The 49,727-nt window shown below is 49.8% G+C and carries 42 protein-coding genes and 2 tRNA genes; 20 read left to right on the forward strand and 24 right to left on the reverse strand.

Features of this window, described 5'->3' with window-relative positions:
• Window positions 1–231: 231 nt before the first annotated feature.
• Window positions 232–319: transfer RNA gene (locus LVQ76_RS20985), tRNA-Ser, on the forward strand.
• 27 nt (window positions 320–346) lie between these two features.
• A complete protein-coding gene (locus LVQ76_RS20990) occupies window positions 347–628 on the forward strand; it encodes a transporter substrate-binding domain-containing protein (RefSeq protein WP_233338086.1) in 282 nt (93 codons plus the stop codon).
• Window positions 629–742: 114 nt separating this feature from the next.
• On the opposite strand, the gene LVQ76_RS20995 is transcribed toward LVQ76_RS20990, so the two are convergent.
• The 11 genes from LVQ76_RS20995 to LVQ76_RS21045 all read right to left on the reverse strand — a co-directional run bounded on the left by LVQ76_RS20995 (window position 743) and on the right by LVQ76_RS21045 (window position 13,566).
• A complete protein-coding gene (locus LVQ76_RS20995; RefSeq protein WP_232922398.1) occupies window positions 743–1,972 on the reverse strand; it encodes an HD-GYP domain-containing protein in 1,230 nt (409 codons plus the stop codon).
• A 371-nt stretch (window positions 1,973–2,343) separates the two neighbouring features.
• Window positions 2,344–3,414: an ABC transporter ATP-binding protein gene (locus LVQ76_RS21000; RefSeq protein ID WP_232922399.1), complete on the reverse strand. Its 1,071-nt coding sequence runs from the start codon at window positions 3,412–3,414 to the stop codon at window positions 2,344–2,346.
• Complete coding sequence (locus tag LVQ76_RS21005) at window positions 3,407–5,176, reverse strand: ABC transporter permease (protein ID WP_232922400.1); 1,770 nt, start codon at window positions 5,174–5,176, stop codon at window positions 3,407–3,409. Before LVQ76_RS21005 ends, LVQ76_RS21000 begins: the two co-directional genes overlap by 8 nt.
• 151 nt (window positions 5,177–5,327) lie before the next feature.
• Window positions 5,328–6,416, reverse strand: coding sequence for an ABC transporter substrate-binding protein (locus LVQ76_RS21010; RefSeq protein WP_232866580.1), 1,089 nt, complete (start codon window positions 6,414–6,416; stop codon window positions 5,328–5,330).
• Window positions 6,417–6,648: 232 nt separating this feature from the next.
• Complete coding sequence (locus LVQ76_RS21015; RefSeq protein WP_232922401.1) at window positions 6,649–7,344, reverse strand: response regulator; 696 nt, start codon at window positions 7,342–7,344, stop codon at window positions 6,649–6,651.
• A 13-nt stretch (window positions 7,345–7,357) separates the two neighbouring features.
• Entirely contained in the window at window positions 7,358–8,989 is a 1,632-nt protein-coding gene (locus tag LVQ76_RS21020; RefSeq protein ID WP_232922402.1) for an ATP-binding protein, read from the reverse strand.
• A 259-nt stretch (window positions 8,990–9,248) separates the two neighbouring features.
• Window positions 9,249–10,199, reverse strand: a complete 951-nt coding sequence (locus LVQ76_RS21025) for a hypothetical protein (RefSeq protein ID WP_232922403.1) — start codon at window positions 10,197–10,199, stop codon at window positions 9,249–9,251.
• 90 nt (window positions 10,200–10,289) lie between these two features.
• The gene (locus tag LVQ76_RS21030) at window positions 10,290–11,474 is read right to left on the reverse strand and encodes an OmpP1/FadL family transporter (protein WP_232922404.1); all 1,185 of its coding nucleotides are present in this window, start codon (window positions 11,472–11,474) and stop codon (window positions 10,290–10,292) included.
• 366 nt (window positions 11,475–11,840) lie between these two features.
• The gene (locus tag LVQ76_RS21035; protein WP_232922405.1) at window positions 11,841–11,984 is read right to left on the reverse strand and encodes a hypothetical protein; all 144 of its coding nucleotides are present in this window, start codon (window positions 11,982–11,984) and stop codon (window positions 11,841–11,843) included.
• Between the two features lie 127 nt (window positions 11,985–12,111).
• The gene (locus LVQ76_RS21040; protein ID WP_232922406.1) at window positions 12,112–12,906 is read right to left on the reverse strand and encodes an SDR family NAD(P)-dependent oxidoreductase; all 795 of its coding nucleotides are present in this window, start codon (window positions 12,904–12,906) and stop codon (window positions 12,112–12,114) included.
• A 210-nt stretch (window positions 12,907–13,116) separates the two neighbouring features.
• A complete protein-coding gene (locus LVQ76_RS21045; RefSeq protein WP_232866563.1) occupies window positions 13,117–13,566 on the reverse strand; it encodes a winged helix-turn-helix transcriptional regulator in 450 nt (149 codons plus the stop codon).
• Window positions 13,567–13,737: 171 nt separating this feature from the next.
• On the opposite strand from LVQ76_RS21045, the gene agp reads away from it, so the two are divergent.
• On the forward strand, window positions 13,738–14,979 hold the full coding sequence (gene agp, locus LVQ76_RS21050) for a bifunctional glucose-1-phosphatase/inositol phosphatase (protein ID WP_232922407.1): 1,242 nt from the start codon (window positions 13,738–13,740) through the stop codon (window positions 14,977–14,979).
• A gap of 46 nt (window positions 14,980–15,025) precedes the next feature.
• Here agp and LVQ76_RS21055 read toward each other — a convergent pair whose 3' ends face one another.
• Window positions 15,026–15,253: a YccJ family protein gene (locus LVQ76_RS21055; RefSeq protein WP_064517714.1), complete on the reverse strand. Its 228-nt coding sequence runs from the start codon at window positions 15,251–15,253 to the stop codon at window positions 15,026–15,028.
• An 18-nt stretch (window positions 15,254–15,271) separates the two neighbouring features.
• Window positions 15,272–15,868, reverse strand: coding sequence for an NAD(P)H:quinone oxidoreductase (wrbA, locus tag LVQ76_RS21060; protein ID WP_232922408.1), 597 nt, complete (start codon window positions 15,866–15,868; stop codon window positions 15,272–15,274).
• A gap of 371 nt (window positions 15,869–16,239) precedes the next feature.
• Here wrbA and LVQ76_RS21065 point away from each other — a divergent pair, with 371 nt between their 5' ends.
• Window positions 16,240–16,416 (forward strand): con-10 family general stress protein, encoded by a 177-nt coding sequence (locus LVQ76_RS21065; protein WP_034456279.1) that lies wholly within the window; start codon window positions 16,240–16,242, stop codon window positions 16,414–16,416.
• A gap of 122 nt (window positions 16,417–16,538) precedes the next feature.
• Complete coding sequence (locus LVQ76_RS21070) at window positions 16,539–17,447, forward strand: DMT family transporter (protein ID WP_232922409.1); 909 nt, start codon at window positions 16,539–16,541, stop codon at window positions 17,445–17,447.
• Window positions 17,448–17,504: 57 nt separating this feature from the next.
• On the opposite strand, the gene rutG is transcribed toward LVQ76_RS21070, so the two are convergent.
• The 7 genes from rutG to rutA are packed head-to-tail and all read right to left on the reverse strand — an operon-like array spanning window position 17,505 to window position 22,928.
• Complete coding sequence (rutG, locus tag LVQ76_RS21075) at window positions 17,505–18,821, reverse strand: pyrimidine utilization transport protein G (protein WP_232866554.1); 1,317 nt, start codon at window positions 18,819–18,821, stop codon at window positions 17,505–17,507.
• 27 nt (window positions 18,822–18,848) lie between these two features.
• Window positions 18,849–19,337 (reverse strand): NADH-dependent FMN reductase RutF, encoded by a 489-nt coding sequence (gene rutF / locus LVQ76_RS21080; protein ID WP_232866552.1) that lies wholly within the window; start codon window positions 19,335–19,337, stop codon window positions 18,849–18,851.
• A 10-nt stretch (window positions 19,338–19,347) separates the two neighbouring features.
• Window positions 19,348–19,938: a malonic semialdehyde reductase gene (locus LVQ76_RS21085; RefSeq protein ID WP_232922410.1), complete on the reverse strand. Its 591-nt coding sequence runs from the start codon at window positions 19,936–19,938 to the stop codon at window positions 19,348–19,350.
• Window positions 19,935–20,735 carry a pyrimidine utilization protein D gene (rutD, locus tag LVQ76_RS21090; protein ID WP_255681898.1) on the reverse strand — a complete coding sequence of 267 codons (801 nt, stop codon included), beginning with the start codon at window positions 20,733–20,735 and terminating at the stop codon, window positions 19,935–19,937. The genes LVQ76_RS21085 and rutD overlap by 4 nt, the downstream gene beginning before the upstream one ends.
• Before the next feature lie 3 nt (window positions 20,736–20,738).
• Window positions 20,739–21,125 (reverse strand): pyrimidine utilization protein C, encoded by a 387-nt coding sequence (rutC, locus tag LVQ76_RS21095; RefSeq protein ID WP_151992658.1) that lies wholly within the window; start codon window positions 21,123–21,125, stop codon window positions 20,739–20,741.
• Window positions 21,126–21,138: 13 nt separating this feature from the next.
• On the reverse strand, window positions 21,139–21,837 hold the full coding sequence (gene rutB / locus LVQ76_RS21100; protein WP_232922411.1) for a pyrimidine utilization protein B: 699 nt from the start codon (window positions 21,835–21,837) through the stop codon (window positions 21,139–21,141).
• Complete coding sequence (gene rutA / locus LVQ76_RS21105) at window positions 21,837–22,928, reverse strand: pyrimidine utilization protein A (RefSeq protein ID WP_232922422.1); 1,092 nt, start codon at window positions 22,926–22,928, stop codon at window positions 21,837–21,839. The genes rutB and rutA overlap by 1 nt, the downstream gene beginning before the upstream one ends.
• Before the next feature lie 375 nt (window positions 22,929–23,303).
• On the opposite strand from rutA, the gene rutR reads away from it, so the two are divergent.
• Window positions 23,304–23,948, forward strand: coding sequence for an HTH-type transcriptional regulator RutR (gene rutR, locus LVQ76_RS21110; RefSeq protein ID WP_232866539.1), 645 nt, complete (start codon window positions 23,304–23,306; stop codon window positions 23,946–23,948).
• Here the strand turns inward: rutR and LVQ76_RS21115 are convergent.
• Entirely contained in the window at window positions 23,945–24,343 is a 399-nt protein-coding gene (locus LVQ76_RS21115) for a lysozyme inhibitor LprI family protein (RefSeq protein WP_232922412.1), read from the reverse strand. The two genes, rutR and LVQ76_RS21115, sit on opposite strands and share 4 nt — an antisense overlap.
• A gap of 56 nt (window positions 24,344–24,399) precedes the next feature.
• Window positions 24,400–28,359: a trifunctional transcriptional regulator/proline dehydrogenase/L-glutamate gamma-semialdehyde dehydrogenase gene (gene putA, locus LVQ76_RS21120; RefSeq protein ID WP_232922413.1), complete on the reverse strand. Its 3,960-nt coding sequence runs from the start codon at window positions 28,357–28,359 to the stop codon at window positions 24,400–24,402.
• A gap of 478 nt (window positions 28,360–28,837) precedes the next feature.
• On the opposite strand from putA, the gene putP reads away from it, so the two are divergent.
• The 11 genes from putP to chbG all read left to right on the forward strand — a co-directional run bounded on the left by putP (window position 28,838) and on the right by chbG (window position 40,727).
• Window positions 28,838–30,346, forward strand: a complete 1,509-nt coding sequence (putP, locus tag LVQ76_RS21125; protein ID WP_232922414.1) for a sodium/proline symporter PutP — start codon at window positions 28,838–28,840, stop codon at window positions 30,344–30,346.
• 165 nt (window positions 30,347–30,511) lie between these two features.
• The gene (gene efeU / locus LVQ76_RS21130) at window positions 30,512–31,345 is read left to right on the forward strand and encodes an iron uptake transporter permease EfeU (RefSeq protein WP_232866528.1); all 834 of its coding nucleotides are present in this window, start codon (window positions 30,512–30,514) and stop codon (window positions 31,343–31,345) included.
• A 32-nt stretch (window positions 31,346–31,377) separates the two neighbouring features.
• Window positions 31,378–32,502 (forward strand): iron uptake system protein EfeO, encoded by a 1,125-nt coding sequence (gene efeO, locus LVQ76_RS21135; protein ID WP_232922415.1) that lies wholly within the window; start codon window positions 31,378–31,380, stop codon window positions 32,500–32,502.
• A 5-nt stretch (window positions 32,503–32,507) separates the two neighbouring features.
• Entirely contained in the window at window positions 32,508–33,791 is a 1,284-nt protein-coding gene (gene efeB, locus LVQ76_RS21140) for an iron uptake transporter deferrochelatase/peroxidase subunit (protein ID WP_232922416.1), read from the forward strand.
• Window positions 33,792–34,384: 593 nt separating this feature from the next.
• Window positions 34,385–35,173: a phosphate starvation-inducible protein PhoH gene (gene phoH / locus LVQ76_RS21145; RefSeq protein ID WP_208326128.1), complete on the forward strand. Its 789-nt coding sequence runs from the start codon at window positions 34,385–34,387 to the stop codon at window positions 35,171–35,173.
• 262 nt (window positions 35,174–35,435) lie between these two features.
• The gene (locus tag LVQ76_RS21150; RefSeq protein ID WP_064517748.1) at window positions 35,436–35,756 is read left to right on the forward strand and encodes a PTS sugar transporter subunit IIB; all 321 of its coding nucleotides are present in this window, start codon (window positions 35,436–35,438) and stop codon (window positions 35,754–35,756) included.
• 86 nt (window positions 35,757–35,842) lie between these two features.
• A complete protein-coding gene (chbC, locus tag LVQ76_RS21155; protein WP_232866520.1) occupies window positions 35,843–37,201 on the forward strand; it encodes a PTS N,N'-diacetylchitobiose transporter subunit IIC in 1,359 nt (452 codons plus the stop codon).
• A 57-nt stretch (window positions 37,202–37,258) separates the two neighbouring features.
• Complete coding sequence (gene chbA, locus LVQ76_RS21160; RefSeq protein ID WP_232866517.1) at window positions 37,259–37,606, forward strand: PTS N,N'-diacetylchitobiose transporter subunit IIA; 348 nt, start codon at window positions 37,259–37,261, stop codon at window positions 37,604–37,606.
• A gap of 12 nt (window positions 37,607–37,618) precedes the next feature.
• Window positions 37,619–38,455: a transcriptional regulator ChbR gene (gene chbR, locus LVQ76_RS21165; protein ID WP_051880561.1), complete on the forward strand. Its 837-nt coding sequence runs from the start codon at window positions 37,619–37,621 to the stop codon at window positions 38,453–38,455.
• Between the two features lie 121 nt (window positions 38,456–38,576).
• A complete protein-coding gene (locus tag LVQ76_RS21170; RefSeq protein ID WP_154149441.1) occupies window positions 38,577–39,920 on the forward strand; it encodes a 6-phospho-beta-glucosidase in 1,344 nt (447 codons plus the stop codon).
• A gap of 45 nt (window positions 39,921–39,965) precedes the next feature.
• On the forward strand, window positions 39,966–40,727 hold the full coding sequence (chbG, locus tag LVQ76_RS21175; protein ID WP_232922417.1) for a chitin disaccharide deacetylase: 762 nt from the start codon (window positions 39,966–39,968) through the stop codon (window positions 40,725–40,727).
• A gap of 37 nt (window positions 40,728–40,764) precedes the next feature.
• On the opposite strand, the gene LVQ76_RS21180 is transcribed toward chbG, so the two are convergent.
• A complete protein-coding gene (locus LVQ76_RS21180) occupies window positions 40,765–41,382 on the reverse strand; it encodes a TetR family transcriptional regulator (RefSeq protein WP_232866511.1) in 618 nt (205 codons plus the stop codon).
• Window positions 41,383–41,632: 250 nt separating this feature from the next.
• Here LVQ76_RS21180 and LVQ76_RS21185 point away from each other — a divergent pair, with 250 nt between their 5' ends.
• The 3 genes from LVQ76_RS21185 to LVQ76_RS21195 all read left to right on the forward strand — a co-directional run bounded on the left by LVQ76_RS21185 (window position 41,633) and on the right by LVQ76_RS21195 (window position 49,099).
• Entirely contained in the window at window positions 41,633–44,743 is a 3,111-nt protein-coding gene (locus LVQ76_RS21185; protein ID WP_232922418.1) for an efflux RND transporter permease subunit, read from the forward strand.
• Window positions 44,744–44,823: 80 nt separating this feature from the next.
• Complete coding sequence (locus LVQ76_RS21190) at window positions 44,824–45,978, forward strand: efflux RND transporter periplasmic adaptor subunit (protein ID WP_232922419.1); 1,155 nt, start codon at window positions 44,824–44,826, stop codon at window positions 45,976–45,978.
• Window positions 45,979–45,988: 10 nt separating this feature from the next.
• Window positions 45,989–49,099 (forward strand): efflux RND transporter permease subunit, encoded by a 3,111-nt coding sequence (locus LVQ76_RS21195; RefSeq protein ID WP_232922420.1) that lies wholly within the window; start codon window positions 45,989–45,991, stop codon window positions 49,097–49,099.
• A 171-nt stretch (window positions 49,100–49,270) separates the two neighbouring features.
• On the opposite strand, the gene LVQ76_RS21200 is transcribed toward LVQ76_RS21195, so the two are convergent.
• Window positions 49,271–49,358: transfer RNA gene (locus LVQ76_RS21200), tRNA-Ser, on the reverse strand.
• Window positions 49,359–49,727: the final 369 nt, after the last annotated feature.

The following is a 49,727-nucleotide window of genomic DNA, read 5'->3' on the forward strand; positions in this document are numbered from 1 at the left end:
GCCGAGTGGTTGAAGGCACCGGTCTTGAAAACCGGCGATCCGAAAGGGTTCTAGAGTTCGAATCTCTACGCTTCCACCAACATTTTAGCCCCAGCTTAGAAATAAGCTGGGGCTTTTTCGTTTCTGTTTGTTGGTGTTTCAAACAAATAAACCAGATTTGATGATTTTTCAGGCGAACGAACAAAATCACTCTTTACATGCAGTTTGGGTATGTTTATAGTTCGCCTCGTTGGAAGCGTGGCCGAGTGGTTGAAGGCACCGGTCTTGAAAACCGGCGATCCGAAAGGGTTCTAGAGTTCGAATCTCTACGCTTCCACCAACATTTTAGCCCCAGCTTAGAAATAAGCTGGGGCTTTTTCGTTTCTGTCGTTTATCACTCCAGGCTTACGCCGTTGCAACTTCAGCGACACTCGTTAATCAGATAAAAAAACAGAATCCAAAACTGAATTTTGAACCAAAGATGACGCTGACCGTTTTTGATTTGGCGATTGGGCTGCAAAAAAACCAGCCTGAGTTAAAAGAAAAACTTAATGAGTGGATTGAAACCAATATTAAAAATGGAAAGTTAAATGCTATATACGAAAAGTATCACGGTGAACCAATCCCGCAGGAAATATTGAATCGATAAGATATATATGCAAATTAGAGTTAAGCTGTAATTGCAGAAGTAATATTACTTGCGCCCATGTTTAAGCTGACTGGATATATCTGGCAGTTAACAGTATGGGCGCTATATACTCTATCAATACAATTGTGCCAAATCCATATTATCAGTAAGAGTCATCACCTCTTGTCGGTGTTCCAGCAAAATATTAACCAGTTCGCTATCAAGCGAGTTATTTTCGGCTTCCTGATGAAGGATTTCGCTCACTCTATTCGCAGGCATTGCATTGCGATAAGGGCGGTTTTCAGTCAGTGCCACAAACACATCGGCAACCGAAATTATCCGACACTCTTGCCCAATCTCATCACCAGCCAGACTAAATGGATAACCATAACCATTCGGTTTCTCATGATGAAGTGCTGCCCAGCGCGCGATATCTTTGATAGCGTCGATGGATGAAAGCAGCTCAAAGGTATGATAACTATGACTTTTTAGTATCGCGATATCTGCATCATCAAGTTTGCCTTCTTTGTGCAATAAACTCATCGGTATGGCCAGCTTCCCGATATCATGCAGATAGCCTGCCAATTCAATTTTCTTACACTCAACTTCAGAATAGTGGCATTTCTCAGCAAGAAATCTGGCAACAATTCCAACATGTAATGAGTGGCGGCAAGTGAAGTTACAGTGCATATCAATAATGGTATTAAGTAGTAGCCCAAAATCCATTAACTCATCGAGGCTGATTGTTTTATCAGCTATGGGTGAGTACATTCTCAAGAGATGTAATGGCAATGGTCTGGTTAGTCCCAGCCAAAAATAAGTTTTATTTGCCAGGCGAAGAAACGCTTCTAACACGAGTGGATGAAAACGTGTTTCTACTTCATCTTTTATCAATTCAACGCAGCGTTCAGCTGGCGACTCATGCCCACTATTTCTTAATTTAAGATATTGAATATCGATGCGGTCAGCCAGGTAGATGATATGGCTGGCGAACGGAATACGCTCATCATCCTGGTATTCACCCTGCCCATAACCCCATTTCCTATGATGATGGAGGATGATTGATGCTTTATCCGCCAATAACGGCACCATCTTAAAAATGGAAGCACCATAGGTTGCATGTGCGTGACTATAAGGTTCTTGATCGTCGATGGCGATTAAATAATCTTTTTTTACCAGACCACCAATATCATGCAGCAATGCAGAAATAAAAACATCTTCGCGGTATTTAGGCACTAGCTTGAGCTCAGCCGCCAACTCATTCGCGATGAACGCCGTCCGTTTATGATGACCATTCAATTCAGGCGCACTGGTTTCAATCGCTAATGCAATAGTTGATAAAACCTGAAAGAGATTTATTTCCACATTTATTCCTGTCGCACACAAAAAGAAATACTTATCGATTTATAAAATAAACATCCCTGCCATTAACGATGTTTTATTTTATATAGACAAGTTTCATTAAGTAATGATGTGTTTATCTAAAGCATTTTATTGTTAATTGTCTTCACATTTTTTTGACAAAATATTTGGTATTGGTCATGAAAAATATAAATTAGTCGCGGCTTTAGATTGTTGCGTGGTGATTTAAACCAATAACGAAATGAAAAGCAATGCGTAAGTTGCTGATGATATATAAGCGTGAGGGGTAATTTTGATACGTTAGTGATTTGCAAAATTTATTCATATAGAACTAATTAGTGCAGGGAGCAGCGAATCACTGCTCCCTGCAAGCATCAGGATTTAGGGAAAATCCAGACATGTTCCTCAGGTAATGCCAGATGGCAATGCTGGGGATCGCGAAGGCTGGTGCCATAGGCGCGAATGACAAAATCATCGCCCGAAGTACGGAACAAATATTCCCAGCGATCGCCAAGATACATGCTGGTCAGCAACGGGAGTTCAAGTTGGTTTTCGCCTGGGCCGTCAACCAGCATTACGCGTTCCACGCGGATAACAGCCGTCGCTTCCTGACCACTTTGCACACCTTCCCCAGCTTGTCCCCACAACGTCCAGCCTTTGCCTTCGATATGCGCTTTTCCGTCACGCACCTCGGTGACTTTGCCGTGCAGACGGTTGTTACTACCCATAAATTCTGCGGTAAAGAGGGTCTTTGGTGATCCGTACATTTCCTGTGGAGTGCCTTGCTGTTCGATTTTGCCGTTATTGAGCAACAAAATTCGGTCAGATATCGCCATCGCCTCATTCTGATCGTGCGTGACCATTAGGGCTGACAATCCCAGTTTGATAATCAACTCGCGCAGGAATACACGGGCTTCTTCACGCAATTTGGCATCAAGGTTTGATAGTGGCTCATCAAGCAGAATCACCGGCGGGTTGTAAACCAGCGCTCGGCCAATCGCTACGCGCTGTTGCTGACCACCAGAGAGTTGATGTGGATGGCGTTTACCCAGATGCCCAAGGCCAAGTTGGTTCAGTACGTCTTGTACGCGCTGAGTGATTTCAGCGGCAGCGACTTTGCGCAGCTTCAGCGGGTAGGCCACGTTTTCGAATACGGTTTTGTGTGGCCACAGTGCGTAAGACTGGAATACCAGCCCAAGGTTGCGCTCTTCGGCAGGGATCTCGCTACGCGGTGTGCCGTCGTAAACTTTGTTTTTCCCGATGGTAATCGTGCCCTGGGTGGGTTTTTCCAGCCCGGCGACGGCGCGTAATAATGTGGTTTTGCCGCTGCCTGATGGCCCGAGCAAAGAGACGACTTCGCCACGTTTCAGATTCATGGAAACACCCTTTAATACCGGGTTGTCACCGTAGGTTAAGTGCAGGTTCTCGACCGTTAATTCAATCATGCAGTTTGACTCCAAAACGAAGGGCAATCCCCAGACCTACCACCACCAGCAGGATGTTAATAAACGAGAGAGCGGCAACAATATCAATGGCTCCGGCGGCCCACAGGGAAACCAGCATTGAGCCGATAGTTTCTGTACCTGGTGCAAGTAGGTACACGCCGGTTGAATATTCGCGCTCAAAAATCAGGAACATCAGCAACCATGATCCAATCAGGCCGTAGCGCGATAACGGAATAGTGACGTGGCGAGTGATTTGCCCGCGAGTCGCACCGGTGCTGCGCGCAGCTTCTTCCAGTTCTGGCCCGACTTGCAGCAACGTTGAGGAAATCAGCCGCAGACCGTACGCCATCCATACGACGGTATAAGCCAGCCAGACGCTGAAAATGGTACTGCGCAACGAACGCAGCCATACCACCAGGTTATCGCGCAACCACTGCGACCACGGCATTCCGGAAAGCCAGCCGGATTTGAGTGCATTATCGAGCCACATCGGCAGGAACAGGAAAACCCACAGGAATGCCAGACCCGCCAGTAGCCCTGGAACCGCGCGTGGCACCAGCACGCTGTAGTCGAGGAAACGCGTGATGTTGTCTGGTTTGCGGTGCATAGCGATGCCGATAAACAGATAACAGGCAACAGCCAGTGCGCCACCAATAACACCAATCGCCATCGAGTTAACAATGGCGCGCAGCAGGTTCGGCTGCTCCCAGATAGTGCGGAAAGTTTGAAGCGACAGTTCATCCCAGATGGATACGCCTACGCCCCAGTTAGAAATAAACGCGCGCAACATCACGCCAATTAGCGGAACACCGATAGTCACTGTTAGCCAGAATGCCACTACCGCACCGGCTACCCAGCGCCATTTACCCAGCGGTAATGCGCGTGCCTGTGATGCTTTGCCTTTCACCGTTACAAAGCGGTTGGCGGTACGCATCAGGCGACGTTGCAACATCACCAGCGGAATGGTGATACAAATCAGCACCACGGCAACCGCGGCCATCAGATGATAGGAAGGTGTACCGAGTTTATTGGTCAACTGATACAGATAAGTGGCCAACACCATGTTGCCTTCCGGATCGCCCAGCACCAGCATCAGGCCGAACACTTCCAGCCCAAGGAAGAACAGCAACACGGTGGCGTACAGAATAGAAGGGCGCACCATCGGCAGGCTGACGGCGGTCATTACCTGTAACGGCGAGGCTCCGGCTATACGAGCAGCTTCTTCGACATCAGACCCCACGCTGCGCAGTGCTGAGGATATATAGAGATATGCGTGCGGAACATGCGTTAGCCCGGCGATTACCACAATGCTCGACATGTCGTAGATATTCCACGGCACGAAACCAAGAATGGATTGGGCCCACAGCGAGAAGAAACCTACCGGCCCGGCGGCGACCACATAGCCAAACCCCAGAACCATCGGCGAAACAAAAATTGGCACCAGGATCAGCGGTTCAATCAAACGTCTGCCTGGCAAATCGGTGCGCACCATCAGGAATGCCAGAATTCCACCCAGTGGGATGGCAATAACCACAAGGCCGATAGCCAGAATAAATCCGCTTTTCAATGCCCTGTAGAAATCAGGATCGGTAAAGATGAAGCCAAAAGATTCAAGGCTCCACTCTTTTGAGGGCGAAAAGAACGGTGCAGAGAGGAAACTTTGTATCACGATGAACGACAGCGGTATGTAGATAACCAGCGCTGTTATTAACACCACAATGCTGCGTGGCAGGCTCTGCCACTTTCTTAGCAATGCACTCATACGACTTCCTTTTTCAACGACTGATTTACCCAAGTCATTCGCGCTACAGGCATGCGGCAATCAAGCAAATCCCGATGAGCTTACTCGAGTAAGTGTTTCGGGTGAGCGAGTGTAGCCAACGCACCTGTAGCGTGAATGACGTAGGGGAAATTTATTTAGCCGCGGCAGCACGCCACTGTTTGATGTAATCCAGACGTTTTTTCTGTTGCAGATATTCCAGCAGTGTTTCATCCACAGGGATTGGCTTGAGTGCATTGCCTAACATTTTCGTCATGCCGTCGATATCATTTTTGCCTTCGATATCGTTGCGGATGGATGGGATGTCGGCCTGATTGGCCAGGATGCTTTGCCCTTTTTCAGACAGCACGTAGTCCAACCACAGTTTCGCAGCATTGCTGTTTTGCGCTTGCTGACTGATAAACGACACGCGCGACAGCACCAGGGTGTAATCCTTCGGATAGGAAATCCCCAGAGACGGATCGGTTTTGGCGCGAGCTTCAGCGTAGGAACCCAGAATGTTAAAGCCGATCAGGTTTTCACCTGATGAGACCCTCTCCATCATGGTGCCGGTGGACGACTGCACAGACAGGCCGCCTTTAGCGATATCAGCCAGAGTTTTGAAGTAATTCGGGTCAGCTCTGAAATCCTGTACAGACAGCATGAAGCCCAGGCCGGATTTCTCAATGTCGTAAGTGGTAACTTTTTTGCTGAATTTATCAGGCTGGCTGGCGATAAGTTTTGCCAGCGCGGTATGGGAATCTGGCACTTCATTCGCCGGAATCAAACGTTTGTTATAGATAAACACTACCGGCTCATAAGTTGTGCCGTAGGCTTTGTCTTTCCACACAGCCCATTTTGGCAACTGACCCTGCTCAGGGGATTTATATTCCTGGGCATAGTCGACAGCCAGTTTCAGCGCGGTGTCCATTGAGGAGCTCCAGACCACATCGCCGCTGGTGCCACCCGCCGCTTGTTCGCTGATATAACGGTTATACAGTTCGGTACTGTTCATATCGTTATATTCAACTTTAATACCTGGGTATGCAGTCTCAAACCCCTGAATTAGCGGGCCAGCGGCTTTGGTATCGGTGGTTGAATAGATGACCACTTTGCCTTCTTTAGTCGCAGCATCGACGACTTTTTGGTAGTCAGCCGGGTAGCCTTGAGGAAGTGCAGACATTGCGGAGCAAGACATCAGTACAGCGGTAGTGATTACAGAGAGATGTATTTTATTTAACATTATTATTAACCTTTAGCTGCATTTGAGTAACTAATGGTCAACATAGCGCATGGGGTTTGACAGGCAATGGGGGGAGTTTTTTAACTTTCCGAATTGTGATTCGGGGCTTTTTTTCGGCAATTAACACCATTAAAACCGCGAAAGCGTGCGGCTATATCGGATGACGCTACGCTGATTCGCGCTACAAAAATATGCATTTACCCACCGTTGAAGGTGGGAGAAACCGCAGGTGTTATCCCCCAATTTTGCGGTACAGACGTCGCGGATGGCCGATATTTCCGTATTGCATCTCGACGCCGATAATACCCATTTCCACGCAATACTCGAGATAACGGCGCCCTGTGGTTTTGCTTATTCCGACTTCTTCTACCACCTGTTCTACCGACCAACTGATATCAGGTCTGCTCGTAAAAATGCGCTGAACTTTCTCCAGCGTGTTTGGCTCAATTCCTTTCGTGGATGGGGCTGAGGCCGCATTGATGACGGGTAGGTTATACAATCGGTCCAGCGCATTCTGATCAACTGTCTTCACATGACGCAACGTTTTGACCAGTTGCATAAAGCGCTCCAGCGAACTGCGCAGGCGGTGAAATGAGACGGGCTTGATGATGTAGTCAAACGCGCCGCTGCGCATCGCCTGGCTGCAAGTTTGCATATCGCTGGCAGCAGTAATGAAAATCACCGAACAGTCGAAGCTCTTAAGAAGCGGGCTGTCGATTAAATCCACCCCCTGGCCATCCGGCAAAAAGTTGTCGAGCAATATCAGTCGTGGCTGATGTAGTTCCAGCAGGGAGCGAGCGTGCTCAAGTGTTGCGGCAATTCCCACGACGCGCAGGTGAAAGTTTTGTTCGATAAAGTCGCGATGCAAACCGGCAAGGTGGGGTTCATCTTCCACGATGACGACATCAAATGAGTTGCTGGTATTCATGGTATTACCCTGCTCAAACACTTACCGGAAAGGGGATAAAAACAGAAAATATTGTACCTTGCGGCGTATTGTCTGTGATTTCGATACTGCCGTGTGCCTGATGGACGTAGCTGGCAACCAGATATAAACCGATGCCATGTTCTGAACCTGCCATCTCATGAATGCTTGATGGTTTAGTGGTGACGCCTTGCTCAAAAAGATGGGGTTTTAGCGCGTCATCCACACCGCAGCCCTGGTCGGCTACTTCAATCACCAGTTCCTGATTTCTGTCTGAAATATAGAGCTCCACAGGTACCGAATGTATTTGGGCTTTCAACGTGGCGTCCACAGCGTTATCGAGTAAATTGCCGATCACAGACATAAGTTCGGTTTCACCAATTGTCGCGGGAATACGGGTTAACTGGCAGGCCGGGTCAAATGTAAGCTCAATACCTTTTTCGCGTGCGCTGACGTATTTCCCCAATAACAGGCCACAAAGGGCAGGGGAGGTGAAATGCGCTGAGACAAAATCCAGCACATTCTGTGCCCCCTCGGATTGCGCCTGGATATAGCGCATCGCATCGTCATAGCGCTGCATCTGCAACAAACCGGCGAGTGTTGCAGTCCAGTTCAACTGTTCGTGGCGCATGATGCGCAGGTTGTCTGCGTAGCGCTTCACCTGGCTTAATTGGCTGCTCAGAGTGTTCATGTCATTTTTGTCGCGGAAACTAAAAACCCAGCCGCTTTCAGCCCCTGGTTCGAGTTCAATCGGTACACGGTTAACAATCACCTGCCGTTGATTCAGCACGGTTATTTGATCGTGATGGCTGTTATTTTCTGTCACGCCATGTTGATTAAAAAATGTGGGTGGCGTTTGTAATATCTCATCCAGTGGTTTGCCGAGTAGTTCATTTTCAGGCTGGCGAATATCCAGCAATTCGCGCGCGGCACGGTTAATTAATATCAGCTGCTTCTGCGCGTTAACGGCAAATACACCTTCATACATTGCTTCGAGCAACGCTTTTTGTTGGAGAACAAGCAGAGCAATATCCTTTGGCTCCAGCCAGAACATTTGTTTTTTGACATTGCGGGTGAATACCCATGAAAAAATAAACAGCAGAATCAATAACAGCAGGCCATATAAACCTGCTTGCCAGAGCCGGTTGGCATTAATATTGGCGATATATGAAGTGAGATAACCAACAGAGACAATCCCAATCACTTGGTTTTTAGCGTTAAAGATTGGCGCTTTGCTACGTAATGAAACACCGATACCACCTTTACGCGTAGAAATAATCGTTTTGCCTTGCAAAACTTCGGCGTTATCTCCTCCAATCATTGGTAGGTTAATGCGTTCCGGGGATTCAGAGTGGTAAAGGTGCTGTTCGCGGACATCGCCAATCACAATGTAACTGGCGTCACTTTGTTTACGTAAGGGCTGGATTAAACGGGCAATTCCCGTCATGTCACGCGTTGCTACCATTTCCGCAAGCCCCGGTATCAGTGCGATTTCGCTGGCCTGAACACGTGCACGTTGACCCAGGTCGTGTTGTATTTGCCGGTCCATAAAGTGGAACAACATCACACCCAGCAAAGCCAATAGCAGGCACGAAAAGAGCACCAGAGATAAAAAGAGTTTTACCTGAAAAGGTAATCTACGCTTCATATAACCTGCCGTAGGGAAAATAACGAAAACAGACCAGGCAAGCGTATCATGCGAAAATCACGGTTGTACTCTGGCAAGAGGTGAGTTGTGAACTCACCAGAGAAATAATCATTAATTCGCACATATAAATAAGGGTTAATAGCCATATGACCTCCCGTCTTTTAATTTTTATTAATCAGACAGGATCAACCTTATAAAAACCTTAGTTTGCGATTTTAATTGCGAGAGGCTATTCGGGGAGTTTTACAATTGCTGGTGGTCAGAAACTCATAGCCAGGCCGATACCATAACCCGTGGTGTTATTACCGAACATGTAGCGAGCCACCAGGCGAGTCCGGGTAATAAAAACATCATACTTACTGCTATCAAGCTCAAAGCCCAGCCCCACAGATGAGAGACTATTAAAGCCAAGTTGGCCGCGTTGATCGCCAAGATATTCAGTATGTGCACCTTCGAGCACATAGCGAACCGGGCTTTTAAGCAACTTCCAGTCAAATAACGGTGCCCGACGACGCAGATAAAGCCCGAGGTTCTCCGTGCTGGCGTGCCCTTTGACGGCACGTGAGGTATTACCGAAGGTTTGCAGGCTCATTCCGGAATAGCGCAGCTCAATATCGATGTCCTGGGGCCTGGAAAATAGCTCGTAGTCGAGCATTAACGAGCCTCCCAGGCCATAAGCGTTGAGCCGTCCACCATCAAGAAAATCAAAATCACTATCTCTACGCTGCTCAAGCACGTAAGTGCCAACGCGCAAATCACTCACCATGGTGCCCAGCATGAAATTGGCAATGGGGCGTAGCACCAGATTTCCCCCTCGTTTATCGGTATACAGATGAAAATCCCAGCCAACGCCACCGGTCGCGGTCACGCTGTTCCATTTTGTTGGGATCTTGCGGCTTTCTTCACCGTTGGTCAGCACAAATTGCGGGTCATAACGGCTGTAACTCATCGTCCCTTCAAGATAAAGGGGAAAGGATTCACTGAGTGTTGCTCCGCCGCCAAATTGGGTAATGGTAAGTTCATGGCTCTCGTTATTACCATTGCCAATATTAAGATCGCTGGCGGTGACGTCTGGCACGACGGTGTAGCTCATCAGCGTGAGAACCGCATCTGCGCGTTGCTTAAGACGACCGCCGTCTACTGCAAAACAGATCGGGCTGAATAGCAGTGCTGCCAGCAAAATGTGAGCGCCAGGTAACGGGACAGTCATATGTGACTAGTAGCCTCCGATGGTCTTGACGACGTGACAGGCGAAAATAAGCAAACATAAAAGTCCGGCTAACTGGCCCAGCTTTAAAGTTTAGAACTGATAGCTGTAATTGACACTGGTAAACCAGAGATAAGGGTGGTCATAACTGCCCTGGAATATTCCGGGTGACTGTACTTTTGAAGACTGCATATGCAGGTATTCGACGGCTACACCAATATTACTGGCTGAAGTAATCTGGTATTGCGCACCGGTACCAAAGCGCCATTCATCCCCGGTTGGTATGGTCATGGCTACATCGCTTTGATCTTTGTACGGCGTGCTATCAAACGCGACGCCAGCATTCAGACGCCATTGTTCCGTCGGGCGATACTGCACCCCAAGTGCGGTATGCCAGGTATCTTTCATTCGGCTATTTTTATCCACCTGCTGGCCGACCACGGTAATTTGCGGTGCACCAAACTCACTCCAGTCCTGCCAACCCAGGTCACCCATCACTGACCACTGTTTATCAATGTCATGCACCAGGCTCAACATTATCTGCTGTGGAGCATTAACCTGGGCAGTAATCGGCAGGTCATATTGCACGTTTGGCAGGTTTGGTAAGCGAGCCTTGCCGTCAATATTAAAATCGTATTCGGTTTTACTGTTCCAGGTGACACCCGCCCGAGTCTGGTCGGTCAACTGCATCAATAGGCCAAGACGATAACTCATCGCCCAGTCATGATCTTTTTGTTTGTCATCAACGCCATCGACATCACGGGTCAGTGATAGGAAACCGTAGTTAATATTGGCAGAAGCCCCGACAGATACCCGATCGCTGAGCTTATACGCTAAAGAAGGGCTAAGAGTCATCGCCATCAATGTGCTTTTCTTGATCAGGCGCTCGCCTGCCCAATTGCCAAAATCGATACCCAGCCCGTAGTTACCATAGAGCCCGATGCCCGCGTAGAGGTCGTCATTAATTTTTTGGCTGTAGAAACTACTGGCATTTGGCATCACATTCATCACGTTGCCAGGGCTGCGTTGTGCTGAATTATCTAACTGGTAGTCTATGTCGCCACCTAATGCTTGCAGGCCACCGGTGAACATATGATCCGGCAGGCGAGTCATCCCCGCCGGGTTGGTCACAATCGTTGACGCATCCTGCGCACGAGCGGCCTGACCAGCGCCAGCCAGAGCCGTATCTTCCGTACCAATTTCATAAAAATAGAGTGCACTTGCGTGTGAAAATGTTGAAAAGAACAACCCAGAGAATATTACGGCGATTTTTTTCATGTGCCTGCAGCCTTACTTTTGCTTCATTATTATCACCTCTTAATGATTAATGTTTCTCCGCCATCTGAAAATGTATTAGCACCTGTACTTCGGGCCTGCGGATTGATAAACAACATTAATCAACTAACTTCAGAGATGATGTATTTTATTGTAACCACACAAACGCCACGCCATAGCCGAAGCGTATGTATTATGAACAATATTTGTTATGGCAAATTCTATTTGGACACTACAATTTGTAGCAGGTGGATTGTGATTTCGCCAATATCTGGAGGGAGTACAGAGGTCTGTCCCCTGGTAATGTTTGAGTTATTTGGAATGCAGGGGGAAGATGAGCAGAAAATATTCGTCTTTAGATGCTAAAGCTTAATTAATGTCATTTTTTACCATATTTTCAATAAGATGCAGGCTTTCAGCAATGTGATGGAGAATATTGGCAGTATCAAAAAGTATGGCAAGCCAAACCAGGATAACCAGGGCGAGTGCGCCCATCGTAGAATAATTGAACATTTTCATTACATTATTGGTAAGAAGTGATTACTGATACTAATTATAGCAATCTGACTACAACCTCAATTAAACAAGTCATCTTTTACAAAATCATGCAGAAAAGCGGGACGAATCCCGCGCTTTACGCTTATTGCTTCTGATATCGCGGAGCAGGAATTCCTGTTCGGGAAGCATCGAAAATCGCCAGTCGTGCTGATTCATAGGCTTCCCACAATGCCAGATCGTGCAGGGGTGGCACCGTCACTTCCTCGCCTTGATCCAATCCCGCCAGTGCGGCATCAACCATATTTTCAGCGGTCATAATGGAATCCGGGGCTAAATGATCCATTGATACACCTGATACCTCCCAGATTTCCGTTGCGGTGACCGCAGGTAATACCGCCTGAATGCGCACATTGCTGCCCGCAATCTCTTGCTGCAAACCACGCGTGAAATTCAGCACATAGCCTTTGGTACCGCTATACACGGCACTCCCCGCGATGGCGTGGAGTGAGACGACCGAGGCGATGTTGATAATGGTGCCACTATTTTGTGCCTGGAAACGGCCGAGGACGGCGAGGCTTAGACGAGTCAGCGCGGTGATATTCAGCATTATGTCCGTCTGGTGTAATTCAGCGCTGCCTGCGGTGAAAGGAGCAAGGTGCGCGGTTCCGGCATTATTGACCAGCACACTGATTCGTTCATTACTGCGCAGCGCTGCTTCAACCACCTGAATACCGCTTTCTGCCGCCAGATCGGCCGGTAGTATCTGAACGGAGATGCCATGCAGGGCTTCAAGCTTACTCGCCAGTTCACGCAAACGCTCTTCACGGCGTGCGACTAATAACAGGTCGAAACCGCGAGCGGCAAAGCGCTCAGCATATATCGTGCCAATACCTGAAGATGCGCCCGTGATGACTGCAACAGAAGGGGAAGTGGTCATGGTAAAGCCTCGTCGTGAAAGTTGATTTGTGGTTTCATAATGAAACTAAATTAAAATTAGGCGTGTTGGTTCTATAATGCAACCACATTGCGTGCATTTTTTTATTTCTGCATTGAGACGAACGCTTGCTGGTGGATTAAGAGATTAATAATAAAAGGGAATCGGCGAAGAGTGGATGTCGTTGCACTAGTCGCCTCGGATATCTCGTTCTTAAACTAACTCAGGGCGCTGTGCCACCACCTCATCAGGCGCAAGCGTGCGGCCATCCTGCGCTTGTAGCTGGAGTTTACGCAGCGGCTGATGATGCTCGCCATCAACAAGTACGCTGCATTTTTCATGGCTATCAAACAAGTAGTCACCACCCCATTGTGCCAGCGCAACCAGCACCGTTTGCAGAGCGCGGCCTTTTTCGGTCAACACATACTCATTCCAGGCGCTGCCGTCAGTGGCAGGACGCACGGTCAAAATACCTTGTTCCACCAGTTGCTTGAGTCGCTGAGTAAGCATGTTTTTGGCGATGCCGAGATTTTTCTGGAACTCACCAAAACGTGTCAGGCCGTTTAAAGCATCGCGCACGATAAGCAATGACCACCAGTCACCAATGATATCCAGTGAACGGGCAACCGGGCAGACGTTACCCTCCATACTTTTGCGTTTCATTAATCCTCCACAGGCTTAGGGCCTTTATTAGTTTTATTATAAAACCTCCCGCCGGGATTGAGTAGTTTTCCTTCATCTCACCGTTTTGCGAGCGGCCCGGAAGGCGGTGTCAGTTTTTTCTGCCAAACTGAATGCGGCACTTATGTGCAATAACATCTTGAGGATGAAGAGATGAATAAAAATACGATCGCGGCATTACTGGCAATGGCTTACTTCGCTCCTGCGTTGGCTCAAGCCGAAACAGCACCACAGGGTTACCAGCTTCAACAGGTTTTACTAATGAGTCGTCATAATCTGCGTGCGCCTCTTGCCAATAATGGCAGCGTACTGGAACAGTCGACGGCGCAATCATGGCCGGAGTGGGATGTGCCAGGCGGCCAACTCACCACCAAAGGTGGCGTGTTGGAAGTGTATATGGGCCATTATTTGCGTGAATGGTTTGCGGAGCAGGGGTTGGTGACCAGCGGTGAATGCCCAACGCCACAAAGCATTTATGCCTACGCGAACAGTTTGCAACGCACCGTTGCCACAGCACAGTTCTTTATCACTGGTGCGTTCCCTGGTTGTGATGTGCCTGTCCATCACCAGGAGAAAATGGGTACGATGGACCCAACGTTTAATCCGGTGATCACCAATGGTTCACCTGAGTTTCAACAAGCAGCTGTGAAGGCGATGGAAACCCAGCGCGAGCAGTACAAACTGAGCGACAGCTATCAGTTGCTTGAGCAGATAGTTGCTTTTAAAGACTCACCAAGCTGTAAAGAAAAGCAGCAGTGCGATCTCACGGCGGAAAAAGATAAATTCACTGCTAATGCCACAGAGGAGCCGGGAGTGAGCGGCCCACTAAAAGTGGGGAACTCGCTGGTCGATGCGTTCACATTGCAATATTACGAAGGGTTCCCACTGGATCAAGTTGCCTGGGGGCAAATCAAAACGGATCAGCAGTGGAAAGTGTTATCGCAGCTGAAAAATGGCTATCAGGATACATTATTCACCTCACCACAGGTTGCTCAGAATGTGGCGGCACCGCTGATTAAATATATTCAGAAAGCGCTGGCGGGCAGTAATAATAAAGGGCCAAAAATCACTTTGCTGGTGGGGCATGACTCCAATATTGCATCGCTTTTGACGGCATTGGATTTTAAACCTTATCAGTTGCCTGAACAGTATGAACGCACGCCAATTGGCGGGAAAATTATGTTCCAGCGCTGGCATGATGCGAATAACAATCGTGAATTGATGAAGGTGGAATACGTTTATCAAAGCGCGGAACAACTGCGTAAAGCTGATGTGCTAAGTCTACAACAGCCACCGCAGCGGGTTACGCTCCAGCTTAATGGTTGTCCAACTGATGCAAATGGTTTTTGTCCGTGGGATAAATTTACGCAAGTATTGGCGCAGAGCGTGAAGTGAGGAAGTGACTGTCTCCCCCGCGTGATGCGGGGGAGGTCGGTGCAGACTAAACGTTTCTGCGTTCTATCGTCTGTTCGCCCCAAAATAGCGAATCTTTATCTGTTTTTTCAAATGCCAACGCCAGTACCTCATCGTTGCCATCTTCCCAAATTTTCTCCGCCATTTTTTCGTCGTATTTAGCCACTTCAAAAATAGCCTCAGCGATTTCAGGAGAGGTGTTACGTAAACTCGCCCATTCACCTACGTGATGAACTTTTGATTGTTGATTCTGCATGTACTCCTCCAGAATTATTTAACCATGTAGTTTAACGGCAAGGCCCGCTACGTGTTCACCTTGATAGCGAGCAATGGAAAGCTCTTCCTGGCTTGGCTGACGCGAACCATCAGCTCCGGCAATTGTTGTTGCACCGTACGGCGTCCCGCCGCGAACCTGAGAGACATCAAACAACTCTTGCGCAGCATAGCCTATGGGAACAATGACCATCCCGTGGTGAGCAAGAGTTGTCCAGGTTGAGGAGATTGTGTGTTCCTGGCCACCGCCGGTGCCTGTCGAACTAAATACGCTGGCAAGTTTGCCGTGCAAAGCGCCCGATGCCCATAAGCCGCCAGTTTGATCGAGGAATGTGCGCATCTGGCCGGCCATGTTGCCAAAGCGAGTGGGAGTGCCAAAAATAATAGCGTCATAATCGGCAAGCTCTTGCGGTGTGGCTTGCGGGGTATTTTGCGTCTTCCCCCCGGCTTTTAAGAAAGCTTCACCTGACATGGTTTCCGGGACTCGCTTCACCGTCACTTCCACGCCATCTACTTTCTGTGCACCCTCTGCCACAGCGCGTGCCATGGTTTCGATGTGTCCGTACATTGAGTAATAAAGCACCAGAACTTTAGCCATTTCGCTTCACTCCTACCTGTGACGCAGCGACTTGCTGCACTCCTCTAAAGATATGTGCTGTGGCTCAGAGTGCAACCTGGAGAGCTGTTTCCTTGATTCAGCACAAGAGGGGGCCTATTTCCGTAAAATTACGTCACATTTTCATTAGGTGACTATTTCATTAAAAATAAGAAAGTCTTATGGATTAAGCGGCAAAAAAATCACCCATTTTGGCGATTACATGTTGCAAGATATTACGGTTAACTGGTCAATTGCCCTGACTGCACTAAGCTTAGTTCCACGTAGCGGTACTTAAGCTGCGCGGTGAAAGAATCTTCTTTGACTGAATGCAATATGATGACTTAACTATTTCACCAATCCGGAGGTTAGAAATGGCAAACCATCGTGGTGGTTCAGGTAATTTCGCTGAAGACCGTGAAAGAGCATCAGAAGCAGGTCGTAAAGGTGGCCAGCATAGTGGCGGGAATTTCAAGAATGACCCGCAGCGCGCCTCAGAAGCAGGCCAAAAAGGGGGCAAAAATAGTCACGGCAAAGGCAGTAGTAAGTAGTCACTCGCCAGACTAACCCCAACCGCCGGTTTTTACCGGCGGTTTTATTTTGACTCTCCCATTGCATGGCTCTGCACCTCATCGCACACTATCCGGCTTGCTTATCTCGTCCAGGTCATTTCATGTCTGCCTTACTTCGTCGTTATCAACTATCCGTCAAACCTCAAGAAGCGATTCTGATCCTCATCACCATGTTCTGGGGTGGGACTTTCCTTGCTGTGCAATATGCGATGACCATGAGCGGGCCATTCTTTTTTGTTGGTTTACGTTTCGCGACGGCCGCGTTAGCCGTTGGGTTGCTGTCAATAAAATCGCTGCGTGGCCTGACCTGGCTTGAAGTGAAGGCGGGCGTGTTTATCGGCGTTTCTATTGCCATTGGTTACAGCATGCAAACCTGGGGTTTGCAGACTATTCCCAGCAGTAAATCAGCGTTTATCACGGCGATGTATGTCCCGCTGGTGCCTGTGCTGCAATGGATATGCCTTGGTAAAATGCCGGGGGTGATGTCCTGGGTGGGTGTGGTGCTGGCATTTATTGGCTTGGTCTTCCTTGCCGGGCCGGAAAATACCTCACTCACACTCGGCGCGGGCGAAATTATCACGCTGATAAGCGCTCTGGCGATTGCCGCAGAAATTATCCTCATCAGCGCCTGGGCGGGCAAAGTGGATATTAAGCGTGTCACCATTGTCCAGCTCGCTACCGCCTCGATTGTGGCTTTTGCCACCATGATACCTGCCGGGGAAAGCGTGCCATCGTTTACCCCCGGTTTGCTGGTGATTGCATTAGGGCTAGGCATTTTCAGCGCCATTATTCAGGTGACGATGAACTGGGCGCAACGCAGCGTTTCACCAACCCGTGCTACGGTAATTTACACTGGCGAGCCGGTGTGGGCAGGGATTTTCGGGCGTATAGCCGGGGAACGCTTACCTGTGTTAGCTCTGCTTGGCGGCGCGTTAATTGTGTTGGGCGTTCTGGTAAGTGAGTTGAAGCTTAAACGTAAGAAGAAAGAAACATCATTATCAGCTTTGTAGGGTAGCGCCATCCACCCACTCCAGCCGTTGTGTCGGATGACGCTTCGCTTATCCGGCCTACGGAATGACTGTACTTTGGCCTATAACCACTTGGCGTCGGCTCAGAATAGCGTTCAATATAATCGCGCCGAACGTTGCCGTGCCAATGCCGCCAAGCGTGAAGCCGCCCAGTGTTAAGGCGAAATCACCCGCGCCTAAAACCAGGGTTACCGCCACCATAATCAGGTTGCCGTTCTGGCTTAAATCAACATTGTGTTGCACCCAAATGCGTGCGCCTGCCACGGCAATCAAACCAAACACCACAATAGAGGCCCCGCCGATAACCGGGGCAGGAATGGTATGAATTAAGGCACCAAATTTAGGTGAAAACCCCAATAGCATGGCGATCCCGGATGCCGCCACAAATACCAACGTTGAATAGACTTTGGTTACTGCCATCACGCCGATATTCTCGGCATAGGTCGTGACACCGCTGCCGCCAACGGAACCCGAAAGCATCGTTGCAAGGCCATCGCCAACAAAGGCTTTGCCGATGTACGGGTCCATATTTTTGCCCGTCATCCCGGCGACGGCTTTCAGGTGCCCAAGGTTTTCGGCCACCAGAATCACCGCAACGGGGGCAATCAACATCATTGCCTGTGCGTTAAATGTCGGGGAGGTGATTTGCGGAATGCCAAACCAGGCGGCTGAACTTAGCAGGGCGAAATCGACCGGTTTGCCAAAGCCAAACCCATTCGCCAGAACCGCATAAATGGCGCAGGCGAGTATCAGGCCAATAAGAATCAGCAAGCGTTGAATCATGCCGCGGGTAAACACCGCGACCAGCCCGATACACAACACCGTCATGACTGCCATCCAGCTATCAAAACTGCTGGCTGAAACGCCGCGCACCGCGATTGGTGCGAGGTTAAGGCCGATCGCCATCACCACCGCACCGGTCACGACCGGTGGCATTAAACGTTCAATCCAGGCTGTTCCGGCTTTCATCACCACAAAACCAATCAGCGTATATACCAAACCGCAGGCGATAATTCCGCCGAGCGCTACGCTCAAATGTGGATTCAGCCCTTGCCCGTTAAAACCAGTAACGGCTATCACCACACCAACAAACGCAGCACTTGAGCCTAAATAACTCGGCACCCGTCCGCCAGTCACGATAAAGAACAGCAATGTCCCAATACCCGACATCAATATCGACAGATTCGGGTCAAGCCCCATCAGTAGCGGCATCAGCACCGTGGCGCCAAACATCGCTACCGCATGTTGCACGCCCATCACCAGCGTCTGGCCCAGCGGCAGCGTTTCGTCCGGAGCCACCACACCACCTTCTACCGCAGTTTTTTTACGCCATTGTGGAAACCAGGTATTCGCCATATTCATCTCCAGCAGATATCGTGTCGGCTAACAGGCAGGCCGCATCAGTTGATGGTAGCCACGGTCAAACCACACCAGGCCATGGGTATCGTCGTTACGTTCAAGGGCGACTAATTCACAAAATAAGATGTCATGCGTACCTACACCGACGACCTGGCTAATGCGGCAGTCGAACGATACGAGTGCGCCTTCCAGTTGCGGGCAGCCGGTTACACCGTGCCGCCAGCGGGCAGCTGAAAAGCGTTCGCTCATCGCCGTCTTCCCACCAAATAAATTCGAAAGATCTTCATGCCCGGCCGCCAGCGTGTTGACACACAGCGCCTGATTGCGGCTAAAAATCGGCCACACGGAAGCGCTACGATTCAGGCAAACCAGCAATGTTGGTGGCTCATCCGTTACGCTACATACCGCCGAGGCGGTAAACCCAGCACGTCCGGCTGGACCGTCGGTGGTGACAATATTCACCGCCGCGCCAAGGCACGACATCGCGTCGCGAAAGGCTTGTTTTTCGATCATCTTTAACTCCTCAGGCGAGAACACATGCTTCTTCAAACGCTAAACGTGGCAAGCGTGAATGGGTTTTCGCCGGATCACCGTAGCCAATATTAACCAGCAAATTACTTTTCCAGCCGCTTGTGCCAAAAAACTCGGCATCCACTTTTTCACGGTCAAAGCCGGACATTGGTCCGGTATCTAAACCGAGTGCCCGGCAGGTAGAAATCAGATACGCCGCTTGCATCGAGCTGTTGCGAAAGGCGGTCTCCTGCGCCAGTTCCGGGCTTGAGGTAAACCAGGCGCGGGCATCGGCGTAAGGGAACAATTTGGGTAGTTGCTCAAAGAATGCCGGGTCCCAGGCCACAATCGCGGTAACCGGGGCGGTCATGGTTTTCTCGACATTGCCCGCAGAAAGAGTGGGTTTCAGGCGCGCTTTCGCTTCAGTACTGCGCACAAACAAAAAGCGGGCAGGCGAACAGTTGGCTGATGTTGGGCCAAGGCGTAGCAGGTTATAAATCTCAGCAATTTGTTCATCACTCACTGGTTTATCCAGCCAGACGCTATGGGTATGCGCGCCAGTAAATAAGGTTTCCAGCGCTTCGGAAGTAATAGCATGACTCATACAATTTCCTTGTGATAAGCAGGTTCGGTTTCCAGCAAAGTCAGTAGTCGCTGGTTAAAATCACTGGCCGCGGTGACGTTGCAGGCGTGCCCGCCCCACGGCATGATTTCAAGCTGGCTATCAGGTAGTGCATCGTGCAGTTCTTCAGAGCAACTCCACGGCACCAGCAGATCGTCACGGGAACAAATCACCAGCACCGGTTGGTGGATGCGTGCGGCGGTGGCGTGAAAGTCAGCGGTCTTTAACGCATTCAGGCGGCGAGTGAGATTTTCTTGCCCCTGAAAGTGCGCGTTATGCATCGCTTCTTCGGCTTCAAGGCGCGGCTGGTTGGCCGCCATCCAGTCTGCCGGGTAGAGAAACAGCGGTTGCGCCTGCAAATAAGCAGCGGGGCCGCTAGCTTGCAACAGCGTTTCACGTACCGCAAAGCAGCGCCGGGTATGGGCGTTGAGCTGCAACCAGCCGTTGATTATCGCCAGCTTGTCGATGGCTGCGGGATAATCCAGCGCCAGCTGCATTGCGACCAGGCCACCCAGGGCGTGTCCAAGCACGCTGTAATGCGTGATGCCCTGTTGCAGCATGGCGGTGTGAATTTCCTGCGCCATATCAGACAGGCAATAATCATTGGGCAGCGGTTGCTTATTCACACCGGTGCCGCGCTGGTCATAAACCACCAGTTGATAATGTTCAGCCAGTGCCGCACGTTGTGGCAGCCAGTAGCTGCCCATGCCACCGAGCCCGGCTATTAGCAGCAAGACCGGGGCGTTGGGGAAGGGCGCTTGAGTCAGCTCAATCTGCATAAGCTATTTCCCGATGTGCGCGATGCTTGCGATTTCGACCAACGCATCCGGTTTGACCAGACCACACTGAATGCAGAACCGTGCAGGCTTATCACCTGGGAAAAACTCGGCATACACTTCGTTGATGGCGGCGTAGTTTGTCCAGTCGGTAATAAAAATCTGATTAAAGGTCACGTCATCCATGGTGCCACCTGCGGTTTCAATCACCGACTTAATGGTTTCCAGCACATGGCGCGTCTGGGCTTTAGCGTCGCCGACATACACCACATTGTTTTGTTTATCGAACGGCAGCGTACCGGAGACATACACCACGCCATCGGCGAGGGTGCCTGGCACAAACGGAGCGATAGGCGTTGTGGTTCCTGGCGGAATGATTACGGATTTCGGCATGGGTTATTCCTTATCAGGCAATGCGGGCGAAAGATTGTGGCTGCAACGCCTGGCAAAATGTGCCGACGTCGCTTACCCAACCAAAGAAGGTTTCGATATTGAATAAGGCAGCTTGCTGCACAAAAGCAGGCCCGGCCTGATGGGTGGCATCGGCAAGCACCACGCCGAAATACTCAAGGAAAAACCCGTCGCGCAGCGTCGACTCCACGCAGACGTTAGTCGCAATGCCGGTAAACACCAGGTGGCGAATACCGCGCGAACGCAAGATGCTGTCGAGCTGCGTGTTAAAGAAACCACTGTAACGAGGCTTGGGCAAAACGATGTCCCCTGCCTGTGGCACCAGTTCGTCCACCAGTTGGTAATCCCAGCCGCCTTTTGCCAATAGCGTGCCCTGTAATTCCGGCTGCTTGCGCATGGTTTTCAATGCATTGGACTTATGGAAGTTTGGCGAGCCTGGACCGCCTGCTTCGACGTAATCGCTATCCCAACCGTTCTGGAACCAGACGATCAACATCCCCGCTTCACGAGCGGCTGCAACCGCGATTTTGATGTTTTCGATAACCGGCTTAGTTGCCGAAACATCAAACCCGGCAAGATCGAGATAGCCACCTTTGCTTGCATAAGCGTTTTGCATATCCACGACAATCAGTGCCGTTTGTTCAGGTGCGAAAGTAATGGCTTCCGGGCGAGCATCCAGGGTGATGTTTTTCATTACGCCACCTCGCGGGTTGATGGGGATAGGTGCGCGCGCGATTGCATCAGCGGCTGGATTTTTTCGCCAAAGGCTTCAATGCCACTCAGGAAATCATCAAAGGTAAGCAGTACACCTTCAGCGCCCGGCACGGTAGCCACTTCATCCAGTAAGCGGGCGACGGTGGCATAAGAGCCAACCAGGGTGCCCATATTGATATTCACCGCTGAGGTTGGGTCGGCCATTTGCCGTACGTTAGTGTTAGTGCCAGAACGGGTGTCTTTCTGGCTTTGCTCGGTGAGCCATGCCAAGGCTTCTTCGTCGGCCCCGGCTTTGTAGTGCTCCCATTTCGCGCGAGCGGCTTCATCGGTTTCATCTGCGATGATCATAAACAGCACGTAAGAGCCGACATCGCGCCCGGTTTTCTCCGCCGCTTCCATCATGCGTGCGGCAGTGGGGGCAAACGCGGTTGGCGTGTTAACACCTTTGCCAAAGCAGAAGTTGTAGTCGGCGTATTCTGCGGAGAACGCCATGCCCGCGTCGCTTTGCCCGGCACAGATCATTTTCACTGGTTGGGCAGGGCGCGGGCTTAAGCGGCAGTCGTTCATGGTGAAGAACTCGCCTTTTAAATCACTTTGCCCGGTTCCCCATAAATCGCGCAGCACGGTGGCGTATTCAGACAGGTAGTCATAGCGGCGAGCGAAATATTCGTCCCCTGGCCAGATCCCCATTTGCTCGTATTCTGGTTTTTGCCAACCGGTCACCAGATTGACGCCAAAACGCCCCGGCGCGATGGAGTCAATGGTTGATGCCATGCGGGCCACAATGGCGGGCGGTAAAGTCAGCGTGGCGGCAGTGGCGTAGATCTGAATTTTGGTGGTCACCGCCGCAAGGCCCGCCATCAGGCTGAAAGACTCAAGGTTGTGATCCCAGAATTCTGTTTTTCCGCCAAAGCCACGCAGTTTGATCATCGAGAGGGCAAAGTCGAAATCGTAGTATTCCGCTTTTTGCACAATCGCTTTATTGAGCTCAAAAGTGGGCATGTATTGCGGCGCAGTCGTGGAGATTAACCAGCCGTTGTTACCGATAGGAATGAATACGCCAATTTTCATCGCAAGCCTCTCATCACAGGTGGTATACCCATCATCCTTCAGGCCGCAGCGGCGTTGGCTGCAAACGCTCGCCCCAGTCACTTACTCAAGTAAGCTCCTGGGGACAATCGTCCTTGCCGCCTTGCTGCAACTCGAATGCTAATGGGTATTGATTTGTCATTTCAGTCTTTGCAAACCTGATGCCAGGTTAAGAAAGTCACTTGTTATCAGCATGTTGTTTATTGGTTGCTGTTTTTAGGTGATTGAAACCAGACTGCTTGGTCAAAACTGGTGCACAAAAAACAGGCGTTCGTGCGCGTTCAGGGTGCATACAACGCGCACTTCTGACGTGGTCTTTGCTATGCTGTCGGGCAAAACAGAACGATGAGAGGGCGCATGGCACAAGGTGCGGCAGCAACGAAAGAAACCGGACGGCGTTCCAAAGCGGTAGCGGCGAAAAAGCAGGCTATTCTGGCGGCAGGACTGGAGTTCTTCTCCCAATACGGCATTCACGGCACCAGCATCGAACAGGTAGCTGAGCGTGCGGAAGTGTCAAAAACAAACCTTCTCTATTATTACCCTTCTAAAGAAGCGCTCTATATTGCCGTGCTTAAGCAGATCCTTGATATCTGGCTTGCCCCTTTACGTGCGTTTCGTGAGGATTTACAGCCGCTGGTAGCGATAGGCGAATACATCCGGCTGAAACTGGAAGTTTCCCGCGATTACCCGCAGGCCTCGCGGCTGTTCTGCCTTGAAATGCTACAAGGCGCTCCGCTGCTGAAAGCAGAGTTGAGTGGAGATTTGAAAACGCTGGTTGATGATAAATCCGCAATCATTGCCGGTTGGGTTGAAAGCGGAAAACTGGCGGCGGTCGATCCGCATCATTTGATCTTTATGCTATGGGCAACCACTCAGCATTACGCTGATTTCGCAAGCCAGGTTGAAGCAGTGGCGGGTAGCAATCTACAGGACGAGGCGTTTTTCCGCCGCACGGTGGAAAACGTGCAGCGAATGATTATTGAAGGAATTCGAGTGCGTTAATTTTGTTGTGGATGGAAGACACAACTGACATCCCCTTCTTCGCATTGCAGCGTGCTTTTTAGCAGTTCAGTGCGTTCGCGGGTTTTATCCGTCATGCATTGTGCATGCACCATCGGTGCGACGGATGCGCCGTCAGCACCAGACGTTAAGAATGCACAGTCGGCGTCGCGAAATGCAATCCACGCATTTTGCGCCGCTTTGAGCTGGGTTTTCTGGGTGTCCGTGGCGAGTTTCATCGCCTCTTTGTAAGTCTGATTAAGTAAATCATCCTGCTTTTTATATTCGTTACTGGCGCACTCGTTAAGCCCGGCTTGTGAAGTTGCCGAGTCGCAACTATCGGCCAGCACATTGGCGCTCAACAACAATCCCGTTATCAGTAAACAAACGCGTTTCATCATTATTCCTCGAAGAAAAGGCTCCCAAAAAGGAGCCTTTTTAGCGTAGTGAAAACTTAGCCGATTGTCATCAAGCTGGCGTTACCACCTGCTGCCGCAGTATTCACGCTCAGTGAGCGTTCAACGTATAAACGCTCCAGCAACAGGTTAGTTTCACCACGTGCGAAGCCTTGTACCGAAACAATGGCCCCATCCCGCGCAGCTACCTTTTCACACAATGCGCGTAACTGGTCGGAATCACCGTGGTAAATCACCGCATCAAACGGCTGGCTCAGCAACGAATCTTCTTTCGCGAAATCGATATGCTTCTGTACCAGATCCGGTAGTGTTTTTGCCAGTTCGCGATGCAGTTTGTCATCAGCCCATAGCGTACGGCTGCCCACGCTCGTCACTGCTGCCAGTTGCACTAATACGTCTTGCTCATTATCTGCGATACACAACACTCGCTCACGTGGCATAAGGGCATAGGTATTACGTTCACCCGTCGGCCCCGGTAACTGGCGTAACGTGCCGCTTTGCGCCAGTTGCGCGAAGCGTGCGCAGATAGCAGGCAATTCGCCTTTTTTTACCGCCCATTGCGCTAACGCCTGATGAGCTTCCTGAAGGCTGGCTTTAAGCGTGGAATCTACCGGTAGCTCAGCATCCTGGCGGTTAAAGGTAGTTTGCAGCGCGTTGTCCGGGCGGTTTGCCAGCAGGCGATACAGATACAGTGGGCCACCGGCTTTCGGGCCGGTGCCAGATAAACCTTCGCCACCAAATGGCTGCACACCGACGACCGCGCCAACCATATTGCGGTTGACGTACATATTACCGACGTGTGCGGAACCTGTAACTTGGGCAATGGTTTCGTCAATACGCGTATGTACGCCAAGCGTCAAACCGTATCCCGCCGCATTGATTTGGTTAATCAGCGTTTCCAGGTCGTTGCGGTTATAACGCACCACATGCAGCACCGGGCCAAACACCTCTTTTTGCATCTCATCGAAGCTTTCCAGCTCAATCAATGTAGGTGCGACGAAAGTACCGCTCTGCCACTCTTTCGCATCCACGCTGTTTTCACGAGCCGCCTGGAATACTTTGCGGCCTTTGCTGCGCAGCGTTTGAATATGCTTCTCGATATTCTCTTTGGCTTCTGCGTCGATAACCGGGCCGATGTCTGTGGTTAAGCGACCAGGGTTGCCCATACGGCATTCCGCCATCGCACCGCGCAGCATTTGCAGCGTATGCTCGGCGACATCTTCCTGGATACACAACACGCGCAGTGCGGAACAACGCTGGCCTGCGCTATCAAAGGCCGAGGCCAGCACATCAACCACCACTTGTTCGGTAAGCGCTGAAGAATCGACGATCATTGCGTTCAGACCACCGGTTTCTGCAATCAGCGGCGTCGGGCGACCTTGTGGATCAAGACGGTCGGCGATATTGCGTTGCAGCAAAGTAGCCACTTCGGTGGAACCAGTAAACATCACGCCACGCACACGGGCATCGCCTGTTAACTGTGCGCCCACGGTTTCACCACGGCCTGGCAGAAGTTGCAGCACGCCCGCAGGTACACCGGCTTCCAGCAGAATATTGATACCGAGGGCGGCAATCAGCGGGGTTTGCTCAGCCGGTTTTGCCAGCACACTGTTACCGGCTGCGAGGGCTGCAGCAATTTGCCCGGTAAAGATAGCCAGAGGGAAGTTCCACGGGCTGATGCAAACGACCGGGCCGAGCGGGCGGTGTGTTTCGTTATCGAAATCATCGCGTACCTGGCCTGCGTAGTAGTGCAGGAAATCTACGGCTTCACGCACTTCGGCAATGGCGTTGCTAAAGGTTTTACCGGCTTCACGCACCAGAACGCCAATCAGCTTTTGCATCTGGCCTTCCATCATCACGGCCGCACGTTCAAGAATCGCGGCGCGTTCTTGTGGCGGGGTGGCGAACCAGATTGGGGCATTGTTAACGGCACTCACGAGTGCTTGTGAAACCTCTTCGTGCGTGGCTTCACGCGTATAACCAACGACATCTGTCGGTTCCGCTGGGTTTTTCACTGCCACCATATCGCCTGCTGCGACGGCATTCTCCAGAATCGGCAGCGCCTGCCATTTTTGCGCCGCACTATTAAGCAGGGCAGAGGAGAGGGAGGCGAGGCGGTGTTCGTTCGCCAGATCCAGGCCGCTGGAGTTGGTGCGGTTCGCGCCGTATAGCTCTTTCGGTACAGCGATTTTTGGATGAGGCAGACCTAGTCGGCCTTCTTTAACCGCGATAGCTTCAATGGCGGTAACCGGGTCGGCAACCAGCTCATCTAGCGGCAAGGTGTTGTCGGCAATACGGTTAACAAACGAGGTGTTCGCGCCATTTTCTAACAGACGACGCACCAGGTACGCCAGTAGCGTTTCGTGGGTGCCAACAGGTGCATAAATACGGCAAGGTCGATTCAGTTTACCGTCGGCAATTTTGCCCACCACTTGATCGTAAAGTGGTTCACCCATGCCGTGCAGGCACTGGAACTCATACTGGCCAGGATAGTAGTTCTGCCCGGCAAGATTGTAGATTGCTGCCAGCGTATGGGCGTTGTGTGTCGCAAACTGTGGGTAAATCAGGTTTGGTACTGCCAACAGTTTTTTCGCGCAGGCCAGATAAGAGATGTCGGTGTAAACCTTGCGGGTATAAACCGGGTAGCCTTCCAGCCCATCCATTTGGGCGCGTTTGATTTCGCTGTCCCAGTACGCGCCTTTCACCAGACGAATCATCAGGCGGCGACGGCTGCGGGTAGCGAGATCCACCAGGTAATCAATCACAAACGGGCAGCGTTTTTGGTACGCCTGAATCACGAAACCAATACCGTTCCAGCCTGCCAGTTCAGGTTCGAAGCAGAGTTTTTCCAGCAGATCGAGTGAGATCTCCAGGCGATCGGCCTCTTCGGCGTCAATGTTAATGCCGACATCATACTGGCGGGCCAGCAACGTCAGGAATTTCAAACGCGGGTACAACTCTTCCATTACGCGATCGTACTGCGCACGACTGTAGCGCGGGTGTAGTGCGGAAAGCTTGATGGAAATGCCAGGGCCTTCGTAAATTCCACGCCCATTAGAGGCCTTACCAATCGCGTGAATCGCTTGCTGATAAGAAACCATGTAAGCCTGTGCATCGGCTTCGGTCAGTGCTGCTTCACCCAACATATCGTAGGAGTAGCGGAAACCTTTCTCTTCGAGTTTGCGGGCGTTAGCTAATGCTTCGGAAATGGTTTCGCCGGTCACAAACTGCTCGCCCATCAGGCGCATCGCCATATCTACACCTTTGCGGATTAACGGCTCACCGCTTTTTCCGATGATGCGGTTCAGGGATGTCGACAGACTAGCCTCGTTGTGCGTGGACACCAGTTTGCCGGTAAACAGCAGACCCCAGGTGGCAGCGTTCACAAACAGTGATGGGCTACGACCAATATGCGAGTGCCAGTTGCCGTTGCTGATTTTGTCGCGGATTAACGCATCGCGCGTGGCTTTGTCCGGGATGCGCAATAACGCTTCAGCCAGACACATCAACGCCACACCTTCTTGTGAGGAAAGTGAGAATTCTTGCAGCAAACCTTGTACCATGCCCGCCCGGCCTGATGCGCTCTTCTGATTACGAAGCTTTTCAGCGAGTTGGTACGCTAGTTTGTGAGTTTTTTCTGCAATATTCACTGGCAAACGTGCCTGTTCCAGAATCATCGGCACCGCATCGGTTTCCGGTCGGCGCCAGGCTGCGGTAATAGCTGCGCGAGTAACGGACTGAGGAAGTATTTGTTCTGCAAAATCAAGGAACGGCTGATGTGTTTCTTCAACGTGCGGGGCAGCTTCTTCGCTTTCATTCGCGGCACCAGCCAGCATGGCCGGAAGTTCTGGCAGTTCATCGTTATTTTCCAGGCGTTCGAGATAATTAAAAATCGCCTGTTTAATTAGCCAGTGTGGTGTGCGGTCAATACGTGAAGCGGCGTCTTTAATGCGCTCGCGGGTCGCGTCGTCCAGTTTTACGCCCATGGTGGTGGCCATGCCAGTAACTCCCATACCCGTTATTACTCGGGTAAATATTGAAGGGTTGATAAAAGTTATCGGGCAATATCTATCATGTTGCAACTTTGTGCAACCTTGTTAAATGTGAGCCAGATAGCAAGCTGGGAAATAGATTGAATTGTTAAATTTGGAATTAGAAAACAAGCGGACTAATTATTCGCAGACAGGGTGAATTAACCGACAGAGTTAACACTTTCTAAGGGTGCAACCGTGAAAAGCGTGAGCGAGTGCAACCTGGTGAAAAAAGCTATTTTTTGTACGGTGAATTTATTGTGAATAGTGTGTTAAAACGCTTGTGAATAAAAAATACTAACCCCCCTAAATAATTCAAGTTGCAGGAAGGCGGCCAGGCCGTAAGTCTCCAGTCACATAGTTAACTATGTGACTGGAGCGCGCGGATGCAGCCAACGCATCTGCGGCTTGAAGGATGACGGGGGAAAAAATCTGGAGAACTTGCATGAACATGAGTACACCAATGCTGGTGACCTTCTTTATCTATATCTTTGGCATGATATTGATAGGGTTTATCGCCTGGCGTTCAACGAAAAACTTTGATGACTACATTCTGGGCGGTCGCAGCCTGGGTAGTGTGGTTACTGCATTATCAGCGGGCGCATCCGACATGAGCGGCTGGCTGCTGATGGGCCTACCGGGTGCCATCTTCCTTTCCGGTATTTCGGAAAGCTGGATTGCCATCGGCCTGACGGTTGGCGCATATATCAACTGGAAACTGGTCGCCGGACGCCTGCGAGTTCACACTGAGGTGAACAACAATGCGCTGACACTGCCAGATTATTTCACCGGGCGTTTTGAAGATAAAAGCCGTGTGCTGCGTATTATCTCCGCGTTAGTGATTCTGCTGTTCTTCACCATCTATTGCGCATCTGGCATCGTGGCCGGTGCGCGTCTGTTCGAAAGCACCTTCGGCATGAGCTACGAAACCGCACTTTGGGCGGGGGCTGCGGCAACCATCATTTATACCTTTGTCGGTGGGTTCCTGGCAGTAAGCTGGACGGATACCGTACAGGCGAGTTTGATGATCTTTGCTCTGATCCTGACACCGGTAATGGTGGTTATTGCGGTTGGCGGATTTGACGATTCGATGGCGGTTATCAAGCAAAAAAGTATCGAAAATGTCGACATGCTGAAAGGTCTGAACTTCGTGGCGATTATTTCGCTAATGGGCTGGGGCCTGGGTTACTTCGGCCAGCCGCATATTCTTGCGCGCTTCATGGCGGCAGATTCGCATCACACAATTGTTAAAGCACGTCGCATTAGTATGACGTGGATGATTCTGTGCCTGGCGGGTGCGTGTGCTGTAGGCTTCTTTGGTATCGCTTATTTCAACAACAACCCGGCGCTTGCGGGTGCGGTAAACCAAAACGGCGAGCGCGTATTTATCGAGCTGGCGCAACTGCTGTTCAACCCATGGATTGCGGGCATCTTGTTGTCAGCAATTTTAGCCGCAGTTATGTCGACGCTGAGCTGCCAGTTACTTGTTTGCTCCAGTGCAATTACCGAAGATTTGTACAAAGCTTTCTTCCGTAAAGATGCGGGACAGAAAGAGCTGGTGTGGGTAGGGCGCTTTATGGTGTTGCTGGTGGCACTTATCGCCATCGCCCTGGCGGCTAACCCTGAAAACCGTGTTCTGGGTCTGGTCAGCTACGCATGGGCAGGCTTCGGAGCCGCGTTTGGCCCGGTAGTCCTGTTCTCGGTAATGTGGTCACGCATGACGCGTAATGGTGCGCTGGCAGGGATGATCATCGGTGCGCTGACTGTTATCGTCTGGAAGCAGTTCGGTTGGTTGGGCCTGTATGAAATCATCCCTGGTTTCATCTTCGGCAGCATCGGTATTGTCGCGGTCAGCCTGCTTGGCAAAGCGCCAAGTGCGACCATGCAAAAACGCTTCGAACAAGCGGACGAAATTTATCACTCCGCACCGCCGAGCAAATTACAACCTGAGTAATTCATAACACCCTTTGAAGGCCGCTTATCGCGGCCTTTTTTACAGCTGTACAAAAATATACAAATTCTCTGCTTGTGTTTATTTTTTCGGTAATGATAATCACAATCGTTATGGTTTACTTTTCTTTACGCCATTTGACCTGAGTTCACAGTTGGGGTGTCAGTAATGTTTGTCCCGTTTCTCATTATGTTACGCGAAGGCCTGGAAGCCGCGCTGATTGTTAGCCTGATTGCCAGTTATCTGAAGCGTACTCAACGTGGCCAATGGATTGGCGTCATGTGGATTGGCGTTGTGGCGGCAGCTGCATTGTGCCTGGCGCTGGGTATCTTTATCAACGAAACCACCGGTGAATTCCCGCAAAAAGAGCAGGAGTTATTTGAAGGCATCGTGGCAGTCATCGCGGTCTTCATCCTTACGTGGATGGTGTTCTGGATGCGCAAAGTGTCGCGCAATGTGAAAGGGCAACTCGAGCAGAAAGTGGACGAAGCGCTGCACAGCAAAGGCAACCACGGTTGGGCGCTAATTTTAATGGTGTTCTTCGCTGTCGCCCGTGAAGGACTGGAGTCAGTATTCTTTCTGTTGGCAGCATTCCAGCAGGACGTGGGCATCATGCCACCACTCGGTGCGATGCTTGGCCTGGGCACTGCGATTGTGCTTGGTTTCTTACTTTACTGGGGCGGTATTCGTCTGAACCTGGCCGTGTTCTTCAAATGGACCAGCCTGTTTATTCTGCTGGTGGCCGCAGGGCTTGCAGCGGGTGCAGTACGTGCTTTCCACGAAGCGGGACTTTGGAATCACTTCCAGGATATCGCTTTTGACCTCAGTAATGTTCTTACCACTCATTCTCTGACCGGTACGCTGCTCGAAGGTATTTTCGGTTACCAGGAAGCGCCGAGCGTCAGCGAAGTGGCGATGTACTTTATCTACCTGATCCCCGTGCTGGTGCTGTTCTTTATGCCGCCTCGCTTGAGCGTTCAGGCAACAAATAACATTCGTTAGTTACAACATACTAATTTTGATAGGGATTGGCCATGACTACACACTTTCGTCGTAAAGCCTTGCACGCCGCGCTATTCGCGCTGGCATCTTCTGCATTTGCCGCACAGGCCGCTGATGTTCCTCAGGTAAAAGTTACTGTGACTGATAAACAGTGCGAACCGATGAACATTACTGTTAACGCCGGTAAAACCCAGTTCATCATTCAGAACAACAGTCAGAAAGCGCTGGAGTGGGAAATCCTGAAAGGGGTGATGGTGGTTGAAGAGCGTGAAAACATCGCACCAGGTTTCTCGCAGAAAATGACGGCCAACCTGCAAGCGGGTGAATACGACATGACCTGCGGCCTGTTGAGCAATCCGAAAGGTAAACTCATCGTTAAAGCGGCGGGCGATCAGGCTGCACCGAAAAACGACCTGATGGCATTGGCCGGGCCAATCACTGAATACAAAGCTTATGTGACTGCCGAAGTTGCAGAATTGGTTAAAGGCACAAAAGCCTTTACTGACGCGGTGAAAGCCGGCGATATCGAAAAAGCTAAATCTCTGTATGCGCCAACACGCCAGCATTACGAGCGCATCGAACCTATTGCTGAACTGTTCTCGGATCTCGACGGCAGCATTGATGCCCGCGAAGATGATTACGAGCAGAAAGCTAACGACCCTAAATTCACTGGTTTCCACCGTCTGGAAAAAGCGCTGTTTGGTGATAACTCCACTAAAGGCATGGAAAAATATGCCGATCAGCTCAACAGCGACGTGCTGGATCTGCAAACACGTATTTCTGAACTGGCATTCCCACCAAGCAAAGTTGTCGGCGGTGCTGCGGGCCTGATTGAAGAAGTGGCGGCCAGCAAAATCAGTGGTGAAGAAGATCGCTACAGCCACACTGACCTGTGGGACTTCCAGGCAAACGTTGATGGTGCACAGAAAATTGTTAACTTGCTGCGCCCGTTGCTGACTAAAGACAACGCACCATTGCTGGCAAAAGTGGATGCCAACTTCAAGAAAGTGGACACCATTCTTGCTAAATACCGTACTAAAGACGGCTTCGAGACTTATGACAAACTGACCGATGCAGACCGCAATGCGCTGAAAGGGCCGGTAACGGCGCTGGCAGAAGATTTGTCACAACTGCGTGGCGTACTGGGTCTGGACTAGTTTTTATGGAAGATAAAAATAAAAACGGCGGGCATATTCCGGCTCGCCGCCGCTTACTGAAAGGTTTGGGCGCGCTCGGTGGCGCCCTTGCCGTTGCGGGCGGATGCCCCATGGCACATGCGGCGAAACAAGAGACTTCTCCTGGCACATTACCCCCAGATGCGCGCATGGAAAAACAACCGTTTTACGGTGAGCATCAGGCTGGTGTACTGACGCCACAGCAAGCGGCAATGATGTTGGTTGCCTTTGATGTGTTGGCCAGTGATAAAGCTGACCTTGAGCGTTTATTCAAGTTGCTGTCTGCGCGTTTCGATTTCCTCACCACGGGTGGGCCTGCGCCGGATACCCCTAATCCACGGATGCCACCGATGGACTCAGGGATTCTTGGTGCGCAGATTTACCCGGATAACCTGACTTTTACGCTCTCTGCGGGAGCATCGTTGTTTGATGAGCGCTTTGGGCTGAAAGGGCAGATGCCGAAAAAGCTGCAAAAGATGCAACGCTTCGCTAATGACTCGTTGGATGCCAGCTTGTGTCATGGTGATTTGCTGATCCAGATTTGCGCGAATACAGCGGATACGGTTATCCATGCCTTGCGAGATATCATCAAACACACGCCGGATCTGCTAAGCGTGCGTTGGAAGCGCGAAGGGTTTATCTCCAACCACGCAGCGCGTTCGCGTGGCAAAGAGACACCTATCAATTTGTTAGGATTCAAAGACGGTACGGCGAACCCTAACAGCGAAGACAAACCGCTGATGAATGATGTGGTGTGGGTGACGGCAGATCAGCAAGAGCCAGCATGGACGGTAGGCGGCAGCTATAAGGCCGTGCGTATTATTCAGTTCCATGTTGAGTCCTGGGACCGAACGCCGCTAAAAGAGCAGCAGACTATTTTTGGCCGCGACAAACATAGTGGTGCGCCGCTTGGCATGAAGAATGAGCACGACGAGCCGGACTATGCAGCAGACCCTGACGGTAATGTGATTGCGCTGGATGCTCATATTCGTCTGGCGAACCCACGCACTAAAGAGACGCAGTCCAACCTGATGATGCGCCGTGGTTACAGCTATTCATTGGGTGTATCAAAGTCCGGGCAACTGGATATGGGATTGTTATTTGTCTGCTTCCAGCATGACCTTGAGAAGGGCTTTTTGGCTGTGCAGCAACGTCTTAACGGCGAAGCGCTGGAGGAGTATGTGAAGCCGATTGGCGGTGGGTACTTCTTTGTATTGCCGGGTGTTGTGGATAAGCAGCACTATTTAGGGCAAGGGCTTCTGGAAGCATGATTCTGTAATCTCGAAATCACTTAATCCTAAGCATCCCCTTCTTCTATATAAGAAGGGGATGCTTAACTTTCTCTTCTCCTGCTAATTTTTCCTTTGCTAACAATTTGCCTGCCAGGTATTCATTCAATTTCTATATGTCTACACCATTGATATAAAAGTGTAATATTTTTATGTCATAAATTTAATAAGCGAATGACGAAACGCGAATGTTGATTTAAAGTAAAATAAAAGTTGCAATTTAGATAATTTTTGATGTAATTAAAGCACGAGCGGTAGTTCCCGGCTGTGAATCTTAATCACAATGGAGATCGCGAATGGTAGGGTCCTGTACTGGACGATTGAGCAAACTTCTTACCCGCACTACCCAGCGCGGAGGTGTCTCCTCCGGCTTCGCTATCTTCACCGCTAAAAAACCTGATCCTTTTACAACTCAATGTATTAACGATGCGCTAAGCGGCGTAATTCGTCTAACTGGTGCATCCTCTCAACCGGCAGTTCATGGCTTAAAAGGAAGCCAAACCTCATCCGTTAGTGAACATAATCGCGCACTGTGTTGTGGCGCGGGAAATGAAACCAACTGTAAGGTGCCATCCATGGGAAGACAGAAAGCAGTGATCAAAGCTCGTCGTGAAGCAAAACGTGTGCTGAGACGGGATTCGCGTAGCCACAAACAACGCGAAGAGGAATCGGTCACAACGCTTGTGCAGATGAGCGGCGTTGAATCTATCGGTATGGCAAGAGATTGCCGTGATAACTCCCCGATAGCGGCGCGAAATGAGGCTCAGGAGCACTATCTTAACGCCATCGAGAAAAAGCAGCTGATATTCGCCACCGGTGAAGCCGGGTGCGGCAAAACGTATATCAGTGCGGCGAAAGCCGCTGAGGCCCTGATACATAAGGATGTCGACAGGATAATTGTCACCCGCCCGGTACTGCAAGCTGACGAAGATCTCGGCTTCTTACCTGGGGATATTTCGGAAAAATTCGCTCCTTATTTCCGCCCGGTGTATGACATCCTGGTGCGACGTTTAGGGTCGTCTTTTATGCAGTACTGTCTGCGTCCCGAAATTGGCAAAGTAGAGATTGCGCCGTTCGCCTATATGCGCGGACGTACCTTCGAAAATGCGGTGGTTATTCTTGATGAGGCGCAGAATGTCACCGCAGCGCAAATGAAAATGTTCTTAACGCGCCTTGGGGAAAACGTGACGGTCATCGTCAATGGCGATATCACGCAATGCGATTTGCCACGGGGTGTTAAGTCCGGCCTGAGTGATGCTCTGGAACGTTTTGAAGAAGATGAAATGGTAGGTGTGGTTCGCTTTGGCAAACAAGATTGTGTGCGCTCGGCCCTTTGCCAGCGCGCATTGAATGCCTACGACTGATTTCTGGTGTGAAAGAATTGTAAAGCCCAAACTCTGTTTGGGCTTTTTTCTTTGCGCGAATTATTTACCCAAAATGTGAAGGGTATCAAAACGGATGGTCAAGGAGAGACAATTTTGGGCTCCATAATATTATTCCCCGCCGACGTGTTGCCGTATACTTCTCTCAACAAGAAACAATCAGAACTTTCCAATCAGTCCCTTTTGCAGGCGTGGGTTGTGCTGATTTCAGACATGCAGGCTATTGCAACGTGAGGAATTTATTATGACCAAAAGACGTATCTACCTATTTTGTTCTGCCGGGATGTCCACCTCATTGCTGGTATCAAAAATGAAGGCGCAGGCAGAGAAGTATGAAGTGCCTGTAATTATCGAAGCCTGGCCTGAAACTCTGGCTGCTGAAAAAGGCAAGGATGCGGATCTGGTATTACTTGGACCACAGATCGCTTATATGCTGCCAGAAATTCAGAAAGTATTACCAGGTAAACCGGTAGAAGTTATTGATTCAGCAATGTACGGCAAAATTGATGGGTTAGGCGTGCTGAAAGCAGCAGTCGCATCTATCAAGAAGGCAGCAAGTAATTAATTTTATATTTTGTTTTATTTTTCCGTCAAAGAACGACCTTACACAACCTGGCCGCAAGACTCTTGCGGCAATAAAGGAAATTCCAAATGAGTAAAGTCATTGATTCACTTGAAAAGATATTGCTTCCTTTCGCAGTGAAAATTGGGAAGCAACCGCACGTCAACGCAATTAAAAATGGTTTCATCAAATTAATGCCATTGACCCTTGCCGGGGCCATGTTTGTATTAATCAATAACGTATTTCTGAGTTTTGGCGCTGGTTCATTTTTTTATTCTTTAGGTATTCGTTTAGACCCCTCAACCATTGAAACCCTTAATGGGTTAAAAGCCATTGGCGGCAACGTATATAACGGTACGTTAGGTATTATGTCGCTAATGGCTCCTTTTTTCATTGGTATGGCGCTAGCTGAGGAACGTAAAGTTGACCCTCTTGCAGCCGGTTTATTATCCGTTGCGGCATTTATGACTGTTACTCCATATAGCGTAGGCGAAGCTTATGCTGTTGGCGCTAACTGGTTAGGTGGTCAGAATATTATTTCCGGTATTGTTATTGGTCTGGTTGTCGCGGAGCTATTTACTTTCGTTATCCGCCGAAACTGGGTAATTACTTTGCCAGATAGTGTGCCGACATCGGTATCACGTTCTTTCTCTGCATTAATTCCAGGCTTTATTATCCTGTCTATTTTCGGGATTATTTCCTGGCTGCTGGCAAATCACGGTAGCAACTTCCACCAGATCATTATGGACTCTATCTCTACGCCGCTGGCGTCGATGGGTGCGGTAGTGGGCTGGGCGTACGTTATCTTCAACTCCCTGCTGTGGTTCTTCGGTGTGCATGGTTCGCTGGCGCTTACTGCGCTGGACAACGGCATCATGACTCCATGGGCGCTGGAAAACATCGCAATCTACAACCAGTACGGCTCTGTACAGGCGGCACTTGACGCGGGTAAACAGTTCCACTTCTGGGCGAAACCAATGCTCGACTCCTACATCCTGTTGGGTGGTTCTGGGGCGACACTGGGCTTAATTATCGCAATCTTCATGGTTTCACGTCGCGCCGACCACCGTCAGGTGGCGAAACTGGCACTGCCATCAGGCATCTTCCAGATTAACGAACCTATCCTGTTCGGTCTGCCAATCATCATGAACCCAGTTATGTTCATCCCGTTTGTGCTGGTTCAGCCGATTCTGGCAGCTATCACACTTGCGGCTTACTCTCTGGGAATTATTCCACCGGTTACCAACCTGGCACCGTGGACGATGCCTACAGGCCTGGGCGCCTTCTTCAACAGTAACGGTAGTATCGCAGCACTGTTAGTCGCACTGTTTAACTTGGGTGTCGCGACATGTGTCTACATGCCATTCGTTATCCTGTCTAACAAAGCGCAGGCTGTAATCGAAGAAGAAGAAAGCGAAGAAGATATTGCTAACGCACTGAAGTTCTAAGTAGCTTGGGTTGGGGATAGGGTTATCCCCAACCGTTTTAAACCGGGAGAGAATTTGATGTTTGATTTAGAAAACGCAGTAGAAAACGAAGTAGATACTAACGACCTTGAAGAAGTGGTAATGGGTTTAATCATCAACTCTGGACAAGCCCGCAGCCTGGCTTACGGCGCACTCAAAATCGCTAAAACCGGTGATTTTGAAAAGGCATGGGAGTTGATGGCACAGTCTCGTGAAGCGCTGAACCAGGCGCACCTGGTACAGACCAAATTGATTGAAGGTGACCAGGGCGAAGGCAAAACTAAAGTTAGCCTGGTGCTAGTTCATGCACAGGATCATCTGATGACTTCTATGCTGGCGCGTGAGCTGGTTACAGAACTTATTGAGCTTCACGAAAAAATAAAATAAGTTGGAGTCCCTATGCAGCCACCGGTAATCAGTATGGAAATCAACACGGCACGCGAGAGCCAGCTTTTTGATGGTCAACATTTCCACATGTTCATCCACAACAAAGTCGAAAGTGTCTCCGGGCTGCACCAGCATGATTATTACGAATTCACGGTGGTATTGACGGGACGTTATTATCAGGAAATCAACGGTAAACGTGTGCTGCTGGAAAGAGGGAGTTTTGTTTTCATTCCACTCGGCTCTTATCATCAAAGTTTTTATGATTTCGGTGCGACCCGAATTCTGAATGTTGGTATTAGCAAGGCTTTTTTTGAACAGCATTATTTACCGTTATTCCCAGCATATTTTATTGCGTCACAGGTGTATCAAATTAAGAATGAATTTTTGACTTATATTGAATCTGTGACTGCTTCATTAAACTTCCGTCAGGGAGAGTTTAGTGAGTTTCTTGAAATGGTGACGTTTTATATTGTGAACCGTCTGCGTCATCATAAAGAATCTGAGTCAGGTGGTGATATTCCTGGCTGGCTAAAAAACACCGTCGAGTTGATGCATGGCAAGTCGATGTTTGGTGATAAAGCATTAGTGAATATGGTGGAGTTGTCCGGTAAGTCACAGGAGTACTTAACCCGTGCTACACAGCGCCACTATGGCAAAACACCGATGCAAATTATCAATGAGATAAGAATTAATTTTGCCAAGAAACAACTGGAGATCACGAACTATTCTGTTACCGATATTGCTTTCGAGTCCGGTTACAGCAGCGCCAGTATGTTTATTAAAAACTTTAAGAAGTTAACTTCTTTTACCCCGCAGCATTATCGGAAGCAGTTATATAGCATTAAATAACTTGTAAATGTATTAATGATGGTTGGTCTTTGGCTCCAGTAAAATTAATTACTGGATATAACCTTCAATAATACATCTATAGATCTCACTTATATCGAGCGAAAGTTCTAGCGGAGTCCTCATGAGTAAAAAATTGAAAGTCGTCACAATCGGTGGTGGTAGCAGCTATACCCCTGAATTACTCGAAGGTTTTATTAAACGTTACGAAGAATTGCCGATTACTGAATTATGGCTGGTTGATGTTGAGGCGGGTAAAGAGAAACAAGATATTATCTTCGACCTCTGCTTGCGTATGATTGAACGCGCGGCAGTGCCAATTGCACTGTATAAAACCCTCGATCGCCGCGAAGCCTTGGTTGATGCCGATTTTGTTACTACGCAATTGCGTGTTGGGCAACTTAAAGCCCGTGAACTTGATGAGCGTATCCCACTAAGCTATGGCTATTTGGGCCAGGAAACTAACGGTGCGGGTGGTTTGTTTAAAGGCCTGCGTACTATTCCGGTGATTTTCGACATCATTAATGATGTGAAAGAGATCTGCCCAGACGCATGGGTTATCAACTTCACTAACCCGGCCGGCATGGTAACCGAAGCGGTATATCGCCACACTGACTTCAAAAAATTCATCGGTGTTTGCAACATTCCAGTGGGCATGAAAATGTTCATTAAGGATGTATTGAAACTCGCACCAACAGATGAGTTGAATATCGATTTGTTCGGCCTGAACCACATGGTCTTCATCAAAGATGTCATCGTTAACGGCACTTCTCGCTTTGACGAACTGCTTGATGGCGTGGCGTCCGGTACGCTGACTGCAGGTTCGGTGAAAAACATCTTTGATCTGCCATTCAGTGAAGGTCTGATTCGTTCTCTGCGCCTGCTGCCGTGCTCTTATTTGCTCTACTACTTCAAGCAAAAAGAGATGCTGGCTATCGAAATGGGCGAGTTCTACAAAGGCGGCGCGCGCGCAACCGTTGTGCAGAAAGTTGAGAAGCAACTGTTCGAACTCTACAAAGACCCTGCGTTGAATGTGAAACCAAAAGAGTTGGAACTGCGTGGCGGGGCTTACTATTCTGATGCGGCTTGTGAAGTTATCAGCGATATCTATAACGACAAGCAAAGCGAGCATTACGTTAACGTACCACACCATGGGCATGTTGATAATATTCCTGCTGACTGGGCGGTTGAAATGACCTGTACCATCGGCCGTGATGGCGCAACACCAAGCTCACGCATCACTCATTTTGATGAAAAAGTGCTGGGCCTGATTTACACCATCAAAGGGTTCGAAGTGGCGGCCAGTGAAGCGGCGCTTAGCGGAAACTTTAATGATGTTCTGCTGGCGTTGAATCTAAGCCCGCTGATTCATTCTGATAAAGATGCCGAGAAAATTGCCCGCGATATGCTGTTAGCTCACGAAGCTAATCTGCCAAACTTTGCAAAAGCTATCGCTGCACTTAAATAACTGGAGGCCTTCCCTGCAAAGGGAAGGCAGCTTACCGAGGCGACAATGGATAAGTTATTAATTGTTAATGCGGACGATTTTGGGCTGTGTAAGGCGCAAAATTACGGAATTATCGACGCATTCACCAACGGTGTAGTGACGTCTACCACCGCGATGGTTAACGCCGCAGGTATTGAACATGCTGTTGCACTCAGTGCAAAACATCCAGGTCTGGCTATTGGGATGCATTTTGTACTGACGTTGGGTCGACCATTATCTGCAATGCCAGGCCTGGTTGATGAAAAGGGCGAGTTGGGTAAATGGATTTGGCAGCGAGCGGAAGAAGACACTCTGCCACTTGCCGAAATTGAGCAAGAGTTGGTGTGCCAGTTCGCGAGATTCGTCGAATTATTTGGCCGCAAACCTACGCATCTCGACAGCCATCACCATGTGCATATGATCCCGCAGATCTATCCGATCGTTGAAGCCTTTGCGAAAGAGCAGGGCGTGGCAATCCGTTTTGATTACGAAGCTGCCACACCTGGCGGGCTTGAGTGCCAGGGCGTAAAAACGGCGCAAGGTTTTGACAGTGGTTTTTATGGTGAGGCGATATCGGAAACGTTATTCCTCGATACACTTGACCGTTCCATGGCGCGTGGTGAGCAATCGTTAGAAATAATGAGTCATCCTTCCTTTATTGATAACACCATTCTTAACAGCAAGTATTGCTATCCACGTCTTGCTGAACTGGATGTACTGACTTCTGCGTCGTTAAAATATGCGATTGCGGAACGTGGCTATCGGTTGGGTTCGTTTAAAGATTTGTAGTCTCCAGGGGCAATGGTTCAAACCATTGCCCTTTTTGTCACACTGATTTTGTCAGCATGATGAAAAGGCTGTCGACCACATCAGGTGCTTGCTCATAAAGATTAAGATTCTCCGGCTGCATTAGCCAGTTTTTGATGATCCCGCTCAGATAGCCATGAATAAGCGTTATGGTGAGATCGATATTAGTATTAACAGGAATTTGACCTTTCGAAATACAATTGCGTAATATCTTCCTCATTCTTTCCCGGTTAAACCAAAAACGCTCTCTTATTTCCCTCTCCGAATACATTTCCCCAGTAAATTCACACGTATGATAAAGAATTTGTAGTAATTCGTGCTGGCAACGATCGGTAGCAATGAATCTTAAGGCCTCAATAATCATTTCACGAAGCAGTATTAAATCGTTATCGTGATATTTCGCTTTAAGTTTCTTTCTTATCTCTTCACCGATATAAGGTTGAGTGTTCCAGATTTCATTAAATAACGAGACCTTACTATCGAAATGCCAGTAAATCGCACCACGAGTCATGCCCGCTGCATCGGCAATGTCAGCAAGTGTGGTAGTAGATACGCCATTTTTAGCAAAAAGTGTGATTGCGACATCGATCAGGTGCTGACGCGTTTTTAATGCCTCAGCTTTAGTTTTTCTGGCCATAGTTAATTAACTCTTTCTGGATGTTAGTTACAAGAATTAACAGGGTTAAATATTATTTTTCTTTTAGGTGTTATTTAAAAACGGTTTCTAATTAAATAAAGAATTATTGTGGGCTTTAAATTTTTCGATGTCCAGTAGCGATATGGAAGATTATACATACAAGCATGAATCATTAATCGATAAAGTCTCTGTTAAGCTAATTCCCTCTATATCCATTACAAAATTAGACTTTAAACAGAGAACTTTTCACATGGCGAAGTTTTTTATCGAGCGCCCCATATTTGCCTGGGTGCTGGCGATCATTTTGATGCTGGCGGGTGTCCTGTCGATCATTAATTTGCCAGTGGCGCAGTACCCGACAATCGCTCCACCTGCGGTTGCCATTAACGCAACCTACCCAGGAGCAGACGCCAGTACTGTTCAGGATACCGTGACCCAGGTTATCGAGCAGAACATGAATGGTCTGGATAACCTGATGTACATGTCTTCTACCAGCGATGCCTCAGGTAGTGTGACGGTGACGCTTACCTTCAAGTCAGGCACCGATCCAGATATCGCGCAGGTTCAGGTGCAGAATAAACTTCAGCTCGCCATGCCTTTGTTGCCGCAAGAAGTGCAGCAGCAAGGAATCAGTGTGAAGAAGTCCTCCAGCAGTTTCCTGATGGTTGCCGGTTTTATCTCGGAAGATGGCAGCATGAGTCAGGACGACATCGCTGACTATATTTCCTCGAATATTAAAGACCCGATTAGCCGTACGGCGGGGGTGGGAGATGTGCAACTTTTCGGGGCGCAATATGCAATGCGTATCTGGCTTGATCCTAACGAGCTAAATAGATACCAACTCACCACTCTTGATGTGATTAACCAGATAAAAACCCAGAATGCGCAGGTAGCCGCGGGGCAACTGGGTGGCACTCCAGCCATTCCGGGCCAGCGGTTGAATGCTTCTATTATTGCGCAGACTCGTTTGCGCGACCCCGAACAGTTCGGGCACCTTTTGCTCAAGGTGAAGGCAGACGGTTCCAAAGTTCAATTACACGATGTCGCCCGCATTGAACTGGGTGGTGAAAATTATAACGTTATCGCCCGCTACAACGGAAAACCGGCTGCGGGTATTGGGATAAAATTGGCGACGGGTGCTAACGCGCTGGATACCGCCAAAGCCGTCCAGACACAAATGGCCCGCCTGCAACCCTTTTTCCCGCAATCCTTGAAAGTGGTGTACACCTACGACACCACGCCATTTATCAAAATCTCCATTCGCGAAGTATTTAAAACCCTGGTTGAAGCCATCATTCTGGTCTTCCTGGTGATGTACCTATTTTTACAGAACTTCCGCGCAACGCTGATTCCTACCATTGCCGTGCCGGTTGTGTTGCTCGGCACTTTTGCTGTGCTCGCTGCGTTCGGTTACTCCATTAATACATTAACGATGTTTGGCATGGTGCTGGCGATAGGCTTGCTGGTGGACGATGCCATTGTGGTGGTGGAAAACGTTGAACGCGTGATGGCTGAAGAGGGACTGTCCCCTAAAGAAGCAACCCAAAAATCAATGTCGCAGATACAAGGGGCGCTGATAGGGATCGCGATGGTGCTCTCGGCGGTGTTTATTCCGATGGCGTTTTTCGGTGGTTCAACCGGGGTTATTTATCGCCAGTTCTCGATAACAATTGTTTCGGCAATGGCACTGTCGGTGTTGGTTGCGTTGATCCTCACCCCTGCGCTTTGTGCCACTTTGCTCAAACCGGTCGTCAAAGGTAGCCATGGTAAAACCCGTGGCCTATTTGGCTGGTTTAATGCTCGTTTTGAGCAAAGTACCCACCATTACACCAATAGCATAAGGTTGATTTTACGTTCTACCGGGCGCTATATGGTGGTTTATGTCTTGATTGTTGCGGGCATGGCAGCACTCTTCCTTCATTTACCTACCTCATTTTTGCCCGAAGAAGACCAGGGCGTTTTCCTCACTATGGTGACTTTGCCCGCAGGAGCGACGCAGGCCAGAACTGAGAAAATCATGGATCAGATAACCGATTACTACCTGACTCATGAATCCGCCAATGTTGATTCAGTCTTCACCGTTAATGGCTTTAGTTTTAGCGGCAAAGGCCAGAACAACGGCCTGGCTTTTGTGCGTTTGAAAGACTGGAGTAAACGCCCTGGCAAAGAGAATGAAGTGACCGCTATCGTGGGTCGCGCAACCCGCGCTTTTAGCCGAATTCACGAGGGAATGGTATTCGCTTTTAATCTGCCCGCAATTACGGAGCTGGGCACTGCCACAGGTTTTGACTTTGAATTAATCGATCAGGCAAGTCAGGGCCATAAGGCGTTGACGCAAGCGCGAAACCAACTTTTAGGCATGATTTCCAAACGCCCGGATTTGCTGGTGCGCGTGCGCCCTAATGGGCTGGAAGACACACCGCAATTTAAGTTGGTAGTTGATCAGGAAAAGGCGCAGTCGCTGGGCGTTAGCATTTCCGATATTAACCAGACTATTGCCACTGGGTTGGGCAGCACTTACGTCAATGACTTCATCGACCACGGACGTGTGAAAAAAGTTTACCTTCAGGGGCGGGCATCGAACCGTATGCTGCCGAGCGATATCAATACCTGGTATGTGCGCGGGAGCAGTGGGCAAATGGTGCCGTTTTCCGCTTTTGCCAGTTCACACTGGATCTATGGTTCACCACGACTTGAACGCTACAACGGTCTGCCTTCTATGGAGATCCTTGGTGAAGCGACTCCGGGTAAAAGTACCGGTGAAGCTATGTTGCTGATGGAAAGTCTGGCCGAGAAATTACCCGCGGGTATTGGTTTTGACTGGACCGGCATGTCTTACCAGGAACGTTTATCCGGTAATCAGGCCCCGGCTCTGTACGCCATCTCGTTGCTGGTTGTCTTCTTATGCCTGGCGGCACTCTATGAAAGTTGGTCAATTCCGTTCTCAGTCATGTTGGTGGTACCACTTGGCGTCATCGGCGCACTGCTTGCGGCCACGCTGCGTGGATTAAATAACGACGTTTATTTCCAGGTTGGGTTGTTGACCACCATTGGCCTGTCGGCCAAAAACGCCATTCTGATAGTCGAGTTCGCCAAAGATCTTATTGATAAAGAAGGTAAAGGATTAATTGAAGCCACGCTCGACGCGGTGCGTATGCGCCTGCGCCCAATTCTCATGACTTCGTTGGCATTTATTCTCGGTGTTATGCCTCTGGTGATTAGCCGCGGAGCGGGGAGTGGTGCGCAGAATGCCGTCGGTACAGGCGTTATGGGTGGGATGGTTTCCGCAACGCTGCTGGCGGTCTTTTTTGTCCCGGTATTTTTTGTCGTGATTAGCCGCCGCTTTGGTAAGGCGAAATAACAGGAATACGTTGCCGGTGGGTTTCATTTCCCCATCGACGTTCGGTTTTTACTTTAAGAGTCATGCTTTAAGGAATCGTAATGAAGAAATATGGCGAGTTCATCATCCTGTCATCCATGCTGTTGTTAGCGACGGGTGCCTTAACGGGTTGTAATGATAAAGGCGACGAGAAGGCAGCAATGCCCACGCCGCAGGTCAATGTGTTTACCGTTAAAGCGGCGCCACTGGCTGTGACGACTGAACTTCCAGGGCGTACCGATGCCTTTCGTGTGGCGGAAGTTCGCCCGCAGGTGAGTGGCATTATCCTGAAACGTAACTTTGTTGAAGGCAGCGATATCGTTGCTGGAAATTCCCTCTATCAGATTGACTCGGCCACGTATCAGGCCGCCTGGAATAGCGCACAAGGCTCACTCGCAAAGGCTAAAGCTGCTGCAAACATTGCACATTTAACAGTGAAACGTTATGTGCCATTGCTCGGTACTAATTACATCAGCAAGCAGGAATACGATCAGGCCGTCGCGAACGCACAACAGGCTGATGCAGAAGTGAAAGCTGCGCAGGCTGAAGTGGAAAATGCGCGTATTAACCTCGCATATACCAAAGTCACCTCGCCAATCGATGGGCGTATTGGAAAATCGAATGTCACCGAAGGGGCATTAGTGACAAACGGGCAGGCTTCGTCGCTGGCTACTGTTCAGCAGCTTGACCCAATCTACGTTGATGTCACGCAATCCAGCACTGACTTTATGCAACTGAAACAGGCTGTGGAAAAGGGCAGTTTGCAAAAAGCGAACGGTAAAACTACGGTGCAATTGCTTATGGAGGATGGTCAACCTTATCCGCTAAATGGCGATCTGGAGTTCTCCGATGTCACTGTCGATCAAACGACTGGCTCCATTACCTTGCGAGCCGTATTCCCCAATCCGCAGCATCAATTACTGCCAGGTATGTATGTGCGGGCAAAAATCGATGAAGGCATTCAGCCCGAAGCGATTTTAGTGCCGCAACAGGGGGTCACGCGCAATCCGCGTGGTGACGCCACCGTGATGGTGGTCGACGAGAATAATAAAGCGGTCGTCCGCGAAGTGGTGGCCCCTCAGGCGATTGGTGATAAATGGCTGGTAACCAAAGGTGTGAAGCCTGGCGATAAAATCATCGTCAGCGGGCTTCAGCGCGTGCGTCCTGGGGTCGCTGTCCAGATAGTGCCAGATAGCGCTGACACTCAAACACGCTAAGGTTTGCACAATGGCTAAGTTTTTTATCGAACGACCAATTTTTGCCTGGGTGCTGGCGATCATTTTGATGATTGCTGGTGGCTTGGCAATTTTACAGCTTCCCGTCGCGCAGTATCCAACGATTGCGCCACCGGCTGTTGCGGTGACGGCAACCTATCCTGGTGCTGATGCCCAGACGGTGCAGGATACCGTGACGCAGGTTATCGAACAAAATATGAACGGTATCGATAACCTGATGTATATGTCCTCCACCAGTGATTCTGCCGGTGGCGTGACTATTACCATGACCTTCAAATCAGGCACCAGCCCGGATATTGCGCAAGTCCAGGTGCAGAACAAGCTGCAACTGGCGATGCCATTACTGCCACAAGAAGTGCAGCAGCAGGGGATTAGTGTCGAAAAATCCTCGAGCAGTTTCTTGCTGGTAGCGGGTTTTATCTCTAATAACCCAAGCCTGACACAGGATGATATTTCCGACTATGTGGCATCGAATATTAAAGATGCTATCAGCCGAACCAACGGGGTGGGGGATGTGCAGCTATTTGGCGCCCAGTACGCGATGCGTATTTGGCTTAATGCGAATGCGCTGAACAAATACCAGCTTAATCCGGGCGATGTAGTCAATCAGCTCAAATTGCAGAATGACCAGGTGGCTGCCGGGCAACTCGGTGGCACGCCTGCGGTTAAAAATCAGCAGCTTAACGCATCGATTATTGCGCAGACACGCTTACGTGATCCGGTTGAGTTCGGCAAAGTAACCATGAAAGTGAACCCGGATGGTTCAGTTGTTCATTTAAGCGACGTGGCGCGCATTGAGCTGGGTGGTGAAAACTACAATACGGTTGCGAAAATTAATGGCCAGGCGGCGGCAGGCCTGGGAATTAAGCTTGCGACGGGTGCAAATGCCCTGGATACCGCTGCCGCTATCAAGTCAAAGCTGGCCTCACTACAACCTTACTTCCCCCAAGGGATGACGGTTGTTTATCCCTATGACACCACGCCGTTTGTGAAAATATCCATTCACGAGGTGGTGAAAACACTGTTCGAAGCGATCATCCTGGTGTTCCTGGTAATGTATCTCTTCTTGCAAAATCTGCGCGCCACGCTGATTCCGACTATCGCGGTGCCGGTCGTATTACTGGGGACATTTGCCGTCCTATCTGCCTTTGGCTACTCGATAAACACCCTGACGATGTTTGGCATGGTGTTAGCGATAGGCCTGCTGGTGGATGATGCGATCGTGGTGGTGGAAAACGTTGAGCGCGTGATGGTCGAAGAGCATCTCTCACCGAAAGAAGCCACCAAGAAATCGATGAGCCAGATCCAGGGGGCGTTAGTCGGTATCGCTATGGTGCTGTCGGCGGTGTTTATTCCGATGGCCTTTTTCGGTGGCTCGACCGGGGCAATTTATCGCCAGTTCTCGATTACTATCGTTTCGGCAATGGCGCTTTCGGTGTTGGTTGCTTTGATCCTGACACCAGCACTCTGCGCGACTTTGCTAAAACCAGTTGACCCGCAGGCGCATGAAAAAACGGGCTTCTTTGGCTGGTTTAACAAGAAATTCAACCAAAGTGCTCATCACTACACAGATAGTGTCAGTAACATTTTACGCAGCACCGGGCGTTATTTACTGGTGTATGTGATTATTGTTGCAGGAATGGCGGTGCTATTCCTGCGTTTACCTACCGCATTCCTGCCCGAAGAAGATCAGGGTGTGTTTATGACGATGGTGCAGCTGCCCGCTGGTGCGACGCAGGAAAGAACACAAAAAGTGCTCGATCAAATCACCGATTACTACCTGAATACCGAAAAAGCCAACGTCGAATCCGTGTTTACGGTGAATGGTTTTAGCTACAGCGGGCAGGGGCAAAACTCCGGGATTGCCTTTATTAGCCTGAAACCCTGGGAGGAACGGTCTGGAAAAGAGAATGCGGTCGGTGCGATTGTTGAACGCGCGACCAAAGCATTTGGTCGGATTCATGATGGACTGGTGTTCCCGTTTAACTTACCGGCGATTATCGAATTAGGTACGGCGACGGGTTTTGACTTTGAACTGATTGACCAGGCAAACCTTGGCCATCAGCAATTAACGCAGTCCCGTAATCAATTATTGGCGATGATCGCCAAACATCCCGAGATATTGACGCGTGTTCGCCCTAATGGGCTTGAAGACACCCCACAGTACAAGCTGGAAATTGACCAGGAAAAGGCGCAAGCCCTTGGCATTAGCCTTGCGGATATTAATCAAACCATAGCCAGTGCACTGGGTGGTACTTACGTGAACGATTTTATCGATCACGGCCGCGTGAAGAAGGTTTATGTGCAAGCTGATGCCCGCTTCCGCATGTTGCCGCAGGATATTAATAATCTCTATGTCCGTGGTAGCTCTGGGCAAATGGCTCCATTTTCAGCATTTTCGTCATCGCACTGGATGTATGGTTCGCCGCGTCTGGAGCGATATAACGGTTTGCCATCGATGGAACTATTGGGCGAGGCAGCACCGGGAAAAAGTACCGGAGAGGCCATGGTGTTAATGGAGCAATTGGCTTCAAAATTACCCGCTGGAATAGGCTATGACTGGACGGGAATGTCATATCAGGAAAGGCTTTCTGGAAACCAGGCTCCTGCACTCTATGCCATCTCGTTAGTGGTCGTGTTCCTTTGTCTGGCTGCACTCTATGAAAGCTGGTCGATACCATTCTCGGTCATGCTGGTTGTGCCATTAGGCGTGGTTGGCGCACTTCTGGCGGCGGTAATGCGGGGAATGAATAACGACGTTTATTTCCAGGTCGGATTGTTGACCACTATTGGTCTGTCGGCGAAGAATGCAATTCTAATCGTCGAATTTGCTAAGGACCTGATGGAAAAGGAAGGCAAAGAGATAATAGAGGCCACGCTTGAGGCAGTGCGTATGCGTCTGCGACCTATCCTGATGACATCACTGGCATTTATTCTGGGGGTGATGCCACTGGTATTAAGCAGCGGTGCTGGCAGCGGGGCGCAGAATGCAGTGGGCACAGGGGTAATGGGCGGAATGCTCTCGGCAACCTTGCTCGCCATCTTCTTTGTGCCGGTGTTCTTTGTGGTGATACGAAAACGGTTTAGCAAAGGTAAGGCATAACAGCACTGACAAGCCCGAACTTAGGTTCGGGTTTTTTTATGGTAAATCGTGCACCCCTACAAAACCATCTGAAACCGGGTAGGCCGGATAAGCGCAGCGTCATCCGACAGGCAGAACACAAAATCCAGACGAAAAAAAGCCCGCATTTTCATGCGGGCTCTTCTTAGAAGATGGCGGTGAGAGAGGGGTTCGAACCCTCGATACGTTGCCGTATACACACTTTCCAGGCGTGCTCCTTCAGCCACTCGGACACCTCACCGTTTTGAATCTGTTGCCAATATCATGGGGCAACGGGGCGCTACTATAGGGAGTAGACCGCATTCGGTCAAGTTTAATCTTCTGTTTCTATACCGTTTGGTCAAGGCATGAACGATGCCGGATTTTAGGCAAAAAAAAGTCTGAACGCGAATTCAGACTTTCTCCTGGAATATGGCGGTGAGATAGGGGCTGATTCGCTGCGCTCACCCTACGGGCGTCATGGTCGCAAGCGCCCCTGACGTGCAAATGCTAAAGCATTTGTCGAACCTCGGGTCGAGGGTTCTCACCCATCTCTCCACGGGTTTCGGGCGAAAAAAAAGCCCGCATTTACATGCGAGCTCTTCTTTAAATATGGCGGTGAGAGAGGGGC

Origin of the sequence: Buttiauxella cochleicola (assembly GCF_021283185.1) — a bacterium.
GTDB classification, from domain to species: Bacteria; Pseudomonadota; Gammaproteobacteria; order Enterobacterales; family Enterobacteriaceae; genus Buttiauxella; species Buttiauxella massiliensis.

Excerpts from the sequence above, each read along its gene's own strand:
- efeB (WP_232922416.1), top strand. The coding sequence starts at position 32,508 with ATGGAAGATAAAAATAAAAACGGCGGGCATATTCCGGCTCGCCGCCGC.
- LVQ76_RS21035 (WP_232922405.1), bottom strand. The coding sequence starts at position 11,984 with ATGTTCAATTATTCTACGATGGGCGCACTCGCCCTGGTTATCCTGGTT.
- LVQ76_RS21005 (WP_232922400.1), bottom strand. The coding sequence starts at position 5,176 with ATGAGTGCATTGCTAAGAAAGTGGCAGAGCCTGCCACGCAGCATTGTG.
- rutG (WP_232866554.1), bottom strand. The coding sequence starts at position 18,821 with ATGGCGAATACCTGGTTTCCACAATGGCGTAAAAAAACTGCGGTAGAA.
- LVQ76_RS21015 (WP_232922401.1), bottom strand. The coding sequence starts at position 7,344 with ATGAATACCAGCAACTCATTTGATGTCGTCATCGTGGAAGATGAACCC.
- LVQ76_RS21065 (WP_034456279.1), top strand. The coding sequence starts at position 16,240 with ATGGCAAACCATCGTGGTGGTTCAGGTAATTTCGCTGAAGACCGTGAA.
- phoH (WP_208326128.1), top strand. The coding sequence starts at position 34,385 with ATGGGAAGACAGAAAGCAGTGATCAAAGCTCGTCGTGAAGCAAAACGT.
- chbR (WP_051880561.1), top strand. The coding sequence starts at position 37,619 with ATGCAGCCACCGGTAATCAGTATGGAAATCAACACGGCACGCGAGAGC.
- LVQ76_RS21000 (WP_232922399.1), bottom strand. The coding sequence starts at position 3,414 with ATGATTGAATTAACGGTCGAGAACCTGCACTTAACCTACGGTGACAAC.
- LVQ76_RS21085 (WP_232922410.1), bottom strand. The coding sequence starts at position 19,938 with ATGAGTCATGCTATTACTTCCGAAGCGCTGGAAACCTTATTTACTGGC.
- efeU (WP_232866528.1), top strand. The coding sequence starts at position 30,512 with ATGTTTGTCCCGTTTCTCATTATGTTACGCGAAGGCCTGGAAGCCGCG.
- LVQ76_RS21185 (WP_232922418.1), top strand. The coding sequence starts at position 41,633 with ATGGCGAAGTTTTTTATCGAGCGCCCCATATTTGCCTGGGTGCTGGCG.
- LVQ76_RS21190 (WP_232922419.1), top strand. The coding sequence starts at position 44,824 with ATGAAGAAATATGGCGAGTTCATCATCCTGTCATCCATGCTGTTGTTA.
- LVQ76_RS21030 (WP_232922404.1), bottom strand. The coding sequence starts at position 11,474 with ATGAAAAAAATCGCCGTAATATTCTCTGGGTTGTTCTTTTCAACATTT.
- LVQ76_RS21055 (WP_064517714.1), bottom strand. The coding sequence starts at position 15,253 with ATGCAGAATCAACAATCAAAAGTTCATCACGTAGGTGAATGGGCGAGT.
- wrbA (WP_232922408.1), bottom strand. The coding sequence starts at position 15,868 with ATGGCTAAAGTTCTGGTGCTTTATTACTCAATGTACGGACACATCGAA.
- efeO (WP_232922415.1), top strand. The coding sequence starts at position 31,378 with ATGACTACACACTTTCGTCGTAAAGCCTTGCACGCCGCGCTATTCGCG.
- LVQ76_RS21180 (WP_232866511.1), bottom strand. The coding sequence starts at position 41,382 with ATGGCCAGAAAAACTAAAGCTGAGGCATTAAAAACGCGTCAGCACCTG.
- rutA (WP_232922422.1), bottom strand. The coding sequence starts at position 22,928 with ATGAAAATTGGCGTATTCATTCCTATCGGTAACAACGGCTGGTTAATC.
- rutR (WP_232866539.1), top strand. The coding sequence starts at position 23,304 with ATGGCACAAGGTGCGGCAGCAACGAAAGAAACCGGACGGCGTTCCAAA.
- rutF (WP_232866552.1), bottom strand. The coding sequence starts at position 19,337 with ATGATCGAAAAACAAGCCTTTCGCGACGCGATGTCGTGCCTTGGCGCG.
- LVQ76_RS21150 (WP_064517748.1), top strand. The coding sequence starts at position 35,436 with ATGACCAAAAGACGTATCTACCTATTTTGTTCTGCCGGGATGTCCACC.
- LVQ76_RS21040 (WP_232922406.1), bottom strand. The coding sequence starts at position 12,906 with ATGACCACTTCCCCTTCTGTTGCAGTCATCACGGGCGCATCTTCAGGT.
- putP (WP_232922414.1), top strand. The coding sequence starts at position 28,838 with ATGAACATGAGTACACCAATGCTGGTGACCTTCTTTATCTATATCTTT.
- LVQ76_RS21070 (WP_232922409.1), top strand. The coding sequence starts at position 16,539 with ATGTCTGCCTTACTTCGTCGTTATCAACTATCCGTCAAACCTCAAGAA.
- LVQ76_RS21045 (WP_232866563.1), bottom strand. The coding sequence starts at position 13,566 with ATGAAACGCAAAAGTATGGAGGGTAACGTCTGCCCGGTTGCCCGTTCA.
- LVQ76_RS21170 (WP_154149441.1), top strand. The coding sequence starts at position 38,577 with ATGAGTAAAAAATTGAAAGTCGTCACAATCGGTGGTGGTAGCAGCTAT.
- rutC (WP_151992658.1), bottom strand. The coding sequence starts at position 21,125 with ATGCCGAAATCCGTAATCATTCCGCCAGGAACCACAACGCCTATCGCT.
- LVQ76_RS21195 (WP_232922420.1), top strand. The coding sequence starts at position 45,989 with ATGGCTAAGTTTTTTATCGAACGACCAATTTTTGCCTGGGTGCTGGCG.
- chbC (WP_232866520.1), top strand. The coding sequence starts at position 35,843 with ATGAGTAAAGTCATTGATTCACTTGAAAAGATATTGCTTCCTTTCGCA.
- LVQ76_RS21010 (WP_232866580.1), bottom strand. The coding sequence starts at position 6,416 with ATGTTAAATAAAATACATCTCTCTGTAATCACTACCGCTGTACTGATG.
- LVQ76_RS21020 (WP_232922402.1), bottom strand. The coding sequence starts at position 8,989 with ATGAAGCGTAGATTACCTTTTCAGGTAAAACTCTTTTTATCTCTGGTG.
- putA (WP_232922413.1), bottom strand. The coding sequence starts at position 28,359 with ATGGCCACCACCATGGGCGTAAAACTGGACGACGCGACCCGCGAGCGC.
- rutD (WP_255681898.1), bottom strand. The coding sequence starts at position 20,735 with ATGCAGATTGAGCTGACTCAAGCGCCCTTCCCCAACGCCCCGGTCTTG.
- chbG (WP_232922417.1), top strand. The coding sequence starts at position 39,966 with ATGGATAAGTTATTAATTGTTAATGCGGACGATTTTGGGCTGTGTAAG.
- LVQ76_RS21115 (WP_232922412.1), bottom strand. The coding sequence starts at position 24,343 with ATGAAACGCGTTTGTTTACTGATAACGGGATTGTTGTTGAGCGCCAAT.
- chbA (WP_232866517.1), top strand. The coding sequence starts at position 37,259 with ATGTTTGATTTAGAAAACGCAGTAGAAAACGAAGTAGATACTAACGAC.
- rutB (WP_232922411.1), bottom strand. The coding sequence starts at position 21,837 with ATGAAAAACATCACCCTGGATGCTCGCCCGGAAGCCATTACTTTCGCA.
- agp (WP_232922407.1), top strand. The coding sequence starts at position 13,738 with ATGAATAAAAATACGATCGCGGCATTACTGGCAATGGCTTACTTCGCT.
- LVQ76_RS21025 (WP_232922403.1), bottom strand. The coding sequence starts at position 10,199 with ATGACTGTCCCGTTACCTGGCGCTCACATTTTGCTGGCAGCACTGCTA.